Raw genomic sequence first — 53338 nt, forward strand, 5'->3', positions numbered from 1 at the left:
TAGCTATATTGCTTGACTGAGTGCGCAGATCATCATCTACTCAATGCCCCCGTCGCGCCTTCCTCACCACCATCCACCGCGGCACCCTGAACCTGACGATGCTGATATACAGCCACACATAGGTCAGCGCGAACAGCACCACAAAAACGAACAGGTGCACCGTGTGCCGCCAGAACAGCGTCGCCGGAATCACGGCAACGAGGCACAGCAGCCAAAGATAAGGTGAGGTCAGCGAATTCCGCCGCGTGAGGTCATGCGCATGCTTCGTCCCGACGGCCCATCGCATCAGCCGCTTGTACACGAGCATGTGCAGGTGCACGCCGTCCGGAATCCCCGGCGACATCCCGCGAATGAATTTCTTCCGGTAGATCGAGAAGCAGGTCTCGAAGATCGGATACATGAACAGCAGCACCGGATACCACGCCGACACTTCGCGATTGCGCATCACCAGCATGATCGCGAGCTCGGCGAGCATGAAGCCGATGAAATACGCGCCGCCGTCGCCGAGGAAGATCAGGCCGGCCGGGAAATTCCACAGAAAGAAGCCGAGCACGGCGCCCATCATGATGATCGACGCGGACATCACGACCGGGTCGTTGACGTGGAATGCGACGTAGGCGAGCGACGCGAACATCATGAAGCTGACCATCGACGCGAGACCGTTGAAGCCGTCGATGATGTTGATCGCGTTGGCCAGCGCGGCGACCGCGAGCACCGTGATGAACGCCGAAATGGCCACGTAGTGGAGCAGGAAGTCGAGCGGCGGCACGCTGATGCGCGTGACCGCGATGTTCAGCAGCCAGAACGCCAGCGCGGCCGCGCCCATCGTGCACAGCAGCCGCGCGCGCGGCGACACGCGCTTGGTCAGGTCCTCGACGAGCCCGGAGAGGAACGCCGGCATCCCGCAGGCCACGATGCCGAGAATGCTGCCGGCGATCGTCGGATAGCGCCGGGTCAGGAGCAGCGCGGCAATGACGACGCCGGCGAGGATCCCGATGCCCCCGACGCGCGGCACGGGCCGCACGTGGAATTTCTGCACGCCGGCCAGATCGCTGTCGATCGAGAATTTCTCGTGCAGATGCGCATAGCGCACGATGAACAGCGTGACGAGCAGGGAGACGATGAAGCCGGACGCGAAGCTGAGCATGGGATCGCTCGAAAAATGGACAGCGGATTATACAAAACCGCGGGGGTTCCCCTCCTGCCATTTCCAGTGGTCGGCACACATCTCCTCGATCCCGAGCGTCGCGCGCCAGCCGATGAGGTCGGCGGCGGCCTGCGGATTCGCGTAGCACTCGGCGATGTCGCCCGGGCGGCGCGCGACGAGTTCGTACGGCACCAGGCGGCCCGACGCCTTCTCGAACGCGCGCACGACTTCCAGCACGCTGTAGCCCTGGCCCGTGCCGAGGTTCACGACGAAGCTCGCATCGCGCTTCGCGAGCGCGTCGAGCGCGGCGATGTGCCCCTTCGCGAGATCGACGACGTGGATGTAGTCGCGCACGCCGGTGCCGTCCGGCGTCGGGTAGTCGGAGCCGAACACGCGCAGCTTCTCGAGCTTGCCGACCGCGACCTGCGCGACGTACGGCATCAGATTGTTCGGGATGCCGGCCGGATCCTCGCCGATCAGCCCGCTCGCATGCGCGCCGACCGGGTTGAAGTAGCGCAGCGTCGCGATGCGCCACGACGGGTCCGATACCTCGAGATCGCGCAGAATCTGCTCGGCGATCAGCTTCGACTGGCCGTACGGGTTGGTCGCGGACAGCGGGAACGATTCGTCGATCGGCGAGCGCTCCGGCACGCCGTACACGGTGGCAGATGAGCTGAACACGAATTGCTTGACGTTGCGCTCGCGCATTACCTTCAATACGGTCAGCAGGCCGCCGAGGTTGTTCTGGTAGTACTCGAGCGGTTTCTCTACCGATTCGCCGACGGCCTTGAGGGCGGCGAAGTGGATCGTGCCGGTGATCGGGTGCGAATCGAATACCTCGGCGAGTGCGGCTTCGTCACAAACGTCGACCTGATGGAATGCCGGCGTCCTGCCCGTGATCCGCTCGATGCGCCGGACGGACTCGGCCTTGCTGTTGACGAGGTTGTCGACGATCACGACATCGTAGCCGTTGTCGAGCAGTTCGACTGTCGTGTGCGAACCGATGTAGCCCGCACCGCCGGTGACGAGGATGGTGCCTTTAGCGCTCATTGCTCATGTGCTCCTTCAAAATGTGATGCCGGTGAACGTATGGATGGTACGCCTGTAACGTTCGACGACCTGCTGCTCGTCGAATTCAGCGGCGACCTTGCGGCGGCCGCGCGCGCCCATCGCATCGCGCCCGGCGGTCCCGAGTTCGATCATGCGGATCAACTGCTCGGCGAGGCTCGCGCTGTCGCGCACGCGGCACAGGAAGCCGGTTTCGCCGTCGGCCACGACGTCGCGGCAGCCCGGCACGTCGGTCGCCACGATCGGGCGGCCCATCGCGGACGCTTCCATCAGCGTGCGCGGCACGCCCTCGCGGTACGACGGCAGCACGACGCAATCGGCCGCCGCGATGTGCGGGCGCACGTCGTGCGCCTCGCCGAGATACTCGACGACGCCTTCGCCGACCCACGCGTCGACGTCCGCGCGGCCGATCGCGCTCGGATTGTCGACGCCGAGCGGCCCGAGCAGCTGGAAGCGCGCATCCGGGTAGCGGGCCCGCACGACGCGTGCGGCCTCGACGTATTCGCGCACGCCCTTGTCCCACAGCAGCCGGCCGATCAGGATGAACACCGGGCCGCGGCCGGCGGGCAGCGGCGCCGGCGCGAACTGTTCGAGATCGACGCCTTCGCCGTGCAGCAGCCGCGCGCGGTCGGGGTGCGCAAGCAACTGCTCGTCGGTGAAGGTCGCGAGATCGTCGCGGTTCAGGAACCAGACTTCACGCGGAAAGCGGAACGCGAACCGGTACAGGCGCTTCGCGACACTGGCCGCGCGGCTTTTCTGGATGAACACGTAGCCGAGGCCGGTGGTGACCGCGATCGACGGCACGCGCGCGAGCCACGCCGCGACCGACCCGTAGATGTTCGGCTTGATCGTGTAATGGAACACGAGATCGGGCTTGAGCGCGCGGTAATGGCGCACGAGCGCGGCAAGCGTGCCGAGATCCTCGCGCGGGCTCGTGCCTTTCGACGCGACGGCGAGCGCGACGTAGCGGCAGCCCATTTGCTCGAGCAGCGGCACCGTGCGGTCGTGCGGCGCGATCACGATGACCTCGGCGCCGCGCGCGACGAGCGCACGGATCAGCCCGTGGCGGTACGTGTAGATCGCCCAGGCCGTGTTGCAGACGAGCGCGATGCGCAGCGAGGAGGTAGCGGACATGAAAAAAAAGAAAAAATAAAGCGTCGAAAATGCCGGATGCGGGCTAGGGCCTGTTCACGCTAATAACGGGCTTGCGAACGTGCCTTGCCGGCCGTATTGCAAGAAGCAAGGAGCGCCGTTTGGCCGAGCCAAACAAGCGACGCGCGACGCCGCAATACGGCCGGCAAGGCACGTTCCCCTGTTTTGTAAAATTCATTCGTGGGGCTGGCTCCCAGAAGGGCCGATCGCCGCGTCATTCTCCTCGCGAATACGTCGAGTATTCGCTTCGTCGCATTCCTTGCGCTCGGCCCTTCTGGGGGCCAGCGCAAGCCCGTTATTAGCGTGAACAGGCCCTAACCGGTCGGGCGCGCCGCGAACAGCGTCCGCTTGATCCGCTGCAACGTGCGGTACGGCGTCACGAAATGCAGCAGGTTCTTGGCGAGGCCGGCCCAGTCGTACGGGTTCAGAACGTTGAAGTGTCGCAGCAGCAGCGATAGCGTCGATATCAGCTGGCGGCGGCGCTTGGTCGCGCTGATCCCGCCCTCGTTGAGCTCGTAGTAGAGGCCGAGCTCGGGCAGGTTCGCGCAATCGTAGCGTTGCATTAACCGTAAAAAAAGATCGAGATCCTCGGCCGCGCGGTACTTCGCCCGATAGTTGCCGACTTCGCGCACCGCGTCGATGCGCAACATGACCGATGGATGCACGAGCGGCGAGCGCAGGAAGCGCGTGCGGCGCAGCGTGCGCGGATCGGCGGGCGGCGTCAGCATGAAGCGCGGCTCGCCGGCGCGCGACACGACCTGGGTCCACATGCCGACGCAGGCCACGCGCGGGTGGGCGTCGAGATACGCGCGCTCTTTCGCGAGGCGCTGCGGCGCGGCGAGGTCGCCGGCGTCGATGCGGGCCGCATAGCGGAAGCCGCGCGCCGCGAGCGCGTCGATGCCGGCCTCGAGCGCGCGCTCGATGCCGCCGTTTTGCGGCATGCGCAGCACCTCGACCGCGAGGCCGGGCAGGTCGGGCGCCGCGATCGGCGGCGTGCTGCCGTCGTCGACGATCAGCACGTGCACCGGCGCGTCCTCGCGAAACGACGCGAGGGTGCGCACGACGTCGTCGTGGCCGTTGTAGGCCGGCATCAGCACGGCCACGTCGTCGAGCGGGGGCGGGCAATCGGGAGACGTCATGGGCGCAGCTTGATACGAATGTAATAAAAATTAACGGCGGCGGCGGCAACATAGCCGGCCGCCAGCCCGACGAGCGCGCCGTACAGGCCGAGCGGGGGGATGGCGAACACGTTGACGAGCGCGGCGATCGCGAGCGCGAGCACCCATTTCGCCAGCAACACGAATTTTGCTTGATATTTGAGAACGATAAGATTGCCTATCGCCTCGATGCCGGCCGGCACGGACAGCCAGACGGCCCAGCGGAAGATGTCGACCGACGCCTCGTAGCCGCGGCCGAACACCTTGCCGACGATGAGCGGCGCGGCCGCGTCCAGCACCAGCGCGCCGACCGTCATCAGGCCGGCGGTCATCGCGATCAGCCGGACGATGTTGCGGCGCAGCCGCGCGATGTCCTGCACGCGGTACACGAACGCGGGCGCGATGGTCTGCGCGAGCATCAGTGCGAGCGTGATCCAGTTCTCGTTGAGCTGCTGGGCCGCCGAATAGCGGCCGAGGTCGGCGAACGACACGTGACGCTCGAGCATCAGGCGGTCGAGCTTCAGGAACAGATACATGCAGATCAGGCCGAGCCAGAACACGGTGCCGGCGGTGGCGAAGTGCCCGAACAGCGGTTTGTCGAACGTCCAGCCGAGCGTGCCGCCGTTACGATGGCGGTAGTAGAGCAGCAGCGCGAAGCCGATCGCGGCGGCCTCCAGCGCCCACAGCCACGCGAAGCGGGCGGGGCCGGCGGCTGCGCGGACCAGCAGCCAGACGCACAGCGCCTTCGCCAGCGCGGTGACCATGCTGGTCACGAGCTGCGGCTTGCTGTAGGTCATGCTCTGCAGCCACGCGTTGATCACGCCGACGAACGGTTCGCGGAACACCATCGTGACCGCGAGGCCCGCGAGCATCGCGCCGACGAGCGGGTCGAACGCGCCGGCGCCGATCGCGACCCAGGTCGCGACGAGCGCGGCGGCGGACACGCCGATGCGCAGCGCGAATGCGCTGCCGAGCACCGCGCCGAGTTGCGCGGGCGGGCGCTGGACGATGGTCGGAACCAGGATTTCGGCGCCGCACACCCAGGTGAGCGGTGCCAGTACGAGGAGAAGCGTATTCGCATACTGCCATTTGCCGAACACGTCCGGCCCGAAATAACGGGCCAGAAGACCGCTGATCGCGATCGCGACGCCGATCTGCGTGAGCCGTTCGAGCCCCAGCCAGACGAGGTTCGCGACGGCCTTCGCGACGTCCGGGTTGCCGAATCGCTTCAGCATGCGGGGCAGCCGCACGCGCGCGAGGCGGCCGGCAGGGCGCCCGGAGGCGGCAGGGTGGCGGCGGCGGAACGGCTAGGCATTAAAATGGACGGAATCCGCGTCATCAAAACCCGCGATTATAAGTTGGATCGGGGCCGCTCCAGCCGTCCCGTTCCTTGCAGCGCCGGGCCCGCATGTATGATGCCGGGCATGCGCGAAAGGCGGCCAGATTATTTTCCATGCACGCAACCGAGAGAGAATCGATGATCTCCCAATCCATCTTCAAGGCATATGACATTCGCGGTGTGGTCGGCAAGACGCTCGACGCCGACACGGCGCGCGGGATCGGCCGGGCATTCGGCAGCGAAGTGCGCGCACAGGGCGGCGACGCGGTCGTCGTCGCGCGCGACGGCCGCCTGTCGGGGCCCGAGCTCGTCGGCGCACTCGCCGATGGCCTGCGTGCGGCGGGCGTCGACGTCGTCGACGTCGGCATGGTGCCCACGCCGGTCGGCTATTTCGCGGCGAGCGTGCCGCTTGCGCTGAAGGGCGGCGAGCGTCGCGTCGATTCGTGCATCGTCGTCACGGGCAGCCACAACCCGCCCGACTACAACGGCTTCAAGATGGTGCTGCGCGGCGCGGCGATCTACGGCGAGCAGATCCAGGCGCTGTACCGCCGCATCGTCGACGAGCGCTACGAGACGGGCAGCGGCTCGTACGAGGCATTCGACGTCGCCGACCAGTACATCGAGCGCATCGTCGGCGACGTGAAGCTCGCGCGCCCGCTGAAGCTCGTCGTCGACGCCGGCAACGGCGTCGCGGGCCCGCTCGCGACGCGCCTGTTCAAGGCGCTCGGCTGCGAACTCGTCGAGCGCTTCACCGACATCGACGGCACGTTCCCGAACCACCACCCCGATCCCGCGCACCCGGAAAACCTGCAGGACGTGATCCAGGCGCTGAAGGACACCGATGCCGAGCTCGGCTTCGCGTTCGACGGCGACGGCGACCGCCTGGGCGTCGTCACGAAGGATGGCCAGATCATCTTCCCGGACCGCCAGCTGATGCTGTTCGCGGAGGAAGTGCTGTCGCGCAACCCGGGCGCGCAGATCATTTACGACGTGAAGTGCACGCGCCATCTCGCGCAGTGGGTGAAGGCGAAGGGCGGCGAGCCGCTGATGTGGAAGACGGGCCATTCGCTCGTGAAGGCGAAGCTGCGCGAGACGGGCGCACCGCTCGCGGGCGAGATGAGCGGCCACGTGTTCTTCAAGGATCGCTGGTACGGTTTCGACGACGGTCTCTACACGGGCGCGCGCCTGCTCGAGATTCTCGCGAAGGCGGCCGATCCGAGCGCGCTGCTGAACGCGCTGCCGGACGCGATGAGCACGCCCGAACTGCAGCTCTGGCTCGACGAAGGCGAGAACTTCCGCCTGATCGAGAAGCTGCAGAAAGAGGCGAAATTCGACGGAGCGGACGAGGTCGTGACGATCGACGGCCTGCGCGTCGAATACCCGGACGGCTTCGGCCTCGCGCGTTCGTCGAACACGACGCCGGTCGTCGTGATGCGGTTCGAATCCGAGACCGAGGAAGGGCTCAAGCGCATCCAGGACGACTTCCGCCGCGTGCTGACGGCCGCGAAGCCGGACGTCAAGCTGCCGTTCTGAACCCTGGCGGCCCGCGGGCCGCCGCCGGCGCGACGATGGTCGAACGATCGTCGCGCCATCCCCGAAAAGCGGCGCACGCCGACGGCGTGCGGCCGCTTTTTGCCTGTGTGGTCCCCCGGGCGCGATAAAATCGCGTCTTTATGCCTGTCGCCGGCCGTCCGCCGGCGTTTTTTCAGCGTGCAAAAGATCCTGATCGTGCGCGTGTCGTCGCTGGGCGACGTCGTGCACAACATGCCGGTGATCGCCGATATCCGGCGTCGCCACCCCGACGCGCAGATCGACTGGCTCGTCGAGGAGAGCTTCGTCGACCTCGTGCGGCTCGTCGACGGCGTGCGCGACGTGCTGCCGTTCTCGCTGCGCCGCTGGCGCAAGAAGCCGTTCTCGGGTGCGACGTGGCGCGAGATCCGCGCGTTCCGCAAGCGCCTCGCGGCCGAGCAGTACGACCTCGTGATCGACTGCCAGGGGCTCATCAAGACGGCCTGGGTCGCGAGCTGGGCGCGCGGCCCGCTCGCGGGCCTCGGCAACCGCACCGACGGCGCGGGCTACGAATGGCCGGTGCGCTTCTTCTATCGCAAGCGCGTGCCGATCGCGCCGCGCACGCACGTGGTCGAGCGTTCGCGCCAGCTGGTCGCGGCCGCGCTGGGCGACCCGGCGCCGACGCCGGCCGATCCGGTCGACTTCGGCCTCGATACGCGTGCGGCGGCGCTCGCGGTCGCGGCGCTCGGCCTGAACCTGCCGGTGCCGTACGTGGTGTTCGTGCATGCGACGTCGCGCGCCGACAAGCAGTGGCCGGACGCCGCCTGGATCGAGCTCGGCCAGGCGCTCGTGCGGCGCGGCGCGTCGCTCGTGCTGCCGTGGGGCAACGACGCGGAGCGCGCGACCAGCGAGCGGCTCGCGAAGGAGTTCGGCGCGGCGGCGATCGTGCCGCCGAAACTGTCGCTGCCGGCCGTCGTCGGCCTGATCGACGGCGCGGCCGCGACGGTCGGGGTTGATACAGGTCTGGTTCACATCGCGGCCGCGCTGAAGCGTCCGACGGTCGAACTGTACAATTTCGCGACGGCCTGGCGCACCGGTGGTTACTGGTCGCCGAACGTCGTCAACCTCGGCACGGCGGGGCAGCCGCCGTCGATCTCGCAGGTGAAGGCGGTGCTCGCGGGCTTCGGTCTGCTGTGATGCCCGTCTTGCCTGCCCTGCCCGTCACGCACGCGAACCGATCATGAGCGAATCCCAGATCATCGAAGTCCCGTCCGCCGACTGGAGCGGACACAACCTGTCGGTGCCGCGCGAGCAGCTGCTCGCCGCGGTCGAGGAAGGCAAGGTGCTGTATTTCCCGCACCTGCGCTTCGCGATCGAAGGCGGCGAGGAAGCGCTGCTCGATCCGGCGCTCGCCGATCCGAAACGCAAGAACATCAGCCTCGCGCCGAACGGCGGTGCGCTCGCCGGCGTGCTCGGCGACAGCGTCACGCAGTCGGCCGTGCGCGCGCTGGTCGCGCGCTTCCAGCAGCAGGCCGGCACGCTCGTCGACGGCCTCTTTCCCGAATACCGCGGCAAGCTGCGCGTCGCGCCGACGAGCCTGCGGCTGATGCAGGTCGAGACGCGCCAGACGTCCTGGCGCAAGGACGACAGCCGGCTGCACGTCGACGCGTTCCCGTCGCGGCCGAACTACGGCGAGCGGATCCTGCGCGTGTTCACGAACGTGAACCCGGCCGGCCAGCCGCGCGTGTGGCGCGTCGGCGAGCCGTTCGAGGACGTCGCGAAGCGTTTCCTGCCGAAGATCCGGCCGCAGTTCCCGGGTTCGGCGTGGCTGCTGAACCTGCTGCACGTGACGAAGTCGCCGCGCAGCGCATACGACCACCTGATGCTGAACCTGCACGACAGCATGAAGGCCGATCTCGACTACCAGAAGACCTGCCCGCAGCAGACGATGCCGTTTCCGCCGGGCAGCGTGTGGATATGTTTCTCGGACCAGACTTCGCACGCTGTGATGTCCGGCCAGTTCATGCTCGAGCAGACCTTCTTCCTGCCGGTCGACGCGATGGTGCGTCGCGAATGCGCGCCGCTCGGGATTCTCGAGCGCCTGCAGGGCAGGGCGCTGGTTTGAGCGCGCACCGCATCCTTCACGGTTTCGGAGCCCGCGCATGCTGAGGGCGATCTATCGCGCGCTGTGGTGGCTCGTCGCGCCGATCGCGGTCATCCGGCTCTATGTGCGTTCGCGCAAGGAGCGCGGCTATCGCGAGCACATCGGCGAGCGCTTCGGTCACGTCGCGGGCCGGTCGCCGGACGATCGCACGCCGCTGATCTGGGTGCATGCGGTGTCGGTCGGCGAGACGCGCGCCGCGCAGCCGCTGATCGACGCGCTGATGCATGCGCGTCCCGACGCGCGCATTCTGCTCACGCACATGACGCCGAGCGGTCGCGCGACCGGCGAGCAGATCTTCGGCGATCGCGTGCTGCGCTGCTATTTGCCGTACGACATGCCGGGCGCGGTGCGGCGCTTCCTGCGCGCATGGCGGCCGACGCTGGGTCTCGTGATGGAAACCGAGGTGTGGCCGACGCTGATCGACGAGTGCCGCCGCGCGGACGTGCCGCTTGTGCTGACCAACGCGCGGATGTCCGCGCGCTCGCATCGACGTGCGGCGAAGTTCGGCGCGGCGACGCGCGACGTGTTCGGCGGTTTCTCGCGCGTGCTCGCACAGAGCCCGGCCGACGCGGAGCGGCTGACGTCGCTCGGCGCACGCAACGTGACCGTGCTCGGCAACCTGAAGTTCGACATGACGACGCCGCCTGAGCTGGCGGCGCGCGGCCATGCATGGCGCGACGCGATCGGCACGCGGCCGGTGTGGGTCGCCGCCAGCACGCGCGAGAACGAAGAGGCGCTGGTGCTGCAGGCGTTCGCCGCGATGAAGACGCCCGGCGCGCTCCTCATTCTTGTGCCGCGTCATCCGCAGCGCTTCGCCGAAGTCGAGGCGCTCGTCGAGCGCAGCGGGTTCAAGTGTGTGCGGCGTTCGGTGTGGGGTGCGGACGCGGCGGCGCTCGCCGCGGGTCTGCCCGCCGCGGCCGAACCGTTGCCGGCCGACGTGACGGTGCTGCTCGGCGATTCGATGGGCGAACTCGGTGCGTACTATGCGGCCGCCGACGTCGCGTTCATCGGCGGCAGCCTGCTGCCGCTCGGCGGGCAGAACCTGATCGAGGCCTGCGCGGTCGGCGTGCCGGTGCTGATCGGGCAGCACGTGTTCAACTTCACGCAGGCGACCGCCGATGCGGTCGCGGCCGGCGCGGCGATGCAGGTCGCGGACCCGCTCGATCTCGCGCACGTGCTCGACGCGCTGTTCGCCGACAAGGCACGGCGCATCGCGATGGGTGCGGCGGGCGCCGCGTTCGCGTCGCGCCATCGCGGCGCGACGGCGCGCTCGGTGGACGTGCTCGCGGCGTTGCTGCCGCCGGTCGAGCGCGGCGGGCGCGCGATGCACGGCGCAGCCGACGCATCCGACGACTAAGCGGGCGGCGCAAGGCCGTTTCCCCCGGGTAGACGTGGCGGCATGCTGCCGCCGCGTCGCTCACACCGTCAACAATCCCTTCTTCTCGATGAACGCAATCACGTCCGCGACGCCGTCGAGCGCCTTCAGGTTCGTCATCACGTAAGGCCGCTCGCCGCGCATCTTCTTCGTGTCCGACGCCATCACGTCGAGGTTCGCGCCGACGAGCGGCGCAAGGTCCGTCTTGTTGATCACGAGCAGGTCGGACTTCGTGATGCCGGGGCCGCCCTTGCGTGGAATCTTCTCGCCGCCCGCGACGTCGATCACGTAGATCGTCAGGTCCGACAGCTCGGGGCTGAACGTCGCCGCGAGATTGTCGCCACCCGATTCGATGAACACGATGTCGGCGTCGGGAAAGCGCGACAGCATCCGGTCGACGGCCTCGAGGTTGATCGATGCATCCTCGCGGATCGCCGTATGCGGGCAGCCGCCCGTTTCGACGCCCATGATGCGTTCCTCGGGCAGCGCGCCCGCGACCGTCAGCAGGCGCTGGTCTTCTTTCGTGTAGATGTCGTTCGTGATCGCGACGAGGTCGTAGCGCTCGCGCATCGCCTTGCACAGCATTTCTAGCAGCGTGGTCTTGCCGGAGCCGACCGGGCCGCCGATGCCGACGCGCAGCGGCGGCAGTTTCTTGGTGCGGCGGGCGGAGGAGGGAGCGGGTGCGTTCATGGCGTGGGTGGGATTCAGGAGCGGAACAACCGCGAATACTGGGTTTCGTGCCGCGCGGACAGGATGCCGAGCTGCGGCGCGAACGTGTTGATGGCGTCGGGCGGCGTCGCGAGCGCGCGGCGCACGGCCGCGTCGATCGCGCCGCGCAGCGCGACGATGATGCGCTGGCCGGCGAGCTGGCCGAGCGGCACGGCTTTCAGCGCGGCCGACGTCTGGTTCTCGACCCAGCCGAATGCGTAGGCGGCGAGCGTCGCGTCGGCGCCGGCATCGTGCGCGGCGGCCGCGTAGGCGAACGCCGTCGGCAGCGCGATCGGCGAGATCGACGCGAGCGTCGCGCGGCGCGCGGCATCGCCCCATTCGAGCGACGCGCAGAGTTGCGCGAGCGACCAGCCCATCTGCTCGGTTTCGCGGCGCAGCTCCGACGATTCGCGGCTCGCGACGAACCACGCGTTCTCGCGTGCGAGCGCATCGGCGTCGTGCGCGTGCCAGCGCGCGAGCTGGTGCGCGAGGAACGGCAGCTCGCCGTGCGCGAGCACGTCGGTCAGCCCGCTCGCGATCCAGTCGCGCGCGGTGTCGGCGTCGCGGATCAGGTTCGCGTCGAGCGCGGCTTCGAGTCCCTGCGAATAGCTGAACGCGCCGATCGGCAGCGCGGGCGACGCGAGATGCAGCAGCGCGACGAGCTCAGTGGTGGTCATGACCGTGGTGGCCGTGCGCGCAGCCCGGACCATGCTGATGATCGTGATCGTGATCGTGATCGTGATCGTGCGAGTGGCCGTGATGTTCGCCGAATACCTGCTGCGCGAGTGCGTAGTCCTCGGCGAACGTCGCGTCGTGTCCGTGCTTGTGGCCTCCGCCGTATGCGCCGGCTTCCGGCTGGAACGGTGCGCTGGTTTCTTCGACCTGCGTGCCGAGCCGGCGCAGCATGTCCGCGAGCACGGGATCGGCTTCGAGCTTCAGGTAGCCGTCGCCGATCTCGACCGGCGTGTGACGGTTGCCGAGGTGATACGCGGCGCGCACCAGCGTGAGCGGATCGGCCGCACGCACGAGCAGTACGGTCTCGGGCGCCGCGGCGACACGCACGAGCGCGCCGTCGTCGGCGACGAGCACGTCGCCGTCGCGCAGCACGGTGCCGCGCGGCAGCAGGACCGCAACGTCCTCGCCGGTGTCGAGCGTCGCCGCGAGGCGGCTCTTGCAGCGGGCGTCATAGGCGAGCGTGAGCGTCGGCGCGCGCGCGACGAGCGACGCGGCGAGCTTCACGTTCGGGGCAATGCGTTTGTCGAGGGTGCGCATGGAACGAAAAACCGGAAATCAGAACAGGAAATAGCGCTGCGCCATCGGCAGCACCGTCGCCGGCTCGCAGGTGAGCAGCTGGCCGTCGGCGATCACGTCGTAGGTTTCGGGATCGACGCTGATCGACGGGCGCCATGCGTTGTGGATCATGTCGGCCTTCGTCACGTTGCGGCAGTTGCGCACGGGCACGACGCGCTTCGCGAGCCCGTAGCGTTCGGCGATGCCCGCATCGGCGGCCATCTGCGACACGAAGGTCAGCGACGTGCGCGCGAGCGCACCGCCGCGCGTGGCGAACATCTCGCGGTAGTGAACGGGCTGCGGCGTCGGAATCGATGCGTTCGGATCGCCCATCTGCGCCATGGCGATCATCCCGCCCTTGAGGATCATCGACGGCTTGATCCCGAAGAACGCGGGCTCCCACAGCACGAGGTCGGCCCACTTGCCGGGTTCGATCGAACCGACTTCGTGCGCGATGCCGTGCGTGAGCGCCGGGTTGATCGTGTACTTCGCGACGTAGCGTTTCGCGCGGAAGTTGTCGTTGCGTGCGCCGTCCTCGGGCAGCGCGCCGCGCTGCACCTTCATCTTGTGCGCGGTCTGCCAGGTGCGGATGATCACTTCGCCGACGCGGCCCATCGCCTGCGAGTCGGACGACAGCATCGACAGCGCGCCGAGATCGTGCAGGATGTCCTCGGCCGCGATCGTCTCGCGGCGGATCCGCGATTCGGCGAACGCGAGATCCTCGGCGATCGACGGATCGAGGTGGTGGCACACCATCAGCATGTCGAGATGTTCGTCGAGCGTGTTGATCGTGTACGGGCGCGTCGGGTTGGTCGACGACGGCAGCACGTTCGCCTCGCCGCACACCTTCAGGATGTCGGGCGCGTGGCCGCCGCCCGCGCCTTCGGTGTGGTACGTGTGGATCGTGCGGCCCTTGAATGCGGCGACCGTCGATTCGACGAAGCCGCCTTCGTTCAGCGTGTCGGTGTGGATCGCGACCTGGGTGTCGGTGTCGTCGGCGACCGACAGGCAGTTGTCGATCGCGGCGGGCGTCGTGCCCCAGTCTTCATGCAGCTTCAGGCCGATCGCGCCGGCCGCGATCTGCTCGACGAGCGGCTGCGGCAGGCTCGCATTGCCCTTGCCGAGGAAGCCGAGGTTGATCGGCCAGCCATCGGCGGCCTGCAGCATCCGCTCCATGTGCCACGGGCCCGGCGTGCAGGTCGTCGCGTTGGTGCCGGTGGCCGGCCCGGTGCCGCCGCCGAGCATCGTCGTGACGCCCGATGCGAGCGCCTCGTCGATCTGCTGCGGGCTGATGAAGTGGATGTGCGTGTCGATGCCGCCGGCCGTCACGATCAGCCCTTCGCCGGCGATCACTTCGGTCGCCGCGCCGATCGCGATCGTCACGCCCGGCTGGATGTCCGGGTTGCCCGCCTTGCCGATCGCGGCGATGCGGCCGTGCTTGATCGCGATGTCGGCCTTCACGATGCCCCAGTGATCGAGGATCACCGCATTCGTGATGATCGTGTCGGGCACGTCGGCGGCCACCCGCTGCGACTGACCCATCCCGTCGCGGATTACCTTCCCGCCGCCGAATTTCACTTCCTCGCCGTAGGTGGTGAAGTCGCGTTCGATCTCGATCAGCAGTTCGGTATCGGCGAGCCGCACGCGGTCGCCCGTCGTCGGCCCGAACATTTCCGCGTATGCGCGGCGGCTCAAGCGTAGTGTCATGTGCTGTTCCTGAAGAGCGGGGCGCGGCTTACAGCGGCCCCATCACCTTGCCCTGAAAACCGTAGACGGCGCGTTCGCCGGCCAGCTCGACGAGCTCGACGGTGCGCGTCTGGCCCGGCTCGAAGCGCACGGCCGTGCCGGCCGCGATGTTGAGCCGGAAGCCGCGCGCGGCCGCGCGGTCGAACGACAGCGCGTCGTTGACTTCGAAGAAGTGGTAATGCGAGCCGACCTGCACCGGGCGGTCGCCGGTGTTCGCGACGACGAGCGAGACCGTCGCGCGGCCCGCGTTCAGTTCGTGCTCGCCGTCGTCGGTGAGGATTTCGCCGGGGATCATGCGTGCTACCTCGGTCACGGAATCGGGTGGTGGACGGTGACGAGCTTGGTGCCGTCGGGGAAGGTCGCCTCGACCTGGATGTCGGGAATCATCTCCGGCACGCCTTCCATCACGTCGTCGCGCGTGAGCAGCGTCGTGCCGTAGTGCATCACCTCGGCGACGGTCTTGCCGTCGCGCGCGGCTTCCATCAGCGCGGCGGTGATGAACGCGACCGCTTCCGGATAGTTGAGCTTCAGCCCGCGCGCGCGGCGGCGCTCGGCCAGCAGCGCCGCCGTGAAGATCAGCAGCTTGTCCTTTTCTCGGGGAGTCAGTTTCATGAAGGCAGTCGTTCAGGAAAACGTAATTTTTATCGGTGCGCGGGGTTCCGGCCGGGGCGCGGGTCATCGTAGCACCGCGCCGTTTTTCGTGCGTCGTGTAGCCGTTATGTAAGCAGCAAGGCGCGTGCCATGTCGATGGAAGGCACCTCGATGCGCGATCGTGGTGCGCGATGCATGAATCGTGGGCAGGGTGGGCGGCGCGGCTGCGCCGAAACGGTGCGTGGCGGGCCGCGCGCTCAGGTCTGCCAGAGGCGCAGCGGCCGTGCGTCGACGCCGTGCACGAGCGGCCGCAGGTAAAGCCAGCAGTCGGCGAAGTGACGCTGCAGCGCTTCCATCGACGTCGATACCGCGCGCACCAGCACGACGCCCGGCGTCACGCAGGTCGCGCCCGCGCGCAGTGCGTCGTCGAACGGCATCCGGGCGGCGAGCGCTTCGGCGAGCGCGGCATCGCACGCGGCGCCGGCCGCCCACAGCGTGCCGTACACGGGAAAGCCGCCAAGGCCCTGCAGCGCGCCGCGCAGCGGATCGTGCGCGTCGAGCAGCGCGCGCTCGGTCCATAGCGGCCGTCCGCCGGCATCGACGAGTGCCGAACCCGACGCGATGCGGCCGGCCGACCACGTTTCGCCGGCCGCCTGACGGCCGAGCTGCGTCGCGTCCCAGCCGATCGCGCTCGCGCCGGCGCCGAGCGTCACCGTGAAGTCGAGCGCGGCGTGGGCCGCGTCGAAGAACAGGTTGTTCTGCGGCAGCCAGTCGAGCTTCGCGTGCTCGCCGACCGTGATGCCGATGCGCTGCGTCGCGTCGAGGCCGTTCGACTTGTACCACTTGGTCGCGCCGGGTGTCGTCAGCACCGCGTGCGTGCCGTCGCCGAGCGTGATGTCGATGTCGAGCCGGTCGCCGCCCGCGACGCCGCCCGGCGGGTGAACGATGACCGCGTGGCAGATCGCGTCGCCTTCCGGATACAGCGGCCGCTGGACGCGCAGCGGGCCGTCGTGCAGCCGGTGGACGAGCGTCGTGCGCGCGCCGTGCCGCTCGAAGCCGAGTTCGAGACGGCCGCGCCACGACTTGGCGACGGCGGGGCGGGACAGCGGAGCGTGGGAATCGAGGGCGGACATCGGCGGGAAGCTGGAGACGGGCGCGGTGATCGGAGATGCTACCGCAACACTATACGCCTGGGTGTTCGGGATGCCGAACGAGGCGACGGGGAAGGGCGGCCGCGCGGCGGCGATGCCGACGTTCGTCCGGCATGCGTCGATCGCCGGCGCCTCGCGGCAACGTCATCGCGTGCCGCATTCCTCGGCTACACCGCGATCAGCTCGCGCACGCCGTGGGTTTCCATGTCACGCGCCTCGCCGCCCGCGATGACCTCGCCGCGGCTCATCACCCAGTAATGGTCCGCGATCGAGCGCGCGAAGTCGTAATACTGCTCGACGAGCAGCACGGTCATCCGCGATTCGTCGACGAGCTGGCGCAGCGTGCGGCCGATGTCCTGGATGATCGACGGCTGGATGCCTTCGGTCGGCTCATCGAGGATCAGCAGTTGCGGCTCGCTCATCAGCGCGCGGCCGATCGCGAGCTGCTGCTGTTGGCCGCCCGACAGGTCGCCGCCGCGCCGTGCGCGCATGTCCTTCAGCACCGGGAACAGGTCGTAGATGCGGTCGGGCACTTTCGACGGCGCCTTGCGGCTCGCCGCGCCGACGAGCAGGTTCTCCTCGACGGTGAGGCGCGGAAAGATGTCGCGGCCCTGCGGCACGTACGCGAGGCCGGCCGCGACGCGCGCATATGGCGGCAATGCGCCGAGCGCCGTGCCGCGCCACGACACGCTGCCGCTCTTCGCGGCGACCACGCCCATCAGGCAGCGCAGCAGCGTGCTCTTGCCGACGCCGTTGCGGCCGAGCAGCACGGTGAGCTTGCCGTCGTCGGCGGCCAGCGTGACGTTGCGCAGGATATGGCTGCCGCCGTAATACTGGTTCAGTGCATCGATCTTCAGCATTGGATTACCGTCCGAGGTAGGACTCGATCACCGCGTCGTCGCGCTTGACCTGATCGAGCGTGCCTTGCGCGAGCACCGCGCCTTCGGCCATCACCGTCACGCGGCCCGTGTCGCCCGCGAGCGCCGCGACGAATTCCATGTCGTGCTCGACGACCATCATCGAGCAGGTGCCGCGCAGCGTGTTCAGCAGCTTCGCGAGTTCCATCGTCTCGTGGTCGGTCATGCCGGCGGCCGGCTCGTCGAGCAGCAGCAGCGCCGGGCGCTGCATCAGCAGCATGCCGATCTCGAGCCGCTGCTTCTGCCCGTGCGACAGCTCGCCGGCCGCGCGATACGCGTCGCTTTCGAGGCCGATCAGTGCGAGCGTCTCCTCGATCTTCGCCTGCGCGGCGCGGTCGAGCCGCGCGCGCAGCGACGCGAGCCAGCCCTTGTCGGTCTGCATCGCCAGTTCGAGGTTTTCCCACACCGGATGCTGTTCGAACACGGTCGGCTTCTGGAACTTGCGGCCGATCCCCGCACGCGCGATCTCGGGTTCGTTCATCCGCGCGAGGTCGATGGTCTGGCCGAGAAACACCTTGCCCGCATCGGGGCGGGTCTTGCCGGTGATCACGTCCATCATCGTCGTCTTGCCCGCGCCGTTCGGGCCGATCACGCAGCGCAGTTCGCCCGCGTCGATCGCGAGCGACAGCTTGTTCAGCGCGCGAAAGCCGTCGAAGCTCACCTCGATGTCCTCGAGGTAGAGGATCGTGCCGTGCGACGTGTCGATGCCGGGCGGCACCACGCGGCCCATCGATGCGGTGCCGCTGACGGTCAGCAGCTCGTCCTCGGCCGGTGGCGTGAACTGGTAGAGGGCCGTGCCGTTCATGCGCGTTTCCCCTTTGCGAGCAGTGTGTCGACGAGGCCCATGATGCCGCGCGGCAGCAAGAGCGGCACGAGCACGAAGATCAGCCCGAGAAAGAACAGCCAGTATTCGGCGAAGTACGCGGTGAAGAGGCTCTTCGCGCCGTTCACCGCGAACGCGCCGACGATCGGCCCGATCAGCGTGCCGCGCCCGCCCACCGCGACCCAGATCGCCATTTCGATCGAGTTGCCGGGCGACATCTCGCCGGGGTTGATGATGCCGACCTGCGGCACGTACAACGCGCCCGCGATTCCACACAGCACGGCCGACAGCGTCCATACGAACAGCTTGTACGCGAGCGGGCTGTAGCCGAGGAACATCAGCCGCGTCTCGCCGTCGCGCACCGCGGTGACCACGCGCCCGAGCTTGCTGGTGACGATCGCGCGCGCGGCGATGAATGCGAGCACGAGCGTCGCGAAGGTCAGCAGCAACAGCACCGTGCGCGTGCCGGGCGACGTGATCGGAAACCCGGCGATGCGCTTGAAGTCGGTGAAGCCGTTGTTGCCGCCGAAGCCCGTCTCGTTGCGAAAGAACAGCAGCATCGCGGCGAACGTCAGCGCCTGCGTGATGATCGACAGGTACACGCCCTTCACGCGCGAGCGGAACGTGAAGAAGCCGAACACCCAAGCGAGCACGGCCGGCACGAGCACCACCAGCGCGAGCGCCCAGGCGAGATGCTGAGTGCCGCTCCAGTACCAGGGCAGCTGATGCCAGTCGAGGAACACCATGAAGTCGGGCAGGTCGCTGCCGTACTTGCCGTCGCGGCCGATCTCGCGCATCAGGTACATGCCGATCGCATAACCGCCAAGCGCGAAGAAGAGGCCATGGCCGAGGCTCAGGATTCCGCAGTAACCCCACACGAGATCGAGCGCGAGTGCGGCGATCGCGTAGCACATCAGTTTGCCGGCGAGCGTCATCGCGTACGCGGACAAATGGAACGCGCTCGACTCGGGCGCGACCAGCGCGGCGAGCGGCACGCCGATGCCGATCGCGATGCACAGCGCGACGAGCGCGAGCCACGCGCGGCGCGACAGCAACGCGGGGCGGGGCGGCAGGCCGAGCGCGAAACCGTCCGCGCGCGCGGAGGCAGCGGGCTTCGGCGCGTCGGCGATCGGGTTCGACAACGAATCGGTGATTGAAGTCATGTCAGGCCTCCGCGCTGCGTCCCTTCGGGGCGAACATGCCCTGCGGACGTTTCTGGATGAACAGCACGATCATCACGAGCACTGCGATCTTCGCGAGCACGGCGCCCCAGAACGGCTCGATCGCCTTGCTGACGAGGCCGAGCCCGAAGCCGCCGAGCACGGTGCCGGCGATCTGGCCGACGCCGCCGAGCACGACCGCCATGAATGAATCGATGATGTAGTTTTGCCCGAGGTCCGGGCCCACGTTGCCGATCTGCGACAGCGCGCAGCCGCCGAGGCCGGCGATGCCCGCGCCGAACGCGAACGCATACGCGTCGACGCGCGCGGTCTTCACGCCGACGCACGCGGCCATCCGGCGGTTCTGCGTGACCGCGCGCACGAACAGGCCGAGCCGCGTCTTCGTCAGCACGCCCCAGGCGACGCACACGACCGCGAGCGCGAACGCGAGGATTGCGAGCCGGTTGTACGGCAGGATCAGGTTCTGCATCACGGTCACGCCGCCGCTCATCCACGACGGGTTCACGACCTGCACGTTCTGCGCGCCGAACAGCATGCGCGTCGCCTGGATCAGGATCAGGCTCACGCCGAAGGTCGCGAGCAGCGTCTCGAGCGGGCGGCCGTACAGGTGCCGCAGCACGAGCCGCTCCAGCACGATGCCGACCAGCGCGGCCGCCGCGAACGACACCGGCACCGCGACGAGCGGATACCAGTCGAATGCCGCCGGCGCATAGCGCTGGATCAGCGTCTGCACGACATAGGTTGCGTACGCACCGATCATCAGGAATTCGCCGTGCGCCATGTTGATCACGCCGATCAGCCCGTATGTGATCGCGAGGCCGAGCGCCGCGAGCAGCAGCACGCTGCCGAGCGACAGGCCCGCGAACACGGTGCCCGCGATTTCGCCGCGGCGCTGCAGCGCGTGCAATGCGTCGAGCCCTTGCTGCGCGGCTTCGCGCACGCGTGCGTCGGGCTCGGCGAAACTGCCGTCCGCGTTCTTCGCGACGAGCGGACGCAACTGTTCGATCATGTCGAGGTCGCGGCGCGCGGCCACCACCTGCACGGCTTCGAGACGCTTCGCCGGATCGGCATCGTGCAGCGCGGCGATCGCCCACAGCGCGTCGAGGCGGCGCTTCAATGCCGGATCGGTTTCCTTCGCGCGGGCGCGATCGATCATCGGCTTGAGTGCCGGGTCGGGCGACTTCAGCAGCGCGTCGATCGCGTCGCGGCGCGCGGCGACGTCGGGCGAGGCGAGGGCGAGACCCGACAGCGCGCCGGCAATCTTCGTGCGCAGCAGGTTGTTCAGCATCACGGGCTGCGCGTCGCCGGCGGGCGTCGCGGCCTGCGTGAGCGCGTCGTGCGCGGTGTCGCCGGTCTGGATCAGCAGGCGTCCGTCGCCGGTCGCGAGCGCGTCGCCGGTCGACAGCGCATTGAGCAACGCGACGGCGCGCGGATCGGCATCGGCGGCGAGATGGTCGATCGCGGTCGTCTTCGCGTCGAAGTCGTCGCCGGCGAGCGCGGCGGTATCGGCCGCCGTCAGGGCGAGCGCGGCGCGCGGCAGCGCGCCCGCCAGCGCGGCACAGGCGACGACCGCGACGGCGGCGCGGCGAAAGCGTGTAGGCATCGGGAAATCCTGTCGGGCGTGGGAAAGCGAATGCGTGCGGCGCGTTACCGCAATCGCGGCGAGTGCCGGCACCGGCCTGCGAACGGAGCGCCACGCCGGTGCGCGGCGCTCCGCATCGCATCAGGCGAGCGCCGCGCGCTGCCGGCGCAGGAACGCCGGGATCGAGCTGACGACGTCCGGCTTGCCCTGGTTGCCCGCGATGAATGGGCTCCACGGCTGCGCGCGCACGGCCGTCTTCGTCTTCCACACGACGTTGAACTGCCCGTCGCCGCGAATCTCGCCGATCATCACCGGCTTGTGCAGGTGATGGTTGCCGTCCATCGAGAGCGTGAAGCCCGACGGCGCGGCAACCGTCTGTCCGATCATCGCGACGCGCACCTTGTCGACGTCGGTGCTCTTCGCCTTCTCGACCGCCTGCTTCCACATGTGGATGCCGACGTAGGTCGCTTCCATCGGATCGTTGGTCACGCGCTTCGCGCCGCCCGGCAGGTTGTTCGCCTTCACCCACGCGGCGAACTGGTCCTTGAACTTCGTGTTCGTCGGGTTCTTCACCGACATGAAGTAGTTCCACGCGGCGAGATGGCCGACGAGCGGCTTCGTGTCGATCCCGCGCAGCTCTTCCTCGCCGACCGAGAACGCGACCACCGGCACGTCGGTCGCCTTGATCCCCTGGTTGCCGAGCTCCTTGTAGAACGGCACGTTCGAATCGCCGTTGATCGTCGAGATCACGGTCGTCTTGCCGCCCTGCGCGAAGTTCTTGATGTTCGCGACGATCGTCTGGTAATCGCTGTGGCCGAACGGCGTGTAGACCTCCTGAATGTCGGCGTCTTTCACGCCCTTCGATTTCAGGAATGCACGCAGGATCTTGTTGGTCGTGCGCGGATACACGTAGTCGGTGCCGAGCAGGAAGAAGCGCTTCGCGCCGCCGCCTTCCGCGCTCATCAGGTACTCGACGGCGGGGATCGCCTGCTGGTTCGGCGCGGCGCCCGTGTAGAACACGTTGCGCGACATTTCCTCGCCTTCATATTGCACCGGGTAGTAGAGCAGGCCGTTCAGTTCCTCGAACACCGGCAGCACCGACTTGCGCGACACCGACGTCCAGCAGCCGAACACGCACGCGACCTTGTCCTGCGTGAGCAGCTGGCGCGCCTTCTCGGCGAACAGCGGCCAGTTGGATGCGGGGTCGACGACCACGGGCTCGAGCTTGCGCCCCATCACGCCGCCGCTCTTGTTGATGTCGGCGATCGTCATCAGCGCCGTGTCCTTCAGCGACGTTTCGGAGATTGCCATCGTGCCCGACAGCGAATGCAGGATGCCGACCTTGATCGGACCCGTGCCCGCATCGGCCGCGTGCGCGAACGGACTCTTGCCCGCCAGCGCGAGTGCACCAGCCATCGAACCGAACTTCAGCAGACTGCGACGTTTCATCGAGTTCCCCTTGACGTGTTGGATAGGCGTGCGCCGTGTCGGCGCCGGCATCGGACTAACGCAAGGCATGTGCCAGTCGCACCGATGCACGCCGGGCGTGCCTGTGCGGGGTGGCGCGGGGCGTCGGCGTGGTGCGCGTGACGCGTCGTGCAGCATGCGCGATCCGTTGCGGTGCAGTCGCGCGGGCGCAAATGGTGCACGGCGTGCGCGCGGGTGCGAGCGCGAAGGTCACTTGTTTAGGGACGTGCGGAACGTGATCGCCGCGCATGCATCCGGCCGCGTCGTGCCGGCGTGGTCGTGAAGTGCGACGGGAAGGGCGAGGCGCTTCGCTCGACGGGGGGCCATGTTCGGGTGCCCGCCACCGGTCGTCATCGAACGAACGCGGATGGGCGACGCGCTGAAGCAATCGAAGAAGGAGGAAGCAGAAACGCAAACGGGCGCGCCATGCGCGCCCGTTCGGCGGATCGGAGCGATCGGCTGTAACGGGCCGGTCGCCGTGGCGGCGCGCGATGCGCCGCCGGAAGGTCAGTCACTCAGTAACGCGGCACGGACGGATCGACATCACGCGACCACGCGTCGATCCCGCCTTGCAGGTTGTACAGCTTCGTGAAGCCGCGCGATTCGAGGAACATCGCGACCTGGGCGCTGCGCATCCCGTGATGGCACACGCAGACGATTTCCGCTTCGTCGTCGAGCTCCTCGCTGCGCGCGGGGATCTGCTGCATCGGGATCGACATGCTGCCGGCGATCTGCGCGGTCGAGATTTCCCACGGCTCGCGTACGTCGAGCACGATCGGCGCGGGACGCGCCGGATCGCGAAGCCATTCCGCGAGCATCGCGGGCGTCAGGATCTGCATGGAAGCTCCGCCGCTCAGAATTTGAAGCGCGACGGTTCGATCGCGTTGACGAGGTGATTGACGTAGGTTTCGAACACGTCGGCGACACGGTACTGCTTGTCGTCGATTCGCGTGATGATTTGCGCCTTCATCACCGGACGGCCGCCGACGAACGCCGACAGGCGGCCGCCGATCTTCAGCTGTTCGAGCATCTGCTGCGGCACGACCGGCAGGCCGCCCGCGACGCAGATCACGTCGTACGGCGCCTTGTCGGGCCAGCCGAGCGAGCCGTCGCCGAGCACGACTTCCGCGTTCGTCACGCCGTCGTTGCGCAGGTTGTCCGCCGCGAACTTTGCGATGGTCGGATCGATATCGACGGCCGTCACGTGCTGTGCGCGATGCGCGAACAGCGCGGCCAGGTAGCCCGAACCCGCGCCGATCACGAGCACGTTTTCGTGCTTCTTGACCGACAGTTCCTGCAGCACGCGCGCTTCGACGCGCGGAAACAGCATCTTGCTGCTGCCGCCGGGCAGCGGCAGCTCGAGGTCGGCGAACGCGAGATCGCGGTGTTCGGGCAACACGTAGTTTTCACGCTTGACGATCGCCAGCAGGCCCAGGACGTCCAGATCCAGCACGTCCCACGGCCGGATCTGTTGTTCGATCATGTTGAAACGCGCGTTTTCGATATTCATGGTGTGGTCACGCAGCCAGGTCGGCCATCAGCGGGGGTAGAGAAACTTCGTGATTGTACCAAACGGGGCAGCGGCGAAGCCTTCAGACGGCCTGCAACAGACCTTTACCCCTTGCTCTTCTTGATCTGCGCCTCGAATGCGAGGTCGAGCTTGCTCGCCTTGCGCGGCTTTTTGGGGCCGAATTCGTCGACGAACCTGACGAATTCGTCGAGCGGCAGCGGCTCGCTGCGCTTCTCGGCAGTGCCGCCGGAGCGGTCGACCAGATAGAACAGGCCGCCCGCCATCGCGACGGCCGCGAATTGCGGGTTGCCGGAACGGGTCTTCAGGCGTTCGACCGCGTTGGTTGCTTTGGTGGTGCGCATCGTGCGGGTTCTTGCAGGGGCGTTGAGCCCCTTACTTTATCAAACCGGCCGCCCGCATGCGGCCGTGCGGCGTCAGACGGTGCGCGAGTAGCGTTGCCGCGGCGTCTGGCCGAGGTAGGCGTCGAACGCCATTGCGATGTTGCGCACGACCATCCGGCCGGCGGGGTGGATCGTCAGGCGGTCGCCGGCGATGGTCAGCAACCCGTCCTGCTCGAACGCGCGCAGCGCGTCGAGCTCGCGTGCGAAGTGATCGGCGAAGCGGATCCCGTGCGCGGCCTCGATATGCGAGAACGGCAGTTCGAGGTTGCACATCAGCTGGGTGATCACGTCCCGGCGCAGCCGGTCGTCGGCCGTGAGCCGCACGCCGCGCGCGATCGGCAGCCGGCCCGCGTCGAGCGCGGCGCCATACGCCGGGAGGTCCTTCGCGTTCTGCGCGTAGACGTCGCCGACCTTGCCGATCGACGACACGCCGAAGCCGACCAGGTCCGTATCCGCGCGCGTGCTGTAGCCCTGGAAATTGCGCTGCAGCGTGCCGTTTCGCTGCGCACGTACGAGTTCGTCGGTCGGCCGCGCGAAGTGATCCATCCCGATGTACACGTAGCCGGCCTGCGTCAGCATGTCGATCGCGAGGCCGAGCAGCGCGACGCGCGTTGCGGGCGGCGGCAGCGTCGCGTCGTCGATCTGCCGCTGCATCTTGAACAGGTGCGGCATGTGCGCGTAGCCGAATACCGAGAGGCGGTCGGGCGCGAGTTCGATGATCGTCTCGAGCGTGCGCGCGAACACGGCGACCGTCTGGTGCGGCAGCCCGTAGATCAGGTCGACGCTGACCGAATGGAAGCCCGTCGTGCGTGCGGTCGACAGCAGGTCGGCCGTCATCGCGAGCGGCTGGATCCGGTTGATCGCCTGCTGCACGACCGGGTCGAAATCCTGCACGCCGAGGCTCAGCCGGTTGAAGCCGATGTTGCGCAGGTGCACGAGCGTCGCGGGCGTGACCGTGCGCGGGTCGATCTCGATCGAGAACTCCGCGTCGGCGTCCGGCGCGAGCGCGAAGTGTTCGCGGGTGGCCACCATCAGCTCGGCCGTTTCGTCGTCGGACAGGAAGGTCGGCGTGCCGCCGCCCCAGTGCAGCTGCGTGACCGGGCGCGCGGGATCGAACAGCGCGGCCTGCAGCGCCAGCTCGCGCTTCAGTTGCTCGAGATACGGGCGCGCGCGGCGGCGGTTGTTGGTCGCGATCTTGTTGCAGCCGCAATAGAAGCAGGCCGTGTTGCAGAAGGGGATGTGGAAGTACAGCGACAGGTCGCTCGACGACGCGCCGGGGTCGCCCGCGGCGCGCACGTAGTCGGCCGAGTCGAAATCGTCGCGGAACTGCAGCGCGGTGGGGTAGGACGTATAGCGCGGCCCGTTCGCGCCGTACTTCGCGAGCAAATCGGGACGGAACAGGGTGTCGGCAGAACCGGAACTCATGATGGTCTCGCGCTTTTTAGATGCTTTCGAGTATATAAACGCGCATTCCGGCTGCATTGTGTAATAACGTCGCAGCCGGCGGTGGCACAATGCGCAGTGGGCCGCCGCACGCTGCGTCCGGTTGCCGCACCGTTTTTCGTTGTTCGTGAGAGAGCAGAGTGTCCGTCGAAATGTCTGTCCGTCCGGCGCCCGCCGATGTCCCGCCGCCGCATGCGTGCCGCGAGGCGTGCGGCGCGTGCTGCATCGCACCGTCGATTTCCTCGCCGATTCCGGGGATGCCCGACGGCAAGCCGGCCGGCGTGCGCTGCGTGCAGCTCGGCGACGACCTGCGCTGCCGGATCTTCGGCCGGCCCGAGCGTCCCGCGTGCTGTTCGGGGCTGCAGCCGTCCGCCGAGATGTGCGGTGCGTCGCGCGACGACGCGCTCGCGTGGCTGACGTGCCTCGAGGTCGCGACGCAGCCGTCGCCCGGCGCCGGCGCGGCCCGCTGACGCATTGCCCGCGCTGCCGTCCACTGGCATGCGCATGGAACCGGCGACATGCGCCGAAGCACTAACTTCGGTCCCCGGCACCGCTTGCGGCCGAGCCGGTAACCCGACTGCCGCTTCGCCCGATACAGGAGATTGTTCAGCATGACCGCATCTTGCACGCCCGGCCGGCGCCGCTTCCTCGCCGCCTGCGCCGGCGCCATCGGCGTGTCGGTATCGCTCGCCGCCTGCGCGTCGACGTTCCCGTTCATCCCCGATCACTACACGTTCTCGCGCGGCGACGTGCAGAAAGCCGTCGCGCGCAAGTTTCCGTACCAGAAGACGGTCGCGCAGGTGGTCGACGTGTCGCTCGCCAATCCGGCCGTCAACCTGCTGCCCGACCAGAACCGCGTCGCCGTGCAGCTCGACGCGCATTTCGCGAGTCCGTTCCTGCGCGAACCGGTGAGCGGCAAGTTCATCGTGTCGGGCCAGCTCGCTTACGACGCGCCGAGCCGCTCGGTCGTGCTGAAGGCGCCGGCCGTCGACAGCCTCGTGCTCGACGGCAACGCGCAGATGTACGCGCAACAGGTCGGCGCGGCCGCCGGCCTGCTCGCGACGCAGGTGCTGACCAACTACCCGATCTACACGTTCAAGCCCGAGCAGCTGCAATTTGCCGGCGTGAACTACGAACCCGGTACAATTACGATTCTTACAAACGGCATACGCGTGGCGATCGTCGAAAAGTGACGGCGCACCGCGCGCGGCCGGGCGGGCCGCGGCGGTGACGCGGCCCTTTCTTTCGACTACTTCGGAGTTGGGCCACGGATGGACTGGATCCTGATCTGCAAGGCATTGATCCTCGGCGTCGTCGAGGGGCTGACGGAATTCCTCCCGGTGTCGAGCACCGGCCACCTGATCGTCGCGGGCAGCTTCCTGAATTTCAACGATGCGCACACGAAGACCTTCGACGTCGTGATCCAGTTCGGCGCGATCCTCGCGGTCTGCTGGGAATACCGGCAACGGATCGTGTCCATCGTGACCGGGCTGCCGAGCCGGCCCGACGCGCGGCGCTTTACGCTGAACGTCGTGATCGCGACGATTCCCGCGATCGCGCTCGGCCTGCTGTTCGAGAAGAAGATCAAGGCCGTGCTGTTCTCGCCGGTGCCGGTCGCGTTCGCGCTCGTCGTCGGCGGCGCGATCATCCTGTGGGCCGAGGCGCGGCAGCGCGAACGCGGCGAGCCGCCGCGCGTGCAGTCGGTCGATGCGCTCACGCCGCTCGACGCGCTGAAAGTCGGCATCGCGCAATGTTTCGCGCTGGTGCCGGGCATGTCGCGTTCGGGTTCGACGATCATCGGCGGGATGCTGTTCGGCCTCGACCGGCGCGTCGCGACCGAATTCTCGTTCTTTCTCGCGATTCCGATCATCTTCGGCGCGACGCTCTATGAAACGGTCAAGGACTGGCAGGCGTTCACGGTCGATGCGCTCGGCCTGTTCGCGCTCGGGCTCGTGGCCGCGTTCGTCAGCGCGTTCGTGTGCGTGCGCTGGCTGTTGCGTTTCGTCGCGACGCACGACTTCACCGTGTTCGCGTGGTACCGGATCGCGTTCGGCCTGTTCGTGCTGCTGGTGGGTTACAGCGGGTGGCTGAACTGGGCGTGATGCCGGTGCGGAGGCGACGGCGCATCCAATAGAAAACGGCCCGATCGGCAGCAGATGCCGGTCGGGCCGTTCGTCATTGCGCGGCAGGTAGCGTGCGTTGCGCGCCGTGTTCAGCTGGCGCGTTTGCGGAACACCAGGTCCCACACGCCGTGGCCGAGCCGCAGCCCGCGCCGTTCGAACTTCGTGACGGGGCGGTAGTCGGGGCGCGGCGCGTAGTCGGCGGCCGTGTTTTCGAGCGTCGGTTCGGCGCCGAGCACTTCCAGCATCTGTTCCGCGTAGTTTTGCCAGTCGGTCGCGCAGTGCAGGTATGCACCGGGCTTCAGGCGCGAGGCGAGATGCGCGACGAGCGGCGGCTGGATCAGCCGGCGCTTGTGGTGGCGCGCCTTGTGCCACGGATCCGGGAAGAAGATGTGCACGCCGTCGAGGCTTTCCGGCGCGAGCATGTGCTCGAGCACCTCGACCGCGTCGTGCTGGATGATGCGGATGTTCGGCAGGTCCTGCTCGCCGATCAGCTTCAGCAGCGCGCCGACACCCGGCTCGTGCACCTCGACGCCGAGGAAGTCGTCGCCCGGGCGGTGCGCGGCGATTTCCGCGGTCGATGCGCCCATCCCGAAACCGATCTCCAGGATGCGCGGCGCGCGGCGGCCGAACACGGCGTCCCAGTCCGGGATTTCCGCCGCGTACGGGACGACGAAGTGCGGGCCGAGATCGTCGAGCGCGCGGCGCTGGCCGGTCGACACGCGGCCGGCGCGCGTCACGAAGCTGCGGATGCGGCGGCGGTGCAGCGGGTTGACTTCGTCGGCGCCGTCGGCGGCTTCGTCGGGAAGGGCGGCGTCGTCCGGCGGCAGGCCGGCTTCGTTCGGATCGTCGTGCATCATCGGTGACAGAGAAAGGCTCGGTTCGGGCGCGGGCCCGTCATGCGCAGCGGCGCTACCGGATGAACCGGCAGATGGTACAAAAAAGCCGCCTTCGACGAGGCGGCTCTTGCGCAGGCTGCGAGCAGCCGAAGGTGGAGCGGGCGATGGGAATCGAACCCACGTCATCAGCTTGGGAAGCTGAGGTAATGGCCATTATACGACGCCCGCAGAACGCGTAATTCTACAGGGGTTCGGGTGGGGATGGCAAGCGTCGGATTCTGGCTGCTGGCATCGAAACTGGCATGGCTCGATGCCGGAGCGGTGGCGTCGCTGGCGTTGGTGAGCGATGGTCTGAGGTCAGCCGGAAACAATCGCTCACAAAGTAGTTGAATGGGACTTCGACCAGCGGACCTCATCTTTTTCTGCCTCGCAGAACGGCCTGGTTTGGTGCTATCAGTTCGCTCACGAACTGTTCTCGGATTTTCTTACAAGTACGGTCGGAGCGTCCTCCGTTGTCCAAGGCTGGCAACAGGTGTTCGATGGATAGCCGGTATCTACCGCTGTTTCCATCCAGTTTATCAATCGCCTCGGACAACGTAACGACAGAACAGGCTATCTGGCGGCGCCCTTCGGGTGTCGTTGCACTCCAGGCTAGCTTTGGTGAATATCGAAGCGTCGCATAGCAACCGACCAAGCGATCTATCTTCTGCCGCAATCCAGCTTTGTCTTGCTGAGCGCACATTGATTGGCTTGGCGCATACCACTGCCATTCGTCAACAATCTCGCCCGTCAATGGATTGATGAGCTGGTGAAACGCTTCATTGGGTCGTATTGTCAACAGACCGTGAGCGGCATCTTGGTCGGTGAAAATGCGCATGCCTTTGCCCGCAGTCTCGTAGGTTGCTGCTCGAGTCACTGCATCGCCAACGATAAACGCCCCCAGGGAGCGGTTCACTTTTTCTGGTTCGTGAATGTCTCCAATGGAGAACCCTCCGCGGCACAGAAGCCCATTCAGTGCGGCCTCGTTCATCAGATGGCGTCCGGCATCTCCTACCACTCCTACGTTGGCTGACCAGAGAAATGCACAGTCTGACAACTGCGCCACCCTTACGTCGGGAAATTTTTCTTTCGTCGTCACCAGCACATTGCGAAACGCCAATAAAATCTTTGCGGCGAGTAGCTGGTGCGGGAAATTGCCATGTGAGTCAACCTTCCACGGCTTGCACTCGTCTATGCCAAGGCTAAGTGTGCCTCTGGTAAGTGCACTGAAGCCTAGCATATCGACGAATAGCACTGCTCCCTGAAAACTTCGCATGCGCTCCTCCCAGATGTACCTGCGGCAGCATATCAAATGCCAACTTCGTGTCGATTTGTGCCGTTGGTCGCTTAGTTGTCCAGACCACGAAATTGCCGAGATAGTCGTCGCATGGACAATATTCGACGCTCCATCGATTTCTCGATGCTGACCATCGATCAAATTCGTGATCTGGCTGCTACAGCGTGCGATGTTGTGGCTGCAACCTCTCGCGGCAGATTTCAACGACAAACTGCTGATGTTTCTTGAGGATGTTCAGAGATTTAGGTCGGTGAGCGGTCATACTCCTGGCAGCGATGCTGAGGGAGGCTCACCTTATGGGGGTCAAAGGGAGACCGATTCTGGGCCGTTCGGATTTTTTTCAAAGAAATCGTCAGCGTCTCGCACAAAGCGAAAAAACAGACGCCAATACGCTTCGGTCATGGCTATACCCACTTGAAAATTGCTGCCGTACATGGCGCATCTAGCGTAATGGCCAAACATGTAGAGGGCGACTTGCTTGTCCAGCTGACCGCTGTCGATGAGGATTTGAATTTCTTCGAAAAAGGTAATAAATTTTCTCTTCCGATCCCACATGTCGGTATTGGCTAGAGCCTCATTGTCGGAGTCAACCAAGCACAGCACGGCGTATAGCTCTGGATTGTCAAAAAGTCGGCGATGCTGATTTAAGAAAAACTCTGTTCTTTTTAATTTTGCGGCCGCATCTCTATCTGTAATCTCCTTCTCTCGTTGTTCGTTAAGGCGTTTGAGTTCCGCGCGAATCTTATAGAGTCCGAATACGCCGAAGATTACTGCGGCGAACGTTCCAAGGGCTTGCCAATAGACACCCCATTCCGACATCAGCATGCAGTTTGATGTGTGCAATACACAAAACAAGCTTGGAGTGTTAGTCATCGCCTTGGATCGGGGTTGCGTCATGGATTACATACCGCTTCACAAATCCTTGTGCGCTTTCAATGGATGACACCTTGAGTTGTAGTTTTCCTGTCAGGCCGTCTATGCGTTTCTCCATGGAATTGACTACAAGTTTCTTAACTTTGTTTCCGGAGCTTTTGGCTATTTCAAAGGAAATTACTTTCCCGTCTTCATCGGAGTAGAGGCGGCCAAAATCACTAAGAACGTTATATCTCGTGATGTTGCCTCGAATTATTCGTTTGTCGGCTTTTATTTCGCGAACGGTTACGAAGTCGCGCGTTTGCCAATTCATTGTGAGCAGATCGCCTTTGCGCAAACGAGCCAAGGTGATACTTACGCTATCGTTTGATTCAATAGGACGTTGCAATTCTCTCATCGCCGACTCTAGCGCATCAGCGATTTCATGTATAAAATCAGGGTCTCTGCTAAGAGTGGCCTCAACATATGCGGTTTCTGGTGTATACGACAGTCCCAGCGCCGCAGACCAGCAGCAAGTTAGATAGTCCCAAAAGCTATTGACCAACTTACTGGGGCCGATTCGCTTGATTGTTGTCGCATTGAATCTAATGTCGATGCGCTCTTCGAAGCAACCTTTGAGGGATGAGTGGACGAACGCTTGGACGCCATGAGCTCTGTCGGCACGGGTGCGAATCTGGTCGTTGTTGGCAAACGCGTGGCTAGCAATGTTAACTGCTCGAGCGATCCCGAGCATAGTCTTAGCTCCGTCGTGCAAATCTAAGATGCCTTCGTCTGCGGTGCCGCCTTCAACACGGATGAGGGCGCTTACTTCTTTTTCTTCGCTAGGCTGAGTCATACGTTGCTATTTTAATCCCCGTTTTTTGCACGTTACCACAGAAGTACAAGCCGCGTAAGCGGCTGGTGCGTGATGTGGAAGTGAGAATTATTATTAGTTGTGGGTCGGCCCGAATGTACGCGTCGACACAGATAATTTTATGTGCGGATCGAGATCGAATGGTCTAGCCGTTGTTTCTCTCTTGGGGCTTAGGGATAGTCATCGCATGGATGACACCCAACACCCCAACAATTTTCCGCTGCTGACCATCGAGCAACTTCTCGATCTGGCTATCGCAGTTCGAGAAGATTTCGGCGGCGACCTCTCGCGAACAGATTTCGCTGAAAGTCTGCTGATGCTTTTCGAAAACGTACCGGGATTCGAGGCGAGCAGGGTGGACGCGAGGCTCATCGAATCGGCATGGGCGACGTACAGCGATCGCCCGCACAATTCCTGAGCTATCTATTCGCGTACCAGATCGGACACCTTTCCATAGAGCGTTTCTCGGTACGCACGAGCATTTTCTGAGAAGTGAAGTCGTCGATGGCAGTTCGGGCAAACGGCGACGGCGTTCTCTGGCGTGTCCGATCCATCGTCCGCAAGTCTGCGGAGATGATGGACCTCCAGAAATGGGAAGCCGTCTGCGCCGATAAACGGAGCCGGTTGGTCGCAAGCCTCGCATGTCCCATTTGCTCGCTCCAGCACCCATGCTTTGACCTGCGGATCCCGTACGATGCTGGTCGTGGTTGATGTAGTCTTTTGGGGCGTTTTGCTTCCTGCGGGGCGTTGCTTCAGCGTCTTGCGAAGCTTGGCGACCGTAGCTGCTTCGGTAGCCCTCGCCGATTCGCGGCGGCTTTCCAGTTCGCAGATGAGCGTTTCTATCTGCTCAGTGACCCTCACTCCAACGTTCTTTGCCGGTGGGAGGCCGGGTATCCAGTCCCGTCCCATGAGAGCTAAGACATGGGAAATGTTCCTCATCCTGAATTCACACGACTCTTCGGACCGACCGGTTTTCGCGGAGAGGTCTCGATAGACCTGCTTCTTTACAACCGGTTGCCCATGCCGGAAACGACGTGCCATGTCGAGATACGCGGCGACCGACGCTCTCAATTCGGGCATGGACCAATCCGATTCGCGCCGATTTTGGTGCGACTCGGGCGGCTCCTCCGAACTGGTGCGCGAGTCATTCCGGATTTTTTCGTCGATCCTTCTCGCCCAGTCGCGCATCAGGAGCAGACTCGTCGCTTCGTCTTTGACCCAAAGATACGATTTGCCGTCGTTACGATTGACATCCAGCAGGTCCGGATTGCACCCATGTTGCTGGGAGAACTCGTTCTTGTCGAAGCCTTGAGGAGCGTGTGCGACCGAGAGGGACTTGCTGTCATCAGGAAAGCAGTACAAACAGGCGTATGGAGATTTCTTCCGGCTCCAAAGGTCCTCGTGCATCTTCCCGACATGAACGCCGCGCCAAGTAATACACAACGTTTTTCGCGGGCCATATGGGCTCCGCGTTGTGGCAGTGACCTCAAAGCCTTCCGCTTTCAGCGCACGGATGAGGTTCATGGCGAACTCATTTGGCTGGGCGTCCCCATAGTCGTTTGATATCGGCATAGAACAAATGGATCTCAGGGGATAAAGGGAACCCGCTCATTAAGACATTCGAACAGGCTGTTGTGGGAATCGAGTGGGTTACGGATAGTTGCTGCATGGACGATATCAAACCCAGCGAAGATTTTCTACCACTCAGCCCGGACCAGATTCAGGGGTTGGTGTGGTGCTGATCGATGAAAGCGAGCAGGTATATTCGCATGTGTTGTCGAGCACGCTCGATGGTCGCAAGCGGAAGTACTGTTTCGACCTGTTGCATCTCTACATTCGTCGTGCAAGGCAGGTCGTACTGTGCGATGCCGACCTCGGTTGGTTGACCTTCAACATCACGGCATCGCTTCGGGATGACATCATCCCGCTCAAGCCGATGCTTGATTAATCGTAGTGCTGATCAAATTGCGTGATGTTCGTTAATTTGCAGATAAGTGTTTTTCTTGTGTTGATAAAGCGGCGACTTATCTACTAGAAGAGCGGGGCCAGCCATGAGTTGGCCCCACGGCAGAATCTAGGAAAGCTGATGATCTAGCTCGGAAATTCCCGGTAGATCAAGGGAATAGAGGAGATGCGGATGAGGGTGACGTGAAAACTGTCACTGTTGCTCACCGATTTTGCGATGGTCGCCGTAGTGTCGGCCGTGGTTGCGCGCTCGCCGTTGTCTCGAAGGTCGACCTGCTGGACCCTGGACGCACTTTCAACGAATGGAGTGCGATCATGGTCGATCAGAAGCAAGATGCAACGAGCAAGGACGAGAAAGCGGGCAAGCCAGTTGCGGGTGATCAAAAGCAGGCGACTTCGACGGCCAACTCTCGGGGAAACGATACCGCAACGAAGGCGGTACCGGCTAGGCCGACGAAGATGGAACTGGCGACCGAAATCTACAAGCGGATGCGAACCGTCAAGGACGTGACTCGGAAGGATGTCATCGAGAAATTCATTGCTGAGGTGAAGCTGACCAAGGCTGGTGCAAGTACCTACTATCAACTGCTCAAAGACAAGCACGAGCCTTTCGGGAAGAAGTAAGGTGAAGCCAGAAGGCTCTGTAGAGCCTTCTGCGGAGGTCCCTAGTCATATGTCGCGCCGACATCAATCCGTTGGCTTCATTGTCTGCACGCGACGGCGAGACGGGAGCACGTCGATTAGGCGGCAATCAAATTGTGGGTTGCCCAATCGACGAATTCAACGACGTAGAGTCGAAAGGACAACCCGGCCCTGAGGCCCGTGCTCACGACTGCGCCGGCTTTGTCGCGTACGCCCATGGCTGTCTCTGCAGCAGCAGTCGAATAGACGTATTCGGCTGGGGGGAGGTGTGCACTTTGCCCGTTCTTGAATCGGATCACGGTGCCAAAGCCAGCGGATGACATTCGCTGATGGAGGTCTGCGTAGTCCTTGGCGTTGGCATCGTGAATTATTTCGACGCGGATATTGAAATTCTTCATGGTCGTTCCTATATCGTATTTGTACAACGTTGGCTGTACCCTCCCGGAGGTACCGGGAGGGTTTGCGGGTGTTGTTACTTCGACTTATTGCGCAACACGATACGGAACGGCTGACCGTTCGGACGACGAATAACTCGTCCCTTTACGGTAATGGTCATCCGGTAGATGACGCGTTCTTCGCTGGTCTTCGTAGCCATGTAGAGGCTCCTATGTCAGCGATCTCAACATGGAACTTGATGTTCAGCGCCAACCGGCGTTGACATACCTGCCTGCTAAGGCATATCATCGCGGCTCTCAAATAGCATCACCAAGACGTTGCACTCATGAGATCTTTTGAGTGCCGCGTTTTCTACGAAGGTCTCTTGCGCTGCAACGCTTGAGACCTTTTTTCTTGCTACATCGACATCAGGGATAGCTACTGTTAGTTAGCGCCCTCGCCCTCGAAGGACCCAGCCTTCCGGCGTGCTCTCTACCATCTCTGTGCTGGAGAGGTGAGCCGACAGATTGTTCATCTCATTCTTGCCGCCAACCTCGATTCCTGACATCTTCAAGTAGTCGAGTATGTCCCGAGTTTTTATGGGCCCTCGGTGAGCTTCCAGGAGTTGCAAAACGGCAGGTACCAGTCGGCGCCGATCGCCAGTCGGTGCCTCCACCTCTTCTGTTGGGCCTACCCTCCGGCGGTACGGATTTGACGGTGCGTGTTCGATATGAACAGGCCAGCTCGTCGTCGCACCTGGCGAGAACATCGTTGCTACCTGTTCAAACGCTCCACAAATTGCATTATCGAGATGCTGCATTTCTTCCTGCAAGCGACCGATTTCCTTTGCAATCATGCGGCGCCGGGCGATCATTTCCTGCACAGACGGCATAGCTAACCCCTTTCTCATTGGGGTCAATTATACCGATTTCACAAAGGCCTGCCCAAAAATCACAAAAAATTTGTGGCGATGCCAAAGTGTTGCACAAAAACAACGAAAGACGGTGCAAGTGATTTTTGCTTTTGTGCGCGATGTTTCGGTGCGACAGGTTGTCGCGGCAGGTGCGCGGTCGAGGCTATCACGCGATGCGTGCTGCAAGCTTTTGCTTCCTTGAATCGGGTTCGCGATAACTCGCACCAAGTTGGTGCTAGCTACTGCGGAACTGCGAGGGGAAAGTTGAAGGTGGAGCGCTGGAGCGGTTCATACGAAATATTTGTTGCTGATGATCCCATCCGGCACAATAGCTCCGTTCGGTAGCGCCCACGGGCATCTCTGCGGGTTGCGCTGCACGTTACCAATCGGCCCTCTGGCGCCCATGCGAGCGATCGCGTGTGCGTGACCGGCGGAATCAGGGGCGGGTCCGAATCGAAAGATGCGGTCCGCAACGAGGATGCCGAAGGGGCGACCCGGTCGCTTTCTGTCCCTAGAACTGTTGGGAAGGCGATTAACAAACGTGTGGGGCATCCCCGAGGCAGGGAGGCGGGCGCGCCGGCAACGTCGCGGCGCATGTCTTCAAAACATCGCCCTCGTTGCGCCGGCCGGAAGCTGGTCTGCGCGGCCGTGGCCGCCATCGCTTGCATCACCGGAATCAAAACCAGCGTAATGGAGGTGAGAATGAGAAGTATTTGCATCGAGGCGGCTGCTTCGGTCGAAGTGCCGCGCCCACGGGCATCTCTGCGGGTTGCGCTGCACGTTACCAATCGGCAACCTGCGCACATGCGAGCGATCGCGTGTGCGTGACCGGCGGAATCAGGGGCGGGTCCGAATCGAAAGATGCGGTCCGCAACGAGGATGCCGAAGGGGCTTTCAGCCGCTGGTCTAGGGGGGATGTTCAACGCCAGCGAAGCACCTGAGATATGGCTAGAAACGCATACCATTCTGCTTTGTCACTTGATGCCCTACGCGCGGCGTGGGGCATTCTATTTAAGAAATCTTCACCTCGATCCCGCAATACTACGGGCGTCGATGATATCTCCATCAACGACTTTCGTGCTGACGAAAAGGCCCGTCTCAATCGATTGGCTCGCGATTTGCACCGCAAAGCGTTCCAGTTTTCCGATCTCCGACCACACCTCATTCCGAAGTCTCCAGGGAAGGATCGGTTGATCTGTGTTCCGACAGTTCAAGATCGCATTGTGCAGCGAGCGGTTTTGAATTTTCTTTCGGATCGCTACGCAGATCGGCTTGCCAACAAGATCAGCTACGGCTTCGTGAAAGATCGTGGAGTGAAGAAGGCCGTTCACGACGCTTGCGAGATTCGAGCGAAGTATGGATGGGTCTACAAGACGGATATCACATCCTTTTTTGACTCGATTGATCGATTGCATCTTGAGCGAGCGCTGAAAGCCGTCATCCGCGAGCGCTCTCTCCATCCATTGTTGCTGCAGGCGATTGGTTGCGAGATTTCTGCGACGAGGGGGAGTGTTGCGAAGAGGATCAGCCGACTCGGCATTAAAGTGGGGCGAGGCGTGCGACAGGGAATGCCGCTATCCCCATTCTTTTCCAACATCATGCTGGCTGGGTTTGACCGCGCGATTGCGCAGCAGAGTCTTCGTGCGGTCAGGTACGCAGACGACTTGATTTTCTTTGCCTCATCTCGTGGTGAGTGTGAGGGCGTGGCTGAATTCTGCGCGCGTCATCTTGCCCCGATCGGATTGACTGTACCGCCGGTTGGGCCCGGCTCGAAGTCAGTGATATACGAACCCGATCAGGCTGCCGAATTTCTTGGCGTGAGCTTGGTTCGCCACCAGTCAAGCTACCGACTTGAACTGACGCAAGAGCAAATCGTAGCGATTCGCGATGACTTGCTTAAGCTTGGCTCGGTACAAGAACTCGTGACACGAGGGATAGCGCTACCAAAGCTGGGTCATACGCTTATGCTGAGGCGAAACGGATATCTGGCGGCTTATGACATGTGCCACAACGTTGAAGATCTGGGGCGCGAGTTGGATAAGTTGGAGCAGCGGGTGCTCCGCAGGATCTATGGCGAGGGGCTCGGAATCGAACTAGCCAAGTTGTCGCCGGTGGCTCGCAATTTTTTGGGGCTGAGCTGAATTTGCGATCCGATGATCGGTGGCGGCCCGTGTTTCTGATTCGATGTGGCCGGTGAGTTGATGCAATATGCGATCGCTATATCGTCAGCTTCTTGCTATCGGCGCTGGCGTGAAAACTGGCATCGCCGTGAACCCAGCATGAACAGTGGAGCTACGTGGAGCTGGCAGAAAACCCGATGTGAGAACGCGCATGATTAGTGGTTCTTATTAACGCGCAGGGGCTTGGGAAGCTGAGGTAATGGCCATTATACGACGCCCGCAGAACGCGTAATTCTACAGGGTTTGGCTTGGATGTTGCAAGCGAGCCGTTTTTGGCCGCCTGCGTCGAAGCAGGTATGGGCTCTGTGGTTGAGCGACGGATCGCCGGGAGCGGGTGTCAAGGATCGGCCCGAATCGGTCCGTCAACGCAAGGCCGACCGGAACACGACGCGCCACGACGCGCGCCCGCACGCAGGCCCGTGTCGAAAATAGACGAGTCGGTGTCGGACGCATACAAGCCCCAGTGACGCTTTCGAACTAACGTGACAGACCTCTTACCCCGATCGTCAGTCTGGAGCCGACATGTCCGATTTCATCACCGTTCTGCGCAAAACCTGCCCGACCCCGGTCGTCGACGCGACCAAGTGGAAGCGCATCGGCGGCGATCCGCACACCGTGAACCTCAACGCCTACCTCTCGAAGGATGGCAGCAAGATCATGGGCACGTGGATCTGCACGCCGGGCAAGTTCGAGGTGAACTACGAGAAATGGGAGTACTGCCACTTCCTCGAAGGCTATTGCATCATCACGCCGGAAGGCGAGGAGCCGGTGCATCTGAAGGCCGGCGACGTGTTCGTCATCGAACCCGGCATGAAAGGGACGTGGGAAGTAGTGGAGACGGTACGCAAGTACTTCGTGTTTGCCTGAGCGGGCCCGTCGATTCGACTCGCGCACGAGCGCCGGTCGAATCGATGCGTTGAAACGCATTCCGGTTCGGAAACAACTCACCGAGCGTGATCGCACGCTCGGCCGGTTCCGCTATCCCGTCGATCCCACCGATCGCGCCGACTGCCTGTCGCTTCCGAGAGCGGTGGTGACGGGAGCGTGCCGATCGAACCCGCAGGTTCGACGATGCGAAAGAAGCTCTCGGCCAGTCCAGAGTCGGTCAGGCCGCTCGCATGCGCGTCACTGACCAGCACAACGCGATTCGATAACGCCGAGGCGGCATTCAATGCTCGATGCTCAACGCCTTTTCGATCGCGGCAATCAATCTGAATGCATCATCCCGGCCGATCAGGAGGCCGCGACTGGTGTACTCGCAGCCGAACGCGTAGAAGCTCGGCAGAAGCGTGATCGCGTCGTTCTGTCGATCGAAATCGACCTCGCATTTCGTCAATGGGAAGAACGGAGGATCCTCGACGGTCGGCTGGTACACGGCGCTCTCCTAGTAGAGCTTGCGAGGCGGCAGCATGCGTTTCGCGCGCAGGCGCTGTCTCGCGACGGCGCTGGCTTTCTTGCGCTTGCGCTCGGTGGTCGGCTTTTCATAGCTGGTGCGACCGCGCAACTCGCGGATCAGGCCCGTCTTCTCGATGTTTCGACGGAAGCGCCGGAGCGCGACGTCGACAGGTTCGTCGGGCTTGAGGATGATCGTCGTCATGTAGGTCCTGTTTCAAGACATGCGTGGAGGAAAGCTAGCCGAGTCGGGTCATGACGGCACTCGCGATCTCGTCGGATTCGAATTCCGAATATCCGGCGCTGATCGACAATGCGCGTACGGCAGCGAACATCTGCAACTCGGGTTGGTGACGCAACGCAGAACCGGCGAGGCCGTCGTTCGGGACCGCGTCGGTCCTGGAAATCTCGCGCCGTTCGATCAGGCGGAGGAGTTCATCGATGATCATTTCGTCATCCGAATCAGAGTGCCGCCGCGCTGCCGCGACAGGAAGCGTCAATGGGAATCGGCGAAGAGCGGCTGCTCGCCGCGATTGCCGTCGATGATTTCCTCCGCGTAGCGTACGGACGCCCGGCGCGCTTCGCCCGCCGATTCGAACGGTGCGTTCTCGAGCAGCCGGAACGTTTCGCTGCGGGTCAGCGTGTCGGTGGTGCCGCGCAGGCAGATCTTCACGGCCGCGTCGAAGCCGCCGTCGTAGTTGTGCGGATTACCATTCAGCGACGGAATGTGCGGGTAGATCAGCGGATAGATTTCGAAGCCACGATAGAGATGCATGCTCATGATGAACTCCTGGGTTCGGTCGCGACAAATCGCGTGGACGAACGCATCCGACCGGTATCGCCGCGGCGCGGCGTGACGGGTGGGGTGAAAAGGGCGGCAATGCGTGCGGGTAACGGCGCGACGCAGTGAGAGGGTAGACGGCGGGGCGAGCGGCGAGTGGAGTGACGCGGGCTCGGACAAAATTCATCATACGCGCTTCGCGTCGGATGTCCATCTAATTCGCGGCCGTGCCGGTGCGGTGCGATGACCGGCGTCGAGGCCGCAACACGCGTCGAGCATGACGCGGCATTCGTCCGCACTTCGACGCGGCACGGCGCGATCCGGATGATGTCGATCGAGTCCGATCCCTTCGCCGCATCGTGACGGTCGCGCGCCTGCACGACATCGCGCAAGCGCCTATGATGCAGCGATCCGCCAGTCGCGCCGGCCGCAATGCGCGTATGGCCCGCGAACGCCGAACGTTTTCCCGGAACCCCGACCATGCGCATCATCGACATCCGCGAGCAAGCGATCCCGGTTTCCCGCTATGCCGATCCGGCGATTCCGTCGGGCGGCCTGACGACGAGCGTCGTCGCGATCGTCACCGATGTCGTGCGCGATGGCCGGCCGGTCACGGGTTACGGCTACGCATCGGTCGGCCGTCACGCACAGGGCGGGCTGATTCGCGAACGATTCGCGCCGCGTCTGCTGGCCGCCGCGGACGCCATCGCCGACGACGCCGGCACGAACCTCGATCCATTTCGCGCATGGCGCGCGATGATGGCGGGCGAGAAGCCCGGCGGGCACGGCGAACGCTGTGTCGCGGTCGGCGTGCTCGACATGGCGATCTGGGATGCCGCCGCGAAGATCGCGGGCCTGCCGCTCCATCGCTTCGTCGCCGACCGGCTCGCGCGCGACGCGGCACCGCGCGTGCGTGTCTACGCGGGCGGCGGTTACCGCTATCCGCACGACGATCTCGCGCGCCTGTCGGACGAGATGCATCGCATCGCCGATCTCGGCTACACGCACGCGAAGATCAAGGTCGGCGGCGCGGATGTCGATCACGACAAAAGACGCATCGAAGCCGCCGCGGCGTGTCTTGCCGACAGTTCGCATCTCGCGGTCGATGCGATGAACGCGTACGACGCGACGAGCGGACGCGCAGCCGCCGCGATGCTGGCACCGTTCGAACTCTGGTGGTTCGAGGATCTCTGCGATCCGCTCGACCTGCCGCTTCATGCGGACCTGGTCGCGCAATACGCGCCGCCGGTCGCGGCCGGCGAGGCGTTGTTCTCGCTCGCGGAAGCGAAGCTGCTCGAACGCTACGGCGGTCTGCGCCCGGACCGCGACGTCCTCGTGTTCGATCCGGTGCATTGCTATGGCCTGCCGGGCTATCTGCAGATCGTCGACCATTTCGTGTCGAACGGCTGGCAGCGCGATGCGTTCTGGCCGCACGGCGGTCATCTGTTCTCGTTGCACGTCGTGTCGGCGCTCGGACTCGGCGGCGCCGAAGTGAGCCCGTTCGCGTTCCGTCCATTCAACGGGCTGGCGGACGGCGAATCGGTCGACGCCGGCTACGCGGCCGTGCCGCAGGCGCCGGGCATCGGCTTCGAGCTTCATGCCGATGCGTACCGCGCGTTTCGCGCGGTAGCCGGCTCGTGAACGGCGCGGCCGGTCTCGGCGCGCGTCGATCGTGAAGCGGGCCGCGAATCCGAGCCTCGTCGCCGCGATGAACCGGTCGAGCACGCGCCACGTGAGCGCGCGGTCGAACCACGCGCGGCATGACCGTACGCCGTAGGCGAGCCGCCGTTACCCGATCACGCGCACGCCGACCAGCAGCAACGCGCCGCCGACGTCCAGACGTCGAAGCCGCCGCTCGGCTACGCGCGCACGACCGTCACGCCCGCGGCCTCGATCGGCTCGGTCAGCGCTGCATCGGTTTCCTGTTCGACCACGATCGCTTGCGCGAGCGCGAGCTCGCCGATCACGAACTGCGACGCCGCTCGCAGTTTGGATTGCGAAGCCAGCACGACCGTCTCGCCGGCGCGCTCCGCCAATGCGCGCTTGATCGCCGCTTCCTCGAAGTCGCCGGTGCTCAGCCCCGCGACCGGATGAACGCCGGTCACGCCCATGAAATACAGGTCCGCGTGGATGCGCGAGATGCCTTCCATCGCCGCGGCGCCCACCGCAACGATCGAATGCTTGTACAGCCGTCCGCCGATCAGGATCACGTCGATCGACGGATGCGCGGCCAGCGCGACGGCGACGCTCGGGCTGTGCGTGACGATCGTCGCGCGCAGGTCGGGCGGCAACTGGCTGACGAGCAGTGCCGACGTCGTGCCGCCGTCGACGATCGCGACTTGTCCGGGCGCGATCATCTGCGCGGCCCGGCGCGCGATGCGCCGTTTTTCCGCGGTTTCGAGCGCCTCGCGCTGCGCGAACGGCGCGACCGCCGGTGACGCCGGCAATGCGCCGCCGTGCACGCGCTGCAGGAGGCCCTCGGCCGCCAGTTCGCGCAGGTCGCGCCGGATCGTGTCCTCGGACACGCCGTATTGCGCGCTCAGCTCGACGGCCAGCACCTGGCCGTCGCGGGCGAGCGCGTCGAGGATCGCCTTCTTGCGTTGGGTCGTCAGCATCGGATTTGCACGAAATTTCTTGAAATTGCACGAAAGTGCACGTTACCATGCGTGCCGTCACTTGTCGAATGGGAGACCACCATGGCCGCAACGCGGGACCGTGTCCGCATCGTCGATACGACGGTGCTGTCCGATGACTGGTATGTGCTGAAGAAGGTAACGTTCGATTTCCTGCGCCGCGACGGCACGTGGCAGCGTCTGAGCCGCGAAACGTACGACCGCGGCAACGGCGCGACGATCCTGCTGCGCAACGCGGCGACGGGCGACGTGCTGCTCACGCGGCAGTTCCGGATGCCGGCGTTCGTCAACGGACACGACGGGATGCTGCTCGAAGCCGCCGCCGGCCTGCTCGACGACGCGACGCCCGACGCCCGGATTCGCGCGGAGGCCGAAGAGGAAACCGGCTATCGCGTGCGCGGCGTGCGCAAGGTGTTCGAGGCGTTCATGAGTCCGGGCTCGGTGACGGAAAAGCTGCATTTCTTCGTCGGCGAATACGATGCGTCGCTGCGCACGGGCGACGGCGGCGGCATCGCGGAGGAGGGCGAGGATCTCGAGGTCGTCGAGATGCCGCTGCACGCGGCGCTGGATGCCGTCGAGCGGGGCGAGATCGTCGACGCGAAGACGATCATGCTGCTGCAGTACGTCGCGCTGCGGGAACCCGCGGGCGGGCGCGCCGCGGCGGCGTGATGTCGCGGCGCGGCGCCCGAACCGGCGTATGATCGCGCGACGCCACTCGCGCACCGTTCGACGCTCCCGCTGCTCCATCATGCCGATTTCCGACTCGTCCGATTTCACCGATTCCAGCGCCGCTGCCGCATCACTGCCGGCTCATCTGGTCGCGTCCGCCGTCGAGGCGCTCGCGCGTGCCGATGCGCTGCTCGTGACGGCCGGCGCCGGCATCGGCGTCGATTCGGGGCTGCCCGATTTCCGCGGCACGGATGGCTTCTGGCGCGCGTATCCGGCGCTGCGCCACGAGCGTTTCGAATTCCACGAGATTGCCTCGCCGCAAGCGTTTCGCGCGCATCCGCAGCTTGCGTGGGGCTTTTATGGCCACCGTCTGGGACTCTACCGGCAGACGGTGCCGCACGCGGGCTTTGCGATCCTGCGGCGCTGGATGGACGCGATGCCGAACGGCGGCTTCGTGCTGACGAGCAACGTCGACGGCCAGTTCCAGAAGGCCGGTTTCGATCCGGCGCGTGTCGTCGAGATCCACGGTTCGATTCATTCGATGCAGTGCCTGCGACCGTGCTCGGACGACACCTGGGACGCCGCGCCGTTCACGCCCGACGTCGACGCGGCCGCGTGCCGGCTGGTCGGCGAGCTGCCGCGCTGCCCGCATTGCGGCGGCCTCGCGCGACCGAACATCCTGATGTTCGGCGACAACGGCTGGCTCGGCGAACGCTACGACGCGCAGGAGCGGGCCCTTCAGGACTGGATCGCGCAGGCGGGATGGGTGACCGTCGTCGAGATCGGCGCGGGCACCGCGATTCCCACCGTGCGTCTCTCGAGCGAACGGCTCGGTGCCGACGTGATCCGCATCAACGCACGCGAGGCCCATGCCCGCCGCGCGGACGTGATCGGGCTGAAGGGCGGCGCGCTCGCGACGCTCGTCGCGCTCGACCGGGCATGGCGCGGCGGCTGAGCGGCGCGGGACGAACCGGCCGGTCGCGGCCGCGCGATCACGGCTGCGCGACGAGCGCCTGGACGAGCGCCGGCGCGATCGGCGAGCCGAGGCCCGTCACGTAGTCGTAGCCGCCCGCTGCGTTGCAGATGCTGCCGCAAGTGCCGTTGGATCCGCTCGTCACGTCGTGATAGTCGCTGCCGTAGGCGTTTTTCCCGACCGTATAGAGCGTGTCGTAGGTGCCGCTCAGCGAATGTTTGCCGGCTGCCGCACGCATCGAATTCGCGATCGCGACGAGCGCCGACCATTGCGGCGCGCCCGCGCTCGTGCCGCCGACCTGGAACCAGCCCGCCTGCCCCTGATAGGTGACCGAGTCGTACACCGCGAAGCCGCTGGACGGATTCGCGTCGTAGCTGACGTCGGGCACGCCGCGCTTGCCGGCCACCGGCACCGGCCAGCCGGTCTGCCCGGCCGGCTCGGCCTCGATCGAGCTGACGCCGCCGCCGCTGCCGCTCCACGCGGCCTCGCCGACGTAGGCGCCGGACGCGTCGGTCGACAACGTCGTGCCGCCCACCGCGACCACGTACGGCGACGCCGCCGGGTACTCGGTGCCGGTGCCGCTGTCGCCGGACGATGCAACGAACGTGACGCCCGATACGTTGAAGTGGCTGTCGAAGCCGGTCTCGCTGCCGAACTCGTTGCCGCCGAAGCTCATCGACACGACCGATGCGCCGCGCTTGACCGCGACGTCGACCGCGGCCATCAGGTCGCTGAAGCTCGCCGACGCGGCTTCGACGAGCACGATCTTCGCCTTCGGCGCGATCGCATGCACCCATTCGACGTCGAGCGACATCTCGAGCGACCAGCCCGCGTCCGTCTTGGGTCGCGCGCCGCGCGCGTAGACCTTGGTGAAGCAGCCGTTCGACGAAGTGCAGGCCGGCAGCGAGAACGCGTTGCTGAATACGCCGAGATCGGCTTCGATTTTCGGATCGTCGTACGCGTCGACGATCGCGACGACCATCCCGTCGCCCTGGTTGGCGATCGAATCGAACCCGTACGCATGCCGTACGAGCACGGGTGTGAGGCCGGCCACCGTGGCGGTGTTCGCGCGTTGTTTCGTATGGAACGGCGGGCGCGCATAGCCTTTCGGCGCGCGGTTGCCTTCGACGTAGGACGGGGGGCCGTTGCCCTCGGCGAGCGCGACGCTCGATGCGAGCAGCGACGCGCACAGCGCCGGAATCAACATGGATGACAGGCGGTAATTGTTCATTTTTCGAGTCTCCATGCCGATGGAGTGGTGGGCGAAATTATTTTACGAAACCGGTCGAATGAATTGCATGGAATATCGGCCTGATTCGGGAATGTCTGGACTAGGGAAAACATGTGCAATGCCCGTCAAAGCATGGCTTGCATCGGCGGCGTGGGGCCGCGAGGCTGATTTTTCGACTTCGGGAAAATCAGATGAATAATCGAATTGTTTATAGTGATTTGTAATGTCCTGCGTAATGCATTGGAAAATGCCGACCCCGGCGGCGCATGGAAATAATGAAATGCGCGATTCCGGCGCGACACGATCCGGTGCGCGCCGGGGTGCCGGCCGGCATTGCCGGCGCGGCGCGATTGCGCATACAGTTCGGCGTAGGCCGCATCCGCCATGCGGCCTCGTCAGCGAGGAGCTCCCTTGTTCTATTCGATCGTCGCGATCTTCGTCGGCGCCGGGCTCGGCGCGTTGCTGCGCTGGTTCCTGAGCCTTGCGCTCAACGCGTTCTTTCCCGCCGTGCCGCTCGGCACGCTCGCCGCGAACCTGATCGGCGGCTACGTGATCGGCATCGCGGCCGTCGCGTTTACCACCCGCGTCGGGCTGCCGCCCGAGTGGCGGCTGTTCGTGATCACCGGCTTCCTCGGCGGCCTCACGACGTTCTCGACCTATTCGGTCGAAGTGATGACGCACGCGGTGCAGGGCGAATTGGGATGGGCGTTCGCGGTGGCTGCCCTACACTTGACTGGATCGTTCACGCTGACGGCGCTCGGCATGTGGACCGCGCGCGCGTGGTTCGCGGCGGCCTGAGCGCGTCGGCATCGGGAGGACGCGATGGACAGGGTCTTCTTGCGTTTCTACGTGCACGAGCAGCACCGGCTGCACTGGAAGCCGCTGTGGGAGTGGTTGCTGGAGGAGGGAAACCGGATGGGCGTCGCGGGCGGTTCCGCGTTTCGTGCGATGGCCGGCTTCGGCCGGCATCGGGTGCTGCACGAGGACCGCTTTTTCGAGCTGCAGGGTTCGCTCGCGATCGAGGTCGAGTTCATCGTCACCGAGGACGAGGCGCAGCAACTGCTCGAGCGGCTGGCGCGCGAGAAGGTACGCGTGTGCTACGCGATGATTCCCGCGCGCTTCGGCGTGATCGACACGCTCGAGGCGCCGCCGGCGCAGGGGCCGGCAGCGTAGCGCAATACGTCAGATGCCGAACATCGTCAGCGACACGGCGGCGCGCGTGACGATCATCAGCAGCACCTGGACGATCACGAACAGCAGGATCGACGACAGGTCGATGCCGCCCAGGTTCGGAATCACGCGGCGCAGCGGGTTCAGGAACGGCGCGGTGAGTTGGTAGAGGATCGGCATCGCCGGCGAGCGCGGATTGAGCCACGACAGCAGCGCCATCAGGATCGTCATCCAGATCACGAGATTGAGCGCCCACTTCACGACGGTGAGCAGCGCGACCACGACGAGCGTCGCGATCACCGAGGCCGGATCCAGGCCGGCCATCACGACCATCAGCACCACATAGACGAGCGCGGTGAGGAGGGCGGCGACGACGCTTGCCCAGTCGATGCCGCGCACGCCCGCGATCACACGGCGCAGCGGCAGCACGAGCCAGTTGGTCGCCTGCAGCACGGCCTGCGTGACGGGGTTGTACGGCGGCACGCGGACGGCCTGCATCCAGACGCGCAGAATCAGCGCGGCGCCGAACAGCGTGAAGACGGTATTGAGCAGAAAACGGGCGATCTCGCCGAACATCGTTGGCATCCTTTTTATACAGTCGAGTAGCGTGCGGCCGCCAACGCCGGATGGCGGCGCATCGGCCGACACCTTATCACGCCTCGTCTCGCGGCGGGGAGGGGTGCCCGATCGTGCGCTCGAGCGACGTTTCGACGGCCTGCGCAAGCGCCGGCAGCGCGGGCGGCGGCGCCGCGCGCTTCGCCGCGAGCGCGACCGCGCGGCGGGTCATCAGCGCATACAGCGTCGCGTGGTCGCCGCCGCGCGCCTCGAGCAGCGAGAGCTGACGCTCGACGATGCCGGTGTCACCGCGCGACACCGGGCCTGCCAGGGCGTTCGCGAGGCCCTTGTCGCGCGCGGTCGCGATCGTGCCGGTGAGCATCGGCAGCAGCGCGCGCAACGCCGCTTCCTCGTCGAAGCCGAGGCCGCGCCACAGCTCGACCGCTTCCGACAGCCCGCACAGCGCGAAGCTCGCCGCGTAATGCGCGGCCGCGTGATACAGCATTCGGCCGCCGGCCGGAATCGACAGCGGATGGCAGCCGAGTGCGGCAGCAAGTCGCAGCAGCGTCGCGTGCAGCGCGCCGTCGGCTTCGAGCGTGACCGAGCAGCCGTCGATGCGGGTGAGATCGGCGTCCGTGCCGCCGAACAGATAGAGCGGATGGAAGCCGCCCGTGGCCGCGCCTTGCCGCTTTGCCGGATCGAGCAATTCGACCGCCGACGCGCCGCTGCAGTGGACGAGCGCCTGGCTTGCCGCGCGCGCCGCGTCGAACCGCAGCGCGGCGGCGGTCGATGCGAGATGGTCGTCGGGCACGGTCAGGAAGATCAGGTCGGCGGTGTCGACGACCTGCTGCGGCGTGTCGACCGCCCGGCAGCCGTCGATGCGCGCGGCAAGCGCCGCGGCCGATTCCGCCGTGCGGCTCGCGATCGCGACGACCGGAAAGCCTGCTGCCGCGAAGCGCAGCGCGAGACAGCGCGCCAGGCGGCCGGCGCCGATGAAGCCGAGGCGGGGAGTGTCGGGGAGGGGCATGGCGGGTCCACGAAGCGCAAACGGAGCAGACGCCAGTATCGCAGGAATGACGGGGCGGTCGTGGATAGGCGGTGTTGCCGAACGGGGACGGCCCGAACGGGCGGCGTTCGCTACGGCCAACCGGCAAATTCTTGCGGTGGCTGTGCCCCGCTTGGCGTGTCGGCCTCCTGTCGCAAATTTGTAATCGTTGATTACTGAAGCATGCGCGCCGCGCTTACCGGATCCGGTAAAACTGACCGGCCGGCATGGCGCGATTCCGCTGGTCGGACGGAATCGCGGGATCCGCAAGGGGGACCGCCGGTCCGCGCGGCCCTGCCGCACGGTGGCCGCGGCCGCGTGGAATTGCAATTTGCAACAAATGCGCGATACGCGGGCGGCGCGTTTTCGCTACATTGCATCCATGCGACGTGCATGCCCGCCGTTGCCGACAGGAGCGCACAAATTACCGCTCCAGCAGGAGAATCGAAGTGAAAAAGCTCATTCCGTTCATCGCCGCCGCCGCGCTGGCCCTGGGTGCCGCAAGCGCCGCGCAGGCTCACGTGTCGATCGGGGTCGGCATCGGTGTCCCGGTCGCACCTGCGTATCCCGTGTATGCACCGCCTCCGCCCGTGTACTACGCACCGCCCCCGCCCGTGTATTACGCGCCGGCGCCGGCTTACTATGCGCCGCCCGCCGTGGTCGTCGGCGGCTACGGTGGCTACTACGGCCGTCCGTACTGGCGTCACGGCTACGGCGGCTGGGGTCACCACGGCTGGCGTCGTTGACGCATTCCGCGTGGCGGCCTGACCGCGCGCGGCAAAACGGCGCAACGTCCCTCGCGGGGCGTTGCGCCGTTTTTCATTCGGGGCGCGGCTCGGTGTGCAGCCGTTACGCGGTGTGGGCAATCAGGTCGCGGTAGCCGCCGACGATTACGCTGTACGAGAAATACGCGAACAGCAGCGCCGACGCGACGTGGCACGCGCGCATCATCCCCGCGCCCGCGCGCTTGCGGCCCTGGCTCGCGAGCGTGCACATGAAGAGTGTCCACGCGAGGCCGCCGAGGAAGAAGCCGGACAGGAACACCGACGCCGTCGCCGGCGTGGTCGCGCCGGCTTTCGCGATCAGCGCGCCGCCGACCGCCGCGAACCACAGGATCGCGCTCGGCGACGACATCGCAAGCAGCATCCCGCGCACGAAGCTGCGCCGCGCGCTGGCACGCGGCTGCGGTGTTTCGTCGGCCGTGCCGTCGCCGGCGCTGCCGGCCGGCGCGAGCGCTTCACGCGCCATCTTCCACGTGAGGAACAGCAGCACCGCACCGCCGCCGATCCAGACGATCCAGCGCACGGCCTCGAACTGCAGCAGCACGGCCATGCCCGCGAGCGCGAGCGCCGCGTAGACGAGATCGCCGAAGCACGAGCCGACGCCGAGCCAGAAGCCCGGCCGGAAGCCGTGCGACAGCGTCAGCGACAGCATCGCGACGTTGACGAGGCCGATGTCGAGACACAGCGACAGCGACAGGAAGAATCCGTCGGACAGCATCGAGGCGGGGGAAAGCTCATCGTCGTTCTTGTCGGGTGCGTTCAAGGCGTGGACTTACAGTCCGATTTCCTGCCAGAGCCGGTCGACGCGCGCCTTCACGGCCGCATCCATCTCGATCGGGCGACCCCATTCGCGGTTCGTCTCGCCGGGCCACTTGTTGGTCGCGTCGAGCCCCATCTTCGAGCCGAGGCCCGCGACGGGCGACGCGAAATCGAGATAGTCGATCGGCGTGCTGTCGACCATCACGGTGTCGCGCACGGGGTCCACACGCGTCGTGATCGCCCAGATCACCTCGTTCCAGTCGCGGATGTTCACGTCCTCGTCGACGACCACGATGAACTTCGTATACATGAACTGCCGCAGGAAGCTCCACACGCCGAACATCACGCGCTTCGCATGGCCGGCGTAGCTCTTCTTCATCTGGACGATGGCCATCCGGTAGCTGCATCCTTCCGGCGGCAGGTAGAAGTCGGTGATCTCGGTGAACTGCTTCTGCAGCAGCGGCACGAACACCTCGTTGAGCGCGACGCCGAGCACGGCCGGCTCGTCGGGTGGCTTGCCGGTGTAGGTCGAGTGATAGATCGCGTCGCGGCGCATCGTGATCCGCTCGACGGTGAACACCGGGAACCACTCCTGCTCGTTGTAGTAGCCGGTGTGGTCGCCGTACGGGCCTTCGAGTGCGTGTTCGTATGCGGCGGCCGCATTGCCGGCCGGCCGCGGCGGTGCGCCGGCCGGGGCAGGGGCGGGCGCGCCTTCCTGCGGATGGATGAAGCCTTCGAGCACGATCTCCGCGCGCGCGGGCACCTGCAGCGTATCGACGCCGGGCGTCAGGCACTTCGCGAGCTCGGTGCGGCTGCCGCGCAGCAGGCCGGCGAACTGATACTCGGACAGCGAATCGGGCACGGGCGTCACCGCGCCCAGTGTCGTGGCCGGATCGGCGCCGAGCACGACCGCGACCGGATACGGCTTGCCGGGGTTCTGCAGCGCGAATTCGCGGAAGTCCAGCGCACCGCCGCGATGCGCGAGCCAGCGCATGATCAGCTTGTTGCGGCCGATCAGCTGCTGGCGGTAGATGCCGAGGTTCTGGCGCGGTTTGTTCGGCCCGCGCGTGACCGTGAGGCCCCACGTGACGAGCGGCCCCGCGTCGCCGGGCCAGCAGGTCTGGATCGGCAGCTTGTTCAGGTCGACGTCGGCGCCCTCCCAGACGATCTCCTGGCACGGCGGCGACGACACCGATTTCGGCGCCATGTCCCATACGGCTTTCGCGAGCGACAGCAGCTTGCCGGCGTCCTTCAGGCTCTTCGGCGGATCCGGCTCCTTCAGCGCGGACAGCAGCCGCCCGAGGTCGCGCAGCGAGCCGAGCGCGGCGTCGTCGCCCGCATCGACACCCATGCCGAGCGCCACGCGGCGCGGCGTGCCGAACAGGTTGCCGAGCACCGGGAACGCATTGCCGGGCGGCGCTGCGAACAGCAGCGCCGGGCCGCCGGCACGCAGCACGCGGTCGCACAGTTCGGTCATTTCCAGCACGGGCGACACGGGCTGCGTGACGCGCCGCAGTTCGCCGAGCGCCTCGAGGCGCTGGATGAAATCGCGTAAGTCTTTGTATTTCATGAAGAAGGTCCGGGCCGCCCGCAAGGCGGGCAGCGATGGGCGGGCGCAGCGGCCGGCTGCGGCCCCGAATCGACCGACGATTTTACCCGGGCGGCCGCTCGCACGCCCGGCGGAGAAAAATGTCGACGACGCGCAGAGCCCCTACGGCAGGGGGCCGGCGATCTGAAGGGCGATTCAAAATTACTTTTTGTTATAATTTCAAAGTTTTATAGTGTTGACGATCTATAAAACCCTGCTAGAATCCGCTCACATTGGTTGCAGGGTAAAAGGCTTCGAGCCGCCAATCACCGATCTTTGACGCAGCGCGTCACCGTCCGCCGAAACCTGCACGGCGTATTCGACGGCCTTTGTCGTAGTCCCAGCCAGCGCCACCAGACGCTGGTTTTTTGCGTGGGTGCCACCGCGTATGCCCGCCTCGCCCACTGTGCGAAGGTGCAGGCCCTCTTACACCGTGGCCTCGAACGGTACTTATACCGTTTCCCCGATGCTTGCGCGTCCCAACCAAGGCGTGCGGTGTCGTGATTCCGCGGCGCGTTTTCCGTCTCGCCATCGAGCAGAGCGAGCCGCACGAGTCATGTTCATGGGAGATGATCTGAATGAACGCTTGGTTATCGTGGCGTCCCAGTGAGCAGCATGCGCAAATCGTGCGCAACATGCTGCGTCGCGGGACGCGTGTCAGTCACCATCTATTCAGCGTTGTCGGCTGTCTCGCTGTCGCGGTCGCACTTGCCCTGTGGCTGCTGCCGACCGTGCGCGGGAATCTCGCCGCGAAGCTGATGCCGGTCGTATCCGCGGCCGTGCAGGCCGGTCCGGCCCGTTTGCTGACCGGTCATCCGCTGCCGAACTTCGCGCCCGCTGGCGCGCAGCCGCAGCAGGAAGACGTCCCTGAAACGGATGCGCTCGCCGTCGGTCTCGACGTCGCACCGGAAACCGCCGCGCAGAACGATGCGTCCGATCCGGCCCGTAATGGCCCGTCGCCCGTCGCGCTGGCGAAACTGATCCCGACCCAGCGGGTCCCGGCCGATGCGCGCGACGATCGCGCGCTCGCGTCGAACCGCGAACAGGCGCTGGTCGCCACCTACCTGTCGCGCCGTTACCGGGTCGCGCAGGAGCCGCTCGGCCAGCTCGTCAAGGCTGCTTTCCAGACCGGCCGCGACGTCGGCCTCGATCCGCTGCTGCTGCTGTCCGTGATGGCGATCGAATCGGGCTTCAACCCGTACGCGGAAAGCGGCGTCGGCGCACAAGGCCTGATGCAGGTGATGTCGAAGGTTCATTCCGACAAATTCGAGTATTTCGGCGGTACCGACACCGCGCTGCAGCCGCTCGCGAACCTGCAGGTCGGCGCGCTCGTGTTGAAGGACTGCATCGCCCGCGGCGGCTCGCTCGCGAATGGCCTGCGTCTGTACAACGGCTCGACCAACCCCGACGACACCGCCTACGGCTCGAAGGTCATGGCCGAGCGCGGTCGCCTGCGCGACGTCGCGCATGGCCGCAGCGTGCCGGTCAATGCGCCGCAGGCGCCGGCCCAGCCGTCGAAGCCGATCGTGACCGCGGCCGTGACGGCATCGGCCGGCGGCGCCAAGCGCGTGCATGCGACGCTCGACGGCGCGCAGCCGATCACCGCGAAGGCGGCTGCCGCGCCGAAGGGCGCACCGCAGCAGGACGACGCGAGCGTCGATACCGCGAAGCAGGCGCACGGCGGCGACCACTCGGAACTCGGCGCGTAACGTCCCGCGGTTCCGGCCAGGCTCCAGCAAAAAGGCACCCGATTCGGGTGCCTTTTTCTTTTGCGCGGGCGGAAAGGCCAGCGTGACGGCCGGGAACGCGGACCGCGGTCAGTGCTGGCCGAAGAGTGTCGCGAGCCGCTCGACGGCCTCTTCGAGGCGCGAGTAGGCGGTCGCATAGGACAGCCGGATATAGTCGCGCGGTGCATGCACGCCGAAATCCATGCCCGGCACCAG

The 53338-nt window shown here is 65.4% G+C and carries 61 protein-coding genes and 1 tRNA gene (1 of these 62 cut by a window edge); 20 read left to right on the forward strand and 42 right to left on the reverse strand.

Annotated features, from left to right (window positions below; all coding sequences use genetic code 11):
- Window positions 1-40: 40 nt before the first annotated feature.
- The 5 genes from ACV22V_RS21285 to ACV22V_RS21305 all read right to left on the reverse strand — a co-directional run bounded on the left by ACV22V_RS21285 (window position 41) and on the right by ACV22V_RS21305 (window position 5759).
- Window positions 41-1147, reverse strand: coding sequence for an MraY family glycosyltransferase (locus ACV22V_RS21285; protein ID WP_448015493.1), 1107 nt, complete (start codon window positions 1145-1147; stop codon window positions 41-43).
- 27 nt (window positions 1148-1174) lie between these two features.
- Entirely contained in the window at window positions 1175-2197 is a 1023-nt protein-coding gene (gene galE, locus ACV22V_RS21290) for a UDP-glucose 4-epimerase GalE (RefSeq protein WP_448015494.1), read from the reverse strand.
- A gap of 15 nt (window positions 2198-2212) precedes the next feature.
- Window positions 2213-3349 (reverse strand): glycosyltransferase family 4 protein, encoded by a 1137-nt coding sequence (locus ACV22V_RS21295; protein ID WP_448015495.1) that lies wholly within the window; start codon window positions 3347-3349, stop codon window positions 2213-2215.
- 332 nt (window positions 3350-3681) lie between these two features.
- Window positions 3682-4506 carry a glycosyltransferase gene (locus ACV22V_RS21300; protein ID WP_448015496.1) on the reverse strand — a complete coding sequence of 275 codons (825 nt, stop codon included), beginning with the start codon at window positions 4504-4506 and terminating at the stop codon, window positions 3682-3684.
- The gene (locus tag ACV22V_RS21305) at window positions 4503-5759 is read right to left on the reverse strand and encodes a lipopolysaccharide biosynthesis protein (RefSeq protein WP_448015497.1); all 1257 of its coding nucleotides are present in this window, start codon (window positions 5757-5759) and stop codon (window positions 4503-4505) included. The genes ACV22V_RS21300 and ACV22V_RS21305 overlap by 4 nt, the downstream gene beginning before the upstream one ends.
- A gap of 242 nt (window positions 5760-6001) precedes the next feature.
- Here ACV22V_RS21305 and ACV22V_RS21310 point away from each other — a divergent pair, with 242 nt between their 5' ends.
- The 4 genes from ACV22V_RS21310 to waaA all read left to right on the forward strand — a co-directional run bounded on the left by ACV22V_RS21310 (window position 6002) and on the right by waaA (window position 10893).
- Complete coding sequence (locus ACV22V_RS21310) at window positions 6002-7396, forward strand: phosphomannomutase/phosphoglucomutase (protein WP_059690756.1); 1395 nt, start codon at window positions 6002-6004, stop codon at window positions 7394-7396.
- Window positions 7397-7573: 177 nt separating this feature from the next.
- A complete protein-coding gene (gene waaC, locus ACV22V_RS21315) occupies window positions 7574-8569 on the forward strand; it encodes a lipopolysaccharide heptosyltransferase I (protein ID WP_059530317.1) in 996 nt (331 codons plus the stop codon).
- A 43-nt stretch (window positions 8570-8612) separates the two neighbouring features.
- Window positions 8613-9497, forward strand: a complete 885-nt coding sequence (locus ACV22V_RS21320) for a Kdo hydroxylase family protein (protein WP_059530314.1) — start codon at window positions 8613-8615, stop codon at window positions 9495-9497.
- 37 nt (window positions 9498-9534) lie between these two features.
- On the forward strand, window positions 9535-10893 hold the full coding sequence (gene waaA, locus ACV22V_RS21325; RefSeq protein ID WP_448015498.1) for a lipid IV(A) 3-deoxy-D-manno-octulosonic acid transferase: 1359 nt from the start codon (window positions 9535-9537) through the stop codon (window positions 10891-10893).
- A gap of 60 nt (window positions 10894-10953) precedes the next feature.
- Here waaA and ureG read toward each other — a convergent pair whose 3' ends face one another.
- The 16 genes from ureG to hemN all read right to left on the reverse strand — a co-directional run bounded on the left by ureG (window position 10954) and on the right by hemN (window position 25703).
- Complete coding sequence (ureG, locus tag ACV22V_RS21330; protein ID WP_059690758.1) at window positions 10954-11601, reverse strand: urease accessory protein UreG; 648 nt, start codon at window positions 11599-11601, stop codon at window positions 10954-10956.
- Window positions 11602-11615: 14 nt separating this feature from the next.
- Entirely contained in the window at window positions 11616-12296 is a 681-nt protein-coding gene (locus tag ACV22V_RS21335; RefSeq protein WP_059530307.1) for an urease accessory protein UreF, read from the reverse strand.
- Window positions 12283-12891, reverse strand: coding sequence for an urease accessory protein UreE (ureE, locus tag ACV22V_RS21340; protein WP_448015499.1), 609 nt, complete (start codon window positions 12889-12891; stop codon window positions 12283-12285). Before ureE ends, ACV22V_RS21335 begins: the two co-directional genes overlap by 14 nt.
- A gap of 18 nt (window positions 12892-12909) precedes the next feature.
- Window positions 12910-14616: an urease subunit alpha gene (gene ureC, locus ACV22V_RS21345; protein WP_059699397.1), complete on the reverse strand. Its 1707-nt coding sequence runs from the start codon at window positions 14614-14616 to the stop codon at window positions 12910-12912.
- Window positions 14617-14644: 28 nt separating this feature from the next.
- The gene (locus ACV22V_RS21350; protein WP_059448107.1) at window positions 14645-14950 is read right to left on the reverse strand and encodes an urease subunit beta; all 306 of its coding nucleotides are present in this window, start codon (window positions 14948-14950) and stop codon (window positions 14645-14647) included.
- Between the two features lie 14 nt (window positions 14951-14964).
- Window positions 14965-15267: an urease subunit gamma gene (ureA, locus tag ACV22V_RS21355; protein WP_006048588.1), complete on the reverse strand. Its 303-nt coding sequence runs from the start codon at window positions 15265-15267 to the stop codon at window positions 14965-14967.
- Window positions 15268-15503: 236 nt separating this feature from the next.
- Entirely contained in the window at window positions 15504-16379 is an 876-nt protein-coding gene (locus ACV22V_RS21360) for an urease accessory protein UreD (protein ID WP_448015500.1), read from the reverse strand.
- A 185-nt stretch (window positions 16380-16564) separates the two neighbouring features.
- On the reverse strand, window positions 16565-17257 hold the full coding sequence (urtE, locus tag ACV22V_RS21365; protein ID WP_059690763.1) for an urea ABC transporter ATP-binding subunit UrtE: 693 nt from the start codon (window positions 17255-17257) through the stop codon (window positions 16565-16567).
- Between the two features lie 4 nt (window positions 17258-17261).
- On the reverse strand, window positions 17262-18119 hold the full coding sequence (urtD, locus tag ACV22V_RS21370) for an urea ABC transporter ATP-binding protein UrtD (RefSeq protein WP_059530295.1): 858 nt from the start codon (window positions 18117-18119) through the stop codon (window positions 17262-17264).
- Window positions 18116-19300, reverse strand: coding sequence for an urea ABC transporter permease subunit UrtC (gene urtC, locus ACV22V_RS21375; RefSeq protein WP_448015501.1), 1185 nt, complete (start codon window positions 19298-19300; stop codon window positions 18116-18118). The genes urtD and urtC overlap by 4 nt, the downstream gene beginning before the upstream one ends.
- A 1-nt stretch (window position 19301) precedes the next feature.
- Window positions 19302-20921: an urea ABC transporter permease subunit UrtB gene (gene urtB, locus ACV22V_RS21380; RefSeq protein WP_448015502.1), complete on the reverse strand. Its 1620-nt coding sequence runs from the start codon at window positions 20919-20921 to the stop codon at window positions 19302-19304.
- Window positions 20922-21041: 120 nt separating this feature from the next.
- Window positions 21042-22349, reverse strand: coding sequence for an urea ABC transporter substrate-binding protein (urtA, locus tag ACV22V_RS21385; protein WP_059530287.1), 1308 nt, complete (start codon window positions 22347-22349; stop codon window positions 21042-21044).
- 533 nt (window positions 22350-22882) lie between these two features.
- Complete coding sequence (locus tag ACV22V_RS21390; RefSeq protein WP_059820185.1) at window positions 22883-23206, reverse strand: rhodanese-like domain-containing protein; 324 nt, start codon at window positions 23204-23206, stop codon at window positions 22883-22885.
- Between the two features lie 14 nt (window positions 23207-23220).
- Window positions 23221-23877 (reverse strand): protein-L-isoaspartate O-methyltransferase family protein, encoded by a 657-nt coding sequence (locus ACV22V_RS21395; RefSeq protein WP_448015503.1) that lies wholly within the window; start codon window positions 23875-23877, stop codon window positions 23221-23223.
- A gap of 104 nt (window positions 23878-23981) precedes the next feature.
- Window positions 23982-24239: a hypothetical protein gene (locus ACV22V_RS21400; RefSeq protein ID WP_059448113.1), complete on the reverse strand. Its 258-nt coding sequence runs from the start codon at window positions 24237-24239 to the stop codon at window positions 23982-23984.
- 72 nt (window positions 24240-24311) lie between these two features.
- A complete protein-coding gene (gene hemN / locus ACV22V_RS21405) occupies window positions 24312-25703 on the reverse strand; it encodes an oxygen-independent coproporphyrinogen III oxidase (RefSeq protein ID WP_448015504.1) in 1392 nt (463 codons plus the stop codon).
- Window positions 25704-25873: 170 nt separating this feature from the next.
- On the opposite strand from hemN, the gene ACV22V_RS21410 reads away from it, so the two are divergent.
- From ACV22V_RS21410 to ACV22V_RS21420, 3 genes are all read left to right on the forward strand, one after another.
- Window positions 25874-26191: a YkgJ family cysteine cluster protein gene (locus tag ACV22V_RS21410; protein ID WP_448015505.1), complete on the forward strand. Its 318-nt coding sequence runs from the start codon at window positions 25874-25876 to the stop codon at window positions 26189-26191.
- A gap of 141 nt (window positions 26192-26332) precedes the next feature.
- Window positions 26333-26914, forward strand: a complete 582-nt coding sequence (locus tag ACV22V_RS21415; protein WP_059820188.1) for a DUF1439 domain-containing protein — start codon at window positions 26333-26335, stop codon at window positions 26912-26914.
- Between the two features lie 78 nt (window positions 26915-26992).
- Entirely contained in the window at window positions 26993-27823 is an 831-nt protein-coding gene (locus ACV22V_RS21420; protein WP_448015506.1) for an undecaprenyl-diphosphate phosphatase, read from the forward strand.
- A 110-nt stretch (window positions 27824-27933) separates the two neighbouring features.
- On the opposite strand, the gene trmB is transcribed toward ACV22V_RS21420, so the two are convergent.
- The 3 genes from trmB to ACV22V_RS21435 all read right to left on the reverse strand — a co-directional run bounded on the left by trmB (window position 27934) and on the right by ACV22V_RS21435 (window position 29995).
- Window positions 27934-28701 (reverse strand): tRNA (guanosine(46)-N7)-methyltransferase TrmB, encoded by a 768-nt coding sequence (gene trmB / locus ACV22V_RS21425; protein ID WP_448015507.1) that lies wholly within the window; start codon window positions 28699-28701, stop codon window positions 27934-27936.
- A 132-nt stretch (window positions 28702-28833) separates the two neighbouring features.
- Window positions 28834-28908: transfer RNA gene (locus ACV22V_RS21430), tRNA-Gly, on the reverse strand.
- Between the two features lie 184 nt (window positions 28909-29092).
- On the reverse strand, window positions 29093-29995 hold the full coding sequence (locus ACV22V_RS21435) for a hypothetical protein (protein WP_448015508.1): 903 nt from the start codon (window positions 29993-29995) through the stop codon (window positions 29093-29095).
- A 111-nt stretch (window positions 29996-30106) separates the two neighbouring features.
- Between ACV22V_RS21435 and ACV22V_RS21440 the strand changes: the two genes are divergently transcribed.
- Window positions 30107-30244 carry a hypothetical protein gene (locus ACV22V_RS21440; protein WP_448015509.1) on the forward strand — a complete coding sequence of 46 codons (138 nt, stop codon included), beginning with the start codon at window positions 30107-30109 and terminating at the stop codon, window positions 30242-30244.
- Between the two features lie 75 nt (window positions 30245-30319).
- On the opposite strand, the gene ACV22V_RS21445 is transcribed toward ACV22V_RS21440, so the two are convergent.
- Complete coding sequence (locus ACV22V_RS21445) at window positions 30320-30889, reverse strand: hypothetical protein (protein WP_441459252.1); 570 nt, start codon at window positions 30887-30889, stop codon at window positions 30320-30322.
- Window positions 30882-31724, reverse strand: a complete 843-nt coding sequence (locus ACV22V_RS21450) for a DUF7946 domain-containing protein (protein WP_441459250.1) — start codon at window positions 31722-31724, stop codon at window positions 30882-30884. Before ACV22V_RS21450 ends, ACV22V_RS21445 begins: the two co-directional genes overlap by 8 nt.
- Before the next feature lie 205 nt (window positions 31725-31929).
- Between ACV22V_RS21450 and ACV22V_RS21455 the strand changes: the two genes are divergently transcribed.
- Entirely contained in the window at window positions 31930-32160 is a 231-nt protein-coding gene (locus tag ACV22V_RS21455; protein ID WP_448015510.1) for a hypothetical protein, read from the forward strand.
- 5 nt (window positions 32161-32165) lie between these two features.
- Here ACV22V_RS21455 and ACV22V_RS21460 read toward each other — a convergent pair whose 3' ends face one another.
- Complete coding sequence (locus ACV22V_RS21460; RefSeq protein ID WP_448015511.1) at window positions 32166-33266, reverse strand: HNH endonuclease; 1101 nt, start codon at window positions 33264-33266, stop codon at window positions 32166-32168.
- 208 nt (window positions 33267-33474) lie between these two features.
- Between ACV22V_RS21460 and ACV22V_RS21465 the strand changes: the two genes are divergently transcribed.
- Both ACV22V_RS21465 and ACV22V_RS21470 read left to right on the forward strand, forming a co-directional pair.
- A complete protein-coding gene (locus ACV22V_RS21465) occupies window positions 33475-33690 on the forward strand; it encodes a hypothetical protein (protein ID WP_448015512.1) in 216 nt (71 codons plus the stop codon).
- 332 nt (window positions 33691-34022) lie between these two features.
- On the forward strand, window positions 34023-34331 hold the full coding sequence (locus ACV22V_RS21470) for a hypothetical protein (protein ID WP_448015561.1): 309 nt from the start codon (window positions 34023-34025) through the stop codon (window positions 34329-34331).
- Window positions 34332-34447: 116 nt separating this feature from the next.
- Here the strand turns inward: ACV22V_RS21470 and ACV22V_RS21475 are convergent, their stop codons facing one another.
- From ACV22V_RS21475 to ACV22V_RS21485, 3 genes are all read right to left on the reverse strand, one after another.
- Window positions 34448-34747 carry a hypothetical protein gene (locus ACV22V_RS21475; protein ID WP_448015513.1) on the reverse strand — a complete coding sequence of 100 codons (300 nt, stop codon included), beginning with the start codon at window positions 34745-34747 and terminating at the stop codon, window positions 34448-34450.
- 74 nt (window positions 34748-34821) lie between these two features.
- Complete coding sequence (locus ACV22V_RS21480; protein WP_260426055.1) at window positions 34822-34944, reverse strand: hypothetical protein; 123 nt, start codon at window positions 34942-34944, stop codon at window positions 34822-34824.
- A gap of 228 nt (window positions 34945-35172) precedes the next feature.
- Entirely contained in the window at window positions 35173-35616 is a 444-nt protein-coding gene (locus ACV22V_RS21485) for a hypothetical protein (protein WP_124478697.1), read from the reverse strand.
- Window positions 35617-36581: 965 nt separating this feature from the next.
- On the opposite strand from ACV22V_RS21485, the gene ACV22V_RS21490 reads away from it, so the two are divergent.
- Together ACV22V_RS21490 and ACV22V_RS21495 are read left to right on the forward strand one after the other, a co-directional pair.
- The gene (locus ACV22V_RS21490) at window positions 36582-37778 is read left to right on the forward strand and encodes a reverse transcriptase domain-containing protein (protein ID WP_448015514.1); all 1197 of its coding nucleotides are present in this window, start codon (window positions 36582-36584) and stop codon (window positions 37776-37778) included.
- Window positions 37779-38339: 561 nt separating this feature from the next.
- A complete protein-coding gene (locus ACV22V_RS21495; RefSeq protein ID WP_448015515.1) occupies window positions 38340-38684 on the forward strand; it encodes a cupin domain-containing protein in 345 nt (114 codons plus the stop codon).
- Window positions 38685-38985: 301 nt separating this feature from the next.
- On the opposite strand, the gene ACV22V_RS21500 is transcribed toward ACV22V_RS21495, so the two are convergent.
- The 4 genes from ACV22V_RS21500 to ACV22V_RS21515 are packed head-to-tail and all read right to left on the reverse strand — an operon-like array spanning window position 38986 to window position 39990.
- Window positions 38986-39192: a hypothetical protein gene (locus ACV22V_RS21500; protein WP_059530263.1), complete on the reverse strand. Its 207-nt coding sequence runs from the start codon at window positions 39190-39192 to the stop codon at window positions 38986-38988.
- A gap of 9 nt (window positions 39193-39201) precedes the next feature.
- Entirely contained in the window at window positions 39202-39414 is a 213-nt protein-coding gene (gene rpsU / locus ACV22V_RS21505) for a 30S ribosomal protein S21 (protein WP_059530260.1), read from the reverse strand.
- A gap of 34 nt (window positions 39415-39448) precedes the next feature.
- Window positions 39449-39658, reverse strand: coding sequence for a hypothetical protein (locus tag ACV22V_RS21510; RefSeq protein WP_059530257.1), 210 nt, complete (start codon window positions 39656-39658; stop codon window positions 39449-39451).
- Window positions 39659-39705: 47 nt separating this feature from the next.
- Complete coding sequence (locus ACV22V_RS21515; protein ID WP_059530254.1) at window positions 39706-39990, reverse strand: hypothetical protein; 285 nt, start codon at window positions 39988-39990, stop codon at window positions 39706-39708.
- A 480-nt stretch (window positions 39991-40470) separates the two neighbouring features.
- Between ACV22V_RS21515 and ACV22V_RS21520 the strand changes: the two genes are divergently transcribed.
- A complete protein-coding gene (locus ACV22V_RS21520; RefSeq protein ID WP_448015516.1) occupies window positions 40471-41631 on the forward strand; it encodes an enolase C-terminal domain-like protein in 1161 nt (386 codons plus the stop codon).
- A gap of 218 nt (window positions 41632-41849) precedes the next feature.
- Here ACV22V_RS21520 and ACV22V_RS21525 read toward each other — a convergent pair whose 3' ends face one another.
- A complete protein-coding gene (locus tag ACV22V_RS21525; RefSeq protein WP_448015517.1) occupies window positions 41850-42605 on the reverse strand; it encodes a DeoR/GlpR family DNA-binding transcription regulator in 756 nt (251 codons plus the stop codon).
- Window positions 42606-42686: 81 nt separating this feature from the next.
- On the opposite strand from ACV22V_RS21525, the gene ACV22V_RS21530 reads away from it, so the two are divergent.
- Both ACV22V_RS21530 and ACV22V_RS21535 read left to right on the forward strand, forming a co-directional pair.
- The gene (locus tag ACV22V_RS21530) at window positions 42687-43292 is read left to right on the forward strand and encodes an NUDIX domain-containing protein (RefSeq protein ID WP_059530245.1); all 606 of its coding nucleotides are present in this window, start codon (window positions 42687-42689) and stop codon (window positions 43290-43292) included.
- 79 nt (window positions 43293-43371) lie between these two features.
- Complete coding sequence (locus ACV22V_RS21535; RefSeq protein WP_059690768.1) at window positions 43372-44247, forward strand: SIR2 family NAD-dependent protein deacylase; 876 nt, start codon at window positions 43372-43374, stop codon at window positions 44245-44247.
- Between the two features lie 37 nt (window positions 44248-44284).
- Here the strand turns inward: ACV22V_RS21535 and ACV22V_RS21540 are convergent, their stop codons facing one another.
- Both ACV22V_RS21540 and ACV22V_RS21545 read right to left on the reverse strand, forming a co-directional pair.
- Complete coding sequence (locus ACV22V_RS21540; protein WP_448015518.1) at window positions 44285-45496, reverse strand: S53 family peptidase; 1212 nt, start codon at window positions 45494-45496, stop codon at window positions 44285-44287.
- Window positions 45497-45621: 125 nt separating this feature from the next.
- Complete coding sequence (locus ACV22V_RS21545; RefSeq protein WP_448015519.1) at window positions 45622-45882, reverse strand: hypothetical protein; 261 nt, start codon at window positions 45880-45882, stop codon at window positions 45622-45624.
- 25 nt (window positions 45883-45907) lie between these two features.
- On the opposite strand from ACV22V_RS21545, the gene crcB reads away from it, so the two are divergent.
- A complete protein-coding gene (gene crcB / locus ACV22V_RS21550; RefSeq protein WP_059530237.1) occupies window positions 45908-46294 on the forward strand; it encodes a fluoride efflux transporter CrcB in 387 nt (128 codons plus the stop codon).
- 24 nt (window positions 46295-46318) lie between these two features.
- Complete coding sequence (locus tag ACV22V_RS21555) at window positions 46319-46669, forward strand: DUF190 domain-containing protein (protein ID WP_059530233.1); 351 nt, start codon at window positions 46319-46321, stop codon at window positions 46667-46669.
- 9 nt (window positions 46670-46678) lie between these two features.
- On the opposite strand, the gene ACV22V_RS21560 is transcribed toward ACV22V_RS21555, so the two are convergent.
- Window positions 46679-47242 carry a YggT family protein gene (locus ACV22V_RS21560; protein ID WP_448015520.1) on the reverse strand — a complete coding sequence of 188 codons (564 nt, stop codon included), beginning with the start codon at window positions 47240-47242 and terminating at the stop codon, window positions 46679-46681.
- Window positions 47243-47318: 76 nt separating this feature from the next.
- Window positions 47319-48248, reverse strand: a complete 930-nt coding sequence (locus tag ACV22V_RS21565; RefSeq protein WP_448015521.1) for a Rossmann-like and DUF2520 domain-containing protein — start codon at window positions 48246-48248, stop codon at window positions 47319-47321.
- Window positions 48249-48715: 467 nt separating this feature from the next.
- Here ACV22V_RS21565 and ACV22V_RS21570 point away from each other — a divergent pair, with 467 nt between their 5' ends.
- Window positions 48716-49012 (forward strand): hypothetical protein, encoded by a 297-nt coding sequence (locus ACV22V_RS21570; RefSeq protein ID WP_059467009.1) that lies wholly within the window; start codon window positions 48716-48718, stop codon window positions 49010-49012.
- A gap of 103 nt (window positions 49013-49115) precedes the next feature.
- On the opposite strand, the gene ACV22V_RS21575 is transcribed toward ACV22V_RS21570, so the two are convergent.
- Both ACV22V_RS21575 and ACV22V_RS21580 read right to left on the reverse strand, forming a co-directional pair.
- Entirely contained in the window at window positions 49116-49766 is a 651-nt protein-coding gene (locus ACV22V_RS21575; protein WP_448015562.1) for a LysE family translocator, read from the reverse strand.
- Between the two features lie 54 nt (window positions 49767-49820).
- Window positions 49821-51377: a UbiD family decarboxylase gene (locus tag ACV22V_RS21580; RefSeq protein WP_059690774.1), complete on the reverse strand. Its 1557-nt coding sequence runs from the start codon at window positions 51375-51377 to the stop codon at window positions 49821-49823.
- 596 nt (window positions 51378-51973) lie between these two features.
- On the opposite strand from ACV22V_RS21580, the gene ACV22V_RS21585 reads away from it, so the two are divergent.
- Entirely contained in the window at window positions 51974-53104 is a 1131-nt protein-coding gene (locus ACV22V_RS21585; RefSeq protein ID WP_059530220.1) for a transglycosylase SLT domain-containing protein, read from the forward strand.
- Window positions 53105-53212: 108 nt separating this feature from the next.
- Here the strand turns inward: ACV22V_RS21585 and ACV22V_RS21590 are convergent, their stop codons facing one another.
- Window positions 53213-53338 carry the final stretch of a pyridoxal phosphate-dependent aminotransferase gene (locus ACV22V_RS21590; protein ID WP_448015522.1) on the reverse strand. Its footprint extends 1071 nt past the window's final position, so only the last 126 of its 1197 coding nucleotides appear in the window; its start codon lies beyond the right edge, outside the window; it ends in the stop codon at window positions 53213-53215.

Source organism: Burkholderia sp. AW33-5, assembly GCF_053427615.1.

Coding starts and splice junctions, on each gene's coding strand:
- ACV22V_RS21580 (WP_059690774.1), bottom strand. CDS start 51,377: ATGAAATACAAAGACTTACGCGATTTCATCCAGCGCCTCGAGGCGCTC.
- trmB (WP_448015507.1), bottom strand. CDS start 28,701: ATGATGCACGACGATCCGAACGAAGCCGGCCTGCCGCCGGACGACGCC.
- ACV22V_RS21510 (WP_059530257.1), bottom strand. CDS start 39,658: ATGATCATCGATGAACTCCTCCGCCTGATCGAACGGCGCGAGATTTCC.
- ACV22V_RS21565 (WP_448015521.1), bottom strand. CDS start 48,248: ATGCCCCTCCCCGACACTCCCCGCCTCGGCTTCATCGGCGCCGGCCGC.
- ACV22V_RS21440 (WP_448015509.1), top strand. CDS start 30,107: ATGGACAATATTCGACGCTCCATCGATTTCTCGATGCTGACCATCGAT.
- ACV22V_RS21515 (WP_059530254.1), bottom strand. CDS start 39,990: ATGAGCATGCATCTCTATCGTGGCTTCGAAATCTATCCGCTGATCTAC.
- ACV22V_RS21455 (WP_448015510.1), top strand. CDS start 31,930: ATGGATGACACCCAACACCCCAACAATTTTCCGCTGCTGACCATCGAG.
- ACV22V_RS21585 (WP_059530220.1), top strand. CDS start 51,974: ATGAACGCTTGGTTATCGTGGCGTCCCAGTGAGCAGCATGCGCAAATC.
- ACV22V_RS21285 (WP_448015493.1), bottom strand. CDS start 1,147: ATGCTCAGCTTCGCGTCCGGCTTCATCGTCTCCCTGCTCGTCACGCTG.
- ACV22V_RS21535 (WP_059690768.1), top strand. CDS start 43,372: ATGCCGATTTCCGACTCGTCCGATTTCACCGATTCCAGCGCCGCTGCC.
- ACV22V_RS21540 (WP_448015518.1), bottom strand. CDS start 45,496: ATGAACAATTACCGCCTGTCATCCATGTTGATTCCGGCGCTGTGCGCG.
- ACV22V_RS21400 (WP_059448113.1), bottom strand. CDS start 24,239: ATGCGCACCACCAAAGCAACCAACGCGGTCGAACGCCTGAAGACCCGT.
- ACV22V_RS21390 (WP_059820185.1), bottom strand. CDS start 23,206: ATGCAGATCCTGACGCCCGCGATGCTCGCGGAATGGCTTCGCGATCCG.
- ureA (WP_006048588.1), bottom strand. CDS start 15,267: ATGAAACTGACTCCCCGAGAAAAGGACAAGCTGCTGATCTTCACGGCG.
- ACV22V_RS21435 (WP_448015508.1), bottom strand. CDS start 29,995: ATGCGAAGTTTTCAGGGAGCAGTGCTATTCGTCGATATGCTAGGCTTC.
- ACV22V_RS21555 (WP_059530233.1), top strand. CDS start 46,319: ATGGACAGGGTCTTCTTGCGTTTCTACGTGCACGAGCAGCACCGGCTG.
- ACV22V_RS21295 (WP_448015495.1), bottom strand. CDS start 3,349: ATGTCCGCTACCTCCTCGCTGCGCATCGCGCTCGTCTGCAACACGGCC.
- ACV22V_RS21310 (WP_059690756.1), top strand. CDS start 6,002: ATGATCTCCCAATCCATCTTCAAGGCATATGACATTCGCGGTGTGGTC.
- ACV22V_RS21495 (WP_448015515.1), top strand. CDS start 38,340: ATGTCCGATTTCATCACCGTTCTGCGCAAAACCTGCCCGACCCCGGTC.
- ACV22V_RS21480 (WP_260426055.1), bottom strand. CDS start 34,944: ATGGCTACGAAGACCAGCGAAGAACGCGTCATCTACCGGATGACCATT.
- ACV22V_RS21530 (WP_059530245.1), top strand. CDS start 42,687: ATGGCCGCAACGCGGGACCGTGTCCGCATCGTCGATACGACGGTGCTG.
- ACV22V_RS21335 (WP_059530307.1), bottom strand. CDS start 12,296: ATGACCACCACTGAGCTCGTCGCGCTGCTGCATCTCGCGTCGCCCGCG.
- ACV22V_RS21350 (WP_059448107.1), bottom strand. CDS start 14,950: ATGATCCCCGGCGAAATCCTCACCGACGACGGCGAGCACGAACTGAAC.
- ACV22V_RS21520 (WP_448015516.1), top strand. CDS start 40,471: ATGCGCATCATCGACATCCGCGAGCAAGCGATCCCGGTTTCCCGCTAT.
- waaA (WP_448015498.1), top strand. CDS start 9,535: ATGCTGAGGGCGATCTATCGCGCGCTGTGGTGGCTCGTCGCGCCGATC.
- ACV22V_RS21460 (WP_448015511.1), bottom strand. CDS start 33,266: ATGAACCTCATCCGTGCGCTGAAAGCGGAAGGCTTTGAGGTCACTGCC.
- ACV22V_RS21485 (WP_124478697.1), bottom strand. CDS start 35,616: ATGCCGTCTGTGCAGGAAATGATCGCCCGGCGCCGCATGATTGCAAAG.
- ACV22V_RS21415 (WP_059820188.1), top strand. CDS start 26,333: ATGACCGCATCTTGCACGCCCGGCCGGCGCCGCTTCCTCGCCGCCTGC.
- ACV22V_RS21320 (WP_059530314.1), top strand. CDS start 8,613: ATGAGCGAATCCCAGATCATCGAAGTCCCGTCCGCCGACTGGAGCGGA.
- galE (WP_448015494.1), bottom strand. CDS start 2,197: ATGAGCGCTAAAGGCACCATCCTCGTCACCGGCGGTGCGGGCTACATC.
- ACV22V_RS21300 (WP_448015496.1), bottom strand. CDS start 4,506: ATGACGTCTCCCGATTGCCCGCCCCCGCTCGACGACGTGGCCGTGCTG.
- ACV22V_RS21420 (WP_448015506.1), top strand. CDS start 26,993: ATGGACTGGATCCTGATCTGCAAGGCATTGATCCTCGGCGTCGTCGAG.
- ACV22V_RS21450 (WP_441459250.1), bottom strand. CDS start 31,724: ATGACTCAGCCTAGCGAAGAAAAAGAAGTAAGCGCCCTCATCCGTGTT.
- ACV22V_RS21445 (WP_441459252.1), bottom strand. CDS start 30,889: ATGACTAACACTCCAAGCTTGTTTTGTGTATTGCACACATCAAACTGC.
- ACV22V_RS21575 (WP_448015562.1), bottom strand. CDS start 49,766: ATGCTGTCCGACGGATTCTTCCTGTCGCTGTCGCTGTGTCTCGACATC.
- ACV22V_RS21470 (WP_448015561.1), top strand. CDS start 34,023: ATGGTCGATCAGAAGCAAGATGCAACGAGCAAGGACGAGAAAGCGGGC.
- ACV22V_RS21475 (WP_448015513.1), bottom strand. CDS start 34,747: ATGAAGAATTTCAATATCCGCGTCGAAATAATTCACGATGCCAACGCC.
- ureG (WP_059690758.1), bottom strand. CDS start 11,601: ATGAACGCACCCGCTCCCTCCTCCGCCCGCCGCACCAAGAAACTGCCG.
- ureC (WP_059699397.1), bottom strand. CDS start 14,616: ATGACACTACGCTTGAGCCGCCGCGCATACGCGGAAATGTTCGGGCCG.
- hemN (WP_448015504.1), bottom strand. CDS start 25,703: ATGAGTTCCGGTTCTGCCGACACCCTGTTCCGTCCCGATTTGCTCGCG.
- rpsU (WP_059530260.1), bottom strand. CDS start 39,414: ATGACGACGATCATCCTCAAGCCCGACGAACCTGTCGACGTCGCGCTC.
- urtB (WP_448015502.1), bottom strand. CDS start 20,921: ATGCCTACACGCTTTCGCCGCGCCGCCGTCGCGGTCGTCGCCTGTGCC.
- ACV22V_RS21360 (WP_448015500.1), bottom strand. CDS start 16,379: ATGTCCGCCCTCGATTCCCACGCTCCGCTGTCCCGCCCCGCCGTCGCC.
- urtD (WP_059530295.1), bottom strand. CDS start 18,119: ATGAACGGCACGGCCCTCTACCAGTTCACGCCACCGGCCGAGGACGAG.
- ACV22V_RS21395 (WP_448015503.1), bottom strand. CDS start 23,877: ATGAATATCGAAAACGCGCGTTTCAACATGATCGAACAACAGATCCGG.
- ureE (WP_448015499.1), bottom strand. CDS start 12,891: ATGCGCACCCTCGACAAACGCATTGCCCCGAACGTGAAGCTCGCCGCG.
- urtE (WP_059690763.1), bottom strand. CDS start 17,257: ATGCTGAAGATCGATGCACTGAACCAGTATTACGGCGGCAGCCATATC.
- urtA (WP_059530287.1), bottom strand. CDS start 22,349: ATGAAACGTCGCAGTCTGCTGAAGTTCGGTTCGATGGCTGGTGCACTC.
- urtC (WP_448015501.1), bottom strand. CDS start 19,300: ATGACTTCAATCACCGATTCGTTGTCGAACCCGATCGCCGACGCGCCG.
- ACV22V_RS21525 (WP_448015517.1), bottom strand. CDS start 42,605: ATGCTGACGACCCAACGCAAGAAGGCGATCCTCGACGCGCTCGCCCGC.
- ACV22V_RS21560 (WP_448015520.1), bottom strand. CDS start 47,242: ATGTTCGGCGAGATCGCCCGTTTTCTGCTCAATACCGTCTTCACGCTG.
- ACV22V_RS21545 (WP_448015519.1), bottom strand. CDS start 45,882: ATGGCGGATGCGGCCTACGCCGAACTGTATGCGCAATCGCGCCGCGCC.
- ACV22V_RS21410 (WP_448015505.1), top strand. CDS start 25,874: ATGTCTGTCCGTCCGGCGCCCGCCGATGTCCCGCCGCCGCATGCGTGC.
- ACV22V_RS21490 (WP_448015514.1), top strand. CDS start 36,582: ATGGCTAGAAACGCATACCATTCTGCTTTGTCACTTGATGCCCTACGC.
- ACV22V_RS21305 (WP_448015497.1), bottom strand. CDS start 5,759: ATGCTGAAGCGATTCGGCAACCCGGACGTCGCGAAGGCCGTCGCGAAC.